Raw genomic sequence first — 56,595 nt, forward strand, 5'->3', positions numbered from 1 at the left:
CTCGGAGAAAATCAACGTACCGGTGCTGTTCATGAACGGCGAATGGGACGAATACACCGCCGCCGACGGCGCCCGGTTGTTCGCCAACCACGTGCAACACGCCACCTTCACCACCCTTGAGGCCACCGGCCACTTTCTCGACATGGAACACAAAGCCGCCTGCCGAGACAGCCGCAACGCCTTGCTTGGGTTCCTGAAGCCAGCACAGCACGAAAGCCGACCGCGTTACCACTACGTCCAGGACCACCATGCATTGGCAATCTGAAATAGAGTCATCGCGAGCAAGCTTCGCCCCGCAGCGTTAATCGCATACCTGCTGGAACGAAGCTTGCGCGCGATAGACCGCCATGCGCTCAATCCGCGTTAAACCCGCCCCACGTAAAGAAAAACTTCAAATCACCAGCCGTATCTGGTACAAAGTCACCGCTCTGAGCGGGTGTCGTATAATGGCATTACTCCAGCTTCCCAAGCTGATAACGAGGGTTCGATTCCCTTCACCCGCTCCAATCGAATTTTGGTCTCACGTTAAGAGGTTTTTTGACGGGGGATGTAGAGACAGAAAAAACCGGCCTTGATGGCCGGTTTTTTTATGCCTGGAATCCGGTTGACGATTGCTCACTGAAAAACTTCGTATTACAGAAATCCTTGCAGACACACCATGCCTAGCAAGATGTGCCCTGATCGTCTGCGGCGTAGTGGACCATAACAAGCACCACTGGCAAGTGGGTCAGGCATGCACTTCACGATCGAGAACATCAGCCACCCCCCACTGGTTGATGCTCTTGTGAGCAAGCTCTGCTTTTACGGCGACTGTTGCATGGAGCGCTGGGGCGAGGCGCAAGCTCAGATTGCCAGAGTAGGGCTTCTGAGGTGCCCGGCCCAGTTTGGCGCATACTTCCAGATAATCCGTAACCGCCTCTTCAAACGCGGTTCGAAGCTCACTGACTGATTCGCCGTGAAACCCGACAACATCCTTGATCCCCGCGATGTGTCCGACAAACAGTCCGTCTTCATCGCTGTAGTCAATACGGGCAGCGTAGCCTTTGTAATTCATGACGTTCACGGGGTAACTCCTGCTTGTTCAAGGAAAGCCCGGGTGACGACTGCTCACGGAAAAACCTCGCAATACACAAATTGCATTTATCCGAATTGACCCAAAGGCGAAGCCGCAGCGCCCTCCTAGACTCGATTTCTATCGCAATCCCGCCAAGCCAGGAAAATTTGGTGGTTATAGTGTTGATTACATAAATTCAGTAGGTATAGTAACCACAAGCACACCACAGGGAGGTGTTGTGAATAGCCGATTTTTGATAGGCCAACTCGTTGCGGACGGCTGGTATCTGGTACGAATCAGAGGCAGCCATCATCACTTCAAGCACCGACCAAACCGGGGCTGGTAACGGTTCCTCACCCGAAGAAAGACCTGCTCAAGAAAACGGCCATCAGTATTTTGCAACAGGCGTTGCTCTAACGGAGCCCGACGCGCTGAGTCCTCGGAGGACAACGAACATGCTTTACCCAATTGCCATTTCAATGGGCGACGACGAGCACGCCTGGGGCGTTGAAGTCCCCGACATTCCCGGATGCTTTTCCGCCGGGGACGATCTGGACGACGCGATGGCGATGGCCCGCGAAGCCATCGAAGGTCATTTCGAGATATTGGCCGAAGACGGCTCGCCCATTCCGCACGCCAACAAAGTGACCTTGCACGCAGCCGATCCAAAATACGCGGGTTGCGCATGGGCGCTGGTGGACATCGACGTGACCAAATACCTTGGCAAGGCGCAGAAACTGAACATTACGCTGCCTGGCTATCTGCTCAACCGAATCGATGAATATGTGATGCACCACCCTGAAGAAAAAAGCCGATCGGGTTTTCTGGCGTCGGCAGCGCTCAAGGTGTTGCAGCAGGGTTGATAGATTTTCTTCAGTAATAGGTTAACCGGTCCTTAGTGGCCGGTTTTTTTATGGCCGGATTTTAGTGAAACGCTGATTTCTATTCCGATCTTCGAGCGCTCGAACGAGGCCGCTTTTCGGAAAAAGCAACTACCTCTGCGTGATGGTTGCGATGTGTTGGATGTCATTGCAACACGCGTGGACGCAGAACCATCCTGACACTTACACAAGTTTTTCGGCGTCCGAAGAACGGGAAAGAGTGATGATGCGGGGCCTGGCCGTATTGTTTACGTATAGATCCGCCGACGCCCGTAAAGAAGCAATAGCGCTGCGTTGAGCCGGACCAGGGATGTCTTATTCTCCCGGCTCACTCTTCACAGCGAGATCGGCATGGACAGTTCAGAGTTGGGAATCATGATCGTTTCAATGATCGGGTTGTTCGGCTTTGCTTCGTTTGTTTTTGAATACCTGAGCGCCAGGCGAGCGAAAAAAAGGGGCAGATGAGATCTGCCCCTTTTACGCATCAGCGAGTCGCCACAAGAAACAACCGCGGAAACGGCAGCAACACCGACCCGTCCGCCAACGCCGGATAAGCCTGTTCGATAGCCGCATGATATTGCGTCAAAAACTCCGCCCGCTCCGCCTCATCCAGCGGATCGAGAAACGGCCGTAACCCGCTGCCCTTGAACCACTCGACCACACCCGACGCACCGCCCGCGAGCGGGTGATGGTAAGTGGTGCGCCACACATCAACGCGGCTGCAATGGGGTTTCAACATCGAGTAATAGACGCCGGCTTCGGCCATTTCCGTGCGTTGTCCGGCAACACCGGCGAGTTTGTCGGCCCAAGGGCCAGCAGCGGCCACTTCGCGCATCAGACGGTGAGAAGGCTGATTGAGGTTGTCCGGCATCTGGATCGCCAGGCTGCCACCCGGTGCAAGCTTGTTTACCAGCGAAGGCAACAACGTTGCGTGATCAGGTAGCCACTGCAAAACCGCGTTGGCAAAAATCACGTCGAACGGGCCGCCCTCCTCCCAACGATCAATTCCCGCGATATCGAAGCGAACCAGCGGCAAACGCTTGCGGGCGGCTTCGACCATGTCGGTCGAACTGTCCAGCCCCCGCACCGTGGCGTTGGTAAAACGCTCCACCAGCAACTCGGTCGAATTGCCGGGCCCACAACCGATGTCGATGGCCGAGCGCACGTCCCCAACGGGAATGGCCGCCAGCAGGTCGCGGGCGGGACGGGTGCGCTCATCTTCAAAAGCGACGTATTGCTTGGCGGACCAACTCATTGCGTTCTCCTGTCGGTGCGTTTTTCAGAACGTACAAAAACTTCAGTCGTCACGATACAGCGCCGGCACTGCTTTGCGTGTCTTTCAAATGGACGCAGTCACTCAAGAAAAAAGCCGAATTTTCATACCACTGGCGCTGTCACAAATTCACGCACATCCCCATAAGGAACACGGCCATGAAATTCGCAAAAGTCGCGCAAAAACTTGCCCTGTGGGCCGGCAGCCCAACAACCTTTCTCGGGGCAATCGTTCTGATTTTCTTGTGGGGGTTAAGTGGGCCGATTTTCGGTTTTAACGATACGTGGCAACTGATCATCAATACCTCAACCACGATTATCACGTTCCTGATGGTGTTCCTGATCCAGAATACGCAAAACCGCGACACGGACATTTTGCATTTGAAGGTTGATGAGTTGCTGCGGGTAACCAAAGAGGCGCAGAACGCGATGCTGGGACTGGAGGCGCTAGACCTCAAACAGCTGGAAGCGCTGAGAAAGCAGTATCGGAAACTGGGCGAAGGCGAGACGATTTCCCTGGATGGCACCGTGGTTGAAGAGAAAGGCAGCAAGCCGAATTTGAATCAATGCTAAACGGGCGTTCGCGGGTGGCCTGAGGTCACCCGCGTACTCCGTTGATTAGCGACTGGCTTGCAGGGCCTTGGCCATTTGCAGGTGATTTTGCAGTTTTGGCAATGTTTCTTCGGCGAAGGCTTTGATTTCCGGCACGTCGGTGGTTTGCGCCGTTTGTTGAAGCTGATCGATGGCTTCCTGGGTAGTTTTAACCTGGCTGGCCGCATAGGCTTCGTCGAAGCTCGCACCGTCCATGACTTCCGGCATCAGGGCTTTGGCCTTGTCGACCACTTCTTCGCGCGGGGCCACTGGCAAGTCCAGTTGCTTGGCGATTTTTGCCAAGTGCTGATTGGCGGTGGTGCGGTCGTTGATCACGACGATGGTGTAGTCCTTGACCTCTTTGGATTCGGACTTCTGGTGTGCCAGTCGACTGGCTTCGATGTCAGCCATGCCTTTGGCTGAAGCATCGTTGATGAATTCGGCGGGCGACTGGGCAAAGGCACTGCTGGCGCACAGGCCCAGTAATGTAGCAAATCCGGCGTTGCGTAATCGGGTGGCCATCCAGTTCATGGTCGCGCCCTCCTCTTTAAATTCAAACGGGAGCTTTCGCTCCCGCTTCTCAATCAAAACCACCTTCATCCATTACTTGGATTTCTGAGCGGGCTTGCGGCCCATGTCGGGTTTCGCAGGCTCTTTATCGACAGTCGTGGTGGTGGTTTTCCCACCTTTGCGACCGGCTTCAGACGCCTTGGTTCGATCGTTGGCAAAGTTTCCCGAGTTCGAGTTTCTTGAATTAGGCATGATTCTCTTCCTCTTGTATTAATCGCGGCGAGCTACAGCCCGCATAGATTCTGAATTTGCGCGATGCAAAAGGTTTAAAAGAATCTGCCGATGCCACGACGAACGGCATTCACCCAAGACGCAGGTGATGCTCGCGCTTGGCGCTATACATCGCTTCATCGGCGTGCCTGAACAACTGCTTTTCTTCAGTGCCGTGTTCTGGGTACTGCGCGACGCCGATACTCGGCTGGATGTGCAGGCTGTGTCCGTCCAGGCGCAGGGGTTGGGCCAGGACCTGACGGATTTTCCCGGCCACGCAATCGGCATCGCCCGAGGCGTGAATGCTGTGCAGCAGCACGACAAACTCATCGCCACCAATGCGTGCCACCGTGTCGGACTCACGCACACAGCCCTTGAGCCGATTGGCAACGGTTTGCAGCAGCATGTCGCCGACCGCATGGCCGTGGGTGTCGTTGACCTGTTTGAAGCGGTCGAGGTCGACATACAGCAGAGCCATTCGTCCGTGCCCCTCGCGGGCTGCGTCGAGGGCAGACTTGAGCCGGTCACGCAGTAGTTCACGGTTAGGCAATTGCGTCAGCTGATCGTACTCGGCCATGCGCTGCAGGCGAGCGTGCAGCTGCTTGCGCTCGATCGCGGTCGCAACCTGAGCGCAGACGTATTGCAGCAGTTCTTTGTCCTGCTCGGTGTAGCGCTCGCCGCCCGGTACGCTTTTGACGATCAGCGCGCCGATCGTGGTGCCATTTTGCGAGTTCAGCGGTACGCCGAGCCAACAGGCCGAATGTTGCTCGGTCACCAACGCCTCGAAGCCCACGTGCGGTGTGGGCTGGTCAGGGGTCAGCAGGATCGGCAGACCGGTGCGGATGACCTCGGCACACAGGCGTCCGGTCATCGCACCGGGCAGCTCGGGTTCCGGCTCGTGGTCATCGACGTGATAAGGGAATTTCAACTCGGCGCAGTGCTCGTCATACAACGCGACGGAAAAATTCATCGCCGGCAGCCATTCGCCAATGATCAGATGGATGCGTTTGAACAGTGCCAACAAGTCTTCCGCAGCGTGCGCCGCTTCGGAAATCGCATACAGCGCCGCTTGCCGGGACTCGGCCTGTTTGCGCTCGGTGATGTCGCGGGCCACGGCAATGCGCAGTTGATCGACCTCCGACCAACGGGCCGACCAGAGGATATGCACTACCCGGCCATCCTTGTGCAGGTATCGGTTCTCGAAGTTGAGCTTGGGCTCGCCGCCCATGATCTCCCGCGCGGCGTCGAGGGTGCGCTGACGGTCGGCCGGATGCACCAGCTCGATCATGGGCTGACCGATCAACTCTTCAGGGCTGTAGCCGAAAATGCGCTCGCAGGCCGCGCTGACAAAAACGAAGCGACCTTGTTTGTCGACCGCGCAAACGGCGTCCAGCAAGAGGTCGATGTAGCTCGCCAACGGAGCGGAATTTCTGATGGTCATGGTGCCGAGAGCGCGTCCGAACAATGCCGCAGTAAAAACCATCCATGACCGGTTATCCATTTGCAGCTGATGCATCCTGCGATCAGCTTCAAGCCTTGGTCGTCACCAGTCCCGGCAATGCATGCGCCAGGGCATTGATGGCGAAACCGATAAACATCACTCCACACAACCGGGTAATCGCCAGCTCATGACGCTGATACAAGGTGCGCACCCGCTGCGCCCCGACAATGCCGATGAGAATAGCGTAAGCGACAAGGCCACCGACGAAACTCAGGAAAATCAGCCAAGGCAACATCGACCAGGTCAGCAACTCCGCGCGGCTCGACAACAGTGCAGTAAAAGTCGCCACCGCCACCGGATAAGCCTTTGGGTTGGTCAGGCCAAACAGGATGCCATGCCAGAACGGCTGCCGGGCCGGCCCCTGCGGCGCTTCGGTGCCGCTGCGACGAGCACGCACCGCACGCCAGCCGAGCCAGAACAGATAGAGCCCGCTGAGCACGCCCAGCACATCGAATGCGGTGCTGCCGATTTCCCGCGCGCCAACAATCGCCACCAGCGCCGTGCTGCACCACACCACGTCACCCAGCAAATGCCCGCAGAGAAACCCTGCCCCGGCCCGCCGCCCGTGGGCCGCGCCGATGCCGAATACCGCCAGCACACCCGGCCCGGGGGTGATGCCGTAGATGAAACCCGAGGCCAGAACGGCCATGAGCAGTGATGGGGTCATTGGAAGTCCTTTTGAACGACAGCATGAATGCGCGCCAGTCTATATCAGCTTCTGAAGCATTGACTGACAGATCGTCGAAGGATCTGAATATGAATTATCTATGAAGATCAAAAGATCGCAGCCTGCGGCAGTTCCTACAGGGATGCGTGGTCCCTTTAGGAGCTGCCGCAGGCTGCGATCTTTTAAGCCCTTGTTTCTAGAACTTGTCGAGCGTACGCAGCTTCTGTGGCAATCCCCACAACAGCAGCGCCACCGCAATCAACGCGCAGACACCAATGACATACAGCGCCGGAGTGGTGCTGCCGGTCAGGTCCTTGATGCGTCCGACCATGACCGGGCTGACGATGCCGCCAAACTGGCCCAGGGTGTTGATCACCGCGATCCCGCCCGCCGCTCCGGCACCGGCACCGGCCAGCAGTTTCGGCGGCAGGGTCCAGAAACTCGGGATCGAGGCGATGATCCCGGCGCCGAGCAGGCCCAGGGCGACAATCAGGAAGGTCGTGTGGTGGGCGAAGATTCCGGCACAGAAGAAGCCAATCGCGCCGACAGCAACCAGACCAGCGACAAACTTGCGCCGCTCGCCAGTCGAGTCGGACAACCGCCCGATCACCACCATGCTGATGGCGCCGCAGATGTAGGGGATGGCGGTCAGCAGACCGATCATCACCGGGCTCTCGGTGCCGGCACTGCGGATCAATTGCGGCGCCCAGAAATTCAAGCCGTAGGACGCCACCTGAATCAGGAAGTAGATCAAGCCCAGGGTCAGGAAACCCGGAATCCGCAGCGCCGCGAGCAATGAACCACCGCTTTTGTGCGGTTCATGATGCGCGATGCGGCTGGCCAATAGCGTTTTCTCAGAGGGTGTCAGCCAATGGGCATCTTCAATGCGATCCTTGAGCAAGGTCAGCACCAGCAAGCCGAGACCGATACAAGGCACGCCGCCGAGCAGGAACAACCAGTGCCAGCCGCGCATTTCCAGAAAACCGTCGAGGTGTTGCAGCACCAGTCCGGAGAACGGCGCACCGACCAGCCCGGCGAAGGCCGACGACAGGAACAGCATCGAGGTGATGCGCCCGCGATAGTGCTGCGGGAACCACAGCGTCAGGTAATACAGCACGCCCGGCGCAAAACCCGCCTCCATCGCGCCGATCACAAAACGCAGGGTGTAGAACTGCCATTCGCTGTTGACGAACACCATCAGTGCTGTCGCCAGGCCCCAGGACATCATGATCCGGGCGATCCAGCGCCGGGCGCCGACCTTGTACAGCATCATGTTGCTCGGCACTTCGAAAATCACATACCCCACCACGAACAACCCGGCACCGAGGCCGTAAGCGGTGTCGCTCAGGCTCAGGTCGGTCTGCAGCTGGAATTTGGCGAAGCTGATGTTGATGCGGTCGAAGAAGGCGAACAGGTAGCAGACCATGATCAGCGGCATCAGGCGCCAGGCGACTTTTTTGACCAGGGCTTTTTCTTCGTCGTGGCTAATGGCCGGGCTCGCGCCGGCCTCCAGTACATTCAGGCTCATTGCGGTTCTCCAGGCGGACTTCCCGTGGGGTGTCCGATTGTTTTTGTTGTCTGGTTGAAGTGTGTTTTCTGTAGGAGCCGGCTTGCTGGCGAAGCGGTGTACCCGTCGACATTAATGTTGAATGGGATGACCTCATCGCTGGCAAGTCAGCTCCTACAAGGGGTTGATGTCAGGTGGGGATCGGATGCAGGTCGCAGTTGCGTCCGGCCTTGGCCAGTTGGCCGGGCACTTCGTGGCCCAGCAGCGCTGGCAATCCTCGGGATAGCTTGAGCAGCAGCGGCAGATCGATACCGGTTGGAATGCCGACTTCATCGCACAGGTTCACCAGGTCTTCGGTGCAGATGTTGCCCGAAGCCCCGGGCGCGAAAGGACAGCCGCCGAGGCCGCCGAGCGCCGCGTCGAAACGCCGGGCACCGGCCTCGTAGGCAGCCAGTACGTTGCACAATCCGAGGCCACGGGTGTTGTGGAAATGCAGGGTCAAATCTGCTGGCGATACCCGCTGCAAGACCCGCCGCACCAAGCGGTCTACCTGACGCGGATTGGCCATGCCGGTGGTGTCCGCCAAAGTGATGCCCTGAATGCCGAGTTCCTGATAGGCCTCGACGATCTGCAACACCCGGTCTTCATCGATCTTGCCTTCGAACGGGCAACCAAAGGTCGTCGCGATGCTGCCGTTGAGTCGCACCTGAGTACCGCTGACAAACTGCACGATCTCGCCGAACGCGGCCAACGAGTCTTCGCAACGCATGCGCATGTTGGCCAGATTGTGGGTCTGGCTGGCGGACATCACCAGGTTCAGCTCATCGGCGCTGCAAGCCAATGCCCGTTGTGCGCCTTTCAGGTTGGGGATCAACGCGACGTAGATCACCCCCGGTTGGCGGGTGATGCCCTTGAACACCAACTCGCCATCGCGCAGTGCCGGAATGGCCTTGGGCGACACGAACGAACCGCCTTCAATACGGCTGAAACCGGCCAGCGACAGTTGATCGATCAGGGCGATCTTGTCGACGGTTTCGACCCACGTCGGCTCGATCTGCAAGCCGTCTCGCGGGGAGACTTCCTGAACGATCAGGCTGTCGGAATAATCCGTGATCATTGCACCACTCCTTCAGTTTTCAGGCGTTGGATGTCCGCGACGGTCAGACCCAGTTGCGCGAGGACGCCGTCGGTATGTTGGCCCAATCCGGGGCCGGACCAGTTCACGCCGCCGGGGGTTTCCGAGAGTTTCGGCACGATGCCCGGCATCTTCACCGTGGCGCCTCCCGGCAGTTCTGCATTGAGCAACATGTCCCGCGCCTGATAGTGCGGATCGGCGACGATGTCGGCCACCGAATAAATACGTCCGGCCGGGACTTCGGCGGCTTCCAGCGCGGCCAGCACTTCGTCGATCGGCAGGCTGCTGGTCCAGTGGGTAATGGCCGCGTCGAGCAAACCGCTCTTGGCCGCCCGCCCGTCGTTGTGGGCGAATTCCGGCGTTTCGGCCAGATCGCGGCGGCCGATGGTTTCCATCAGACGCTTGTAGATCGGGTCGCTGTTGCCGGCGATTACCACGTAGGCACCATCGGCCGTCAGGTAAGTGTTGGAAGGCGCGATGCCCGGCAACGCGCCGCCGCTGCGTTCACGCACATGGCCGAGCATGTCGTATTCCGGCACCAGGCTTTCCATGACGTTGAACACGCTTTCGGCCAAGGACACATCGACGATTTGCCCGCCGCCCTGCCCGGTTTTTACACGAAGCAGCGACATCAGCGCGCCGATCACCGCGTGCAATGACGCCAGGGAATCGCCGAGGCTGACGCCGACCCGAGCCGGCGGTGAACCGGGGGTGCCGGTGGTGTAGCGAATGCCGCCCATGGCCTCGCCAATCGCACCGAACCCCGGACGGTCGCGATAAGGACCAGTCTGGCCGTAACCGGAGATTCGGACCAGGGTGAGGTTGGGGTTGAGGGCGTGCAGCACGTCCCAGCCCAGGCCGAGTTTTTCCAGGGCGCCCGGGCGCAGGTTTTCGATCAACACGTCGGCGCTGGTCGCCAGTTGCTTGACCAGTTCAATGCCTTCGGGGGATTTCAAATTCAGCGCCAGGGATTTTTTATTGCGCGATTGCAGGTACCACCACAGCGAAGTGCCTTCGTGCAGCTTGCGCCATTTGCGCAGGGGGTCGCCCTGCCCCATGGCTTCGATCTTGATCACTTCGGCGCCGAACTCGGCGAGCATGCGCGCGGCGAATGGCGCGGCGATCAGCGTGCCGATCTCGATCACTTTGATTGCACTCAGGGGGGCAGTCATCGCGGGGTACCTCTAGTTGTTCTTGGAATTGATGCCAAGGCTAGAGGAGCGGGGCCGTTGGAATCCAACCTTCAGTTGGCAACGAGCGTTCGCGAAATGCGAACGCTTCTGGAAATTATCGCGACCTGTAGTCCGCCATCGCTGGCAAGCCAGCTCCTACAGGGATCCGTGTGCGCCGCCGATCCTTGTAGGAGCTGGCTTGCCAGCGAAGAGGCCAGTCCAGACAGCCAAAAAACCTTCAGGTTGCCCCACGCAAATGCTCAAACAGCATCCGGCTCACCGGCGACAGCAACGCCTCATCACGCACGACCACAATTAAGGCGCGATCCGACCAGTCGTCGGTCAGCGGCACCGCCGTCAGTCCCAGCGCCCGACCAAACAATTCATAGGCCCGCTGCGGCAGGACACCAATCCCCATATTGGCCTGAACCATCCGGCACATGGCATCGAACCCCGGCACATGAATCCGCACGCGCAACACCTTGCCGGCCTCACGCGCGGCGGCGTGGGTGCGCATATTGATCGAACTGGCGGCGTGCAGCCCTACGTAATCGCTGTCCAGGGTATCGGCGAAAGCGACGTTCGAACGGTTGGCCAACGGATGATGCGGCGGCATCAGCACCACCAGTTTGTCCTGGCGATACAACACGCTGCGCAGCCCTTTGACGTCGCTGTCGACGGAGCAGATCCCGAGGTCGGCGACCCCGTCCAGCACCCCCTGAATCACGCCGGCGCTAGGTCGTTCTTCGAGGTCGGTCTTGACCTGGGGATGTTGTTCGGAGAAGTCCCGCAGGTCTTCCGGCAGGAACTGGATGATCGCCGACAGGTTGGCGAGCATCCGCACATAGCCGCGCACACCGTGGCTGTGCTCGCCCAGTTCCAGGCCCATTTTCTCCACGTTGAACAGCATCTGCCGGGCGTGGTGCAGCAAGGTTTCACCGGCGGGGGTCAGGGTCATGCCCTTGGCCTGACGCACGAACAGACCGATGCCCAGCGCTTCCTCCAGCTCCATCAGACGCTTGCTCGCTGCCGACACGGCAATCGCTTCTCGCGCAGCGGCCCGGGTCAGCGTGCCCTCTTCGTGGACGGCGACAAACAGTTGCAGGGTGATGAGGTCGAGGCGGCGGATCAGGCTTTTTTGCAGCATGGGGGGCTCGAGGGCTTGGCGTTCATCTGAATCGGCAGGATAGCCCTATTCAAGCCTGGGCTGCCAAAGCAAATGGACCACAACATCACCAGGCAACGCCCTACACATAAATCTCTCGTAACACTCAAGCGTACCGGAATCAGCCGATTCAAAGTCCTGCACGCGCCTCGTAAAGTCTGGAAATACACACGGATACTTACATCACTCAAGGACGGATTCATCCCAATGGACCAGACAGCATTTGCGGCAAATACCTTCACCAACTATCGAAAACTGATCTCGCTGGCAGATCATGACTGGGAAACCGCCGAAGCCGGAAAGATCGCCGGGCTCAATGTCGAGATCAAGAGCGCGAACCGAATGGTTGACCAATACGGACGTGCGTTTCATCACTTCTGTACTACGTCCTATCTGGGTCTGGATCATCACCCTGCCCTGCTTCAGGGATGGTCTTTGACCGGATGGCGCACTACTCGATGAACCATCTCAAGGCCGCTTGTGCCGATGAAACCAAGGTTGTGACCTGCCCGCACAACGACATGGATTTTCTGGAGAAGCAATGCCGACAACACCCGACAGTTGCGTACGTCGCCGATGGTGCCTACAGCATGGGGAGCATCGCGGACCTGGACAGTCTCTTGTATTTGAAGAACCGCTACGGGCTGTTTCTCTACATGGACGATTCCCATGCGCTGTCCGCCATAGGTAAATTCGGCGTTGGTCTGGTACGTCCCAGGCTCGAGTCGTTGGACGATAACTGCCTGATCGTTGCATCGTTGGCGAAATCTTTTGGTGCCAGCGGTGGTGTGGTAATGCTGGGCAGTGAACGACAAAAGAAGCTGATTCAGCGCTACGGCGGCCCAAGTAATTGGTCACAAAGTCTGAACAGTGCGGCCATTGGCGCGGGCAGAGCCTCTATCGTCTTGCATCGCACGCAAGAATTTATCGCGATGCAGGAAAAGCTTCAGGCCAACATCCAGCTCTTTGACAGCCTCATACAAACCGACCAGCACCAAAGCAACATGGCAATTCGGTTGGTTCCCTGCGGGCAAGCGACGTTGGCGAACCGTATTGCCATTAAACTGGCCGATCTCGGTTTCTTCACTTCAGCTGTTTTCTTTCCGGTGGTTGCGCAAGGTAACGCCGCCATCAGAATCACCCTGCGGGCCGATATGGAACCCATGCTGATTCGCCATTTTTGTGGACTCATCGCCGAGCTGCTGCAGGCTCACGGTCGGGAAGTCTGCCGCTGATCCCAAGGACGATTCAATGAAGAGCACCACCACCCTCCTCGTCACCTGCAGCACAGTGTTTCTCGCTCAATTGGGCATGAGCATCTACCTGCCGGCCTTGCCCAACATTGCGCGTGAACTGACGGTCGACGCTTCGCTGGTTTCATGGGGGTTGGCGGTGTACCTGATCGGCATGGCCCTGCCAATGTTGTTCTGGGGCAGCCTGGCCCAGCGTATAGGCCGCAAACCGGTGTTGCTGGCGGCATTGGGTATTTACGGTCTGGGAAATCTCGCGTTGCCCCTGGGCTCGACACTGGAGTCTTTTCTGGTCCTGCGCCTGTTTCAGGGAATCGGGGCCAGCGGCATTTCGGTGATGGCCCGGGTGTTGATCCGCGACAGCTTCAGCGGTGACCTGCTGGCCAGGGCGTTGTCCTGGCTATCGATTTCCTTTGTGGTGGCACTGGGTATCGGCCAGTACCTGGGGTCGATCATTCAAGTGGCATTGGGCTGGCCGGCAATTTTCTACTTGTTGGGAGGCGTCAGTCTCGCGATGGCGGTGGTCGTGGCGCGGATCACTTTTGCGACCCGCGTGGAGGAAAATGCCCGGTCAGCAACATGGCCCAGCTACTGGCAGATTCTTCGCCATCGGGACTTTCTGTTGCCGGCGCTGGCCGGGGGCTTGGGCTACGGGGTAATCATTGCCTTCAACACTGCTGCACCGGTGATTCTGCAAGGACCGTTCAACTGGTCACCCGTAGAGTACGGATTGTTGGGATGGCCCATCAGCGCGGCGTACTTTCTGGGGGCGCTGGGGGTCAACGGCCTGGTACTTCGCACTGGTCGACTTTGGCTTATGACAGTGGGTGTCGGACTGGTGCTGGCCGGAACCGCCGTGATGTTGCTGGGGAGCATAGCGACCACCTCCATAGCGCTTCTGTTCTGGTTGCCTTATTGCTTTGCCGTGCTCGGCCAGTCACTCAACTATCCCATCAGCCTGTCTTTGGCCAACGATGGCGCGCCTATCGGCGGTGCCTATCCGATGGCGCTAAGCGGCTTCATCCATCAACTGATGGCTGCCGCCATCGGCGCGATTGCCAGTTTCATTGCCAGTGCGCAGGCATGGCCCTTGTCGCTGCTCTGCACCTTGCTGGCCTTGGGGGCGATGATCTGCGTGATGCTGACCAGGCTTCCCACCCGAGCGTGATAAAGTCGCCGCTCATCAGCCCCTTTTTGCCGTGAGTCGAACAACGCAATGACCGATTTCCAGGATGTCGATGCCCAACTTGAAGACTGGGCCGCCTTGCGCACAAGCGCTGTGTTCGGCGGCTTGCTGGTGGGCAACGGCGCCAGCCGCGCGGTGTGGGACGATTTCGGCTACGACTCACTGTTCGAAAATGCTCGCACCGTCGAAGAAAAACCACTGAGCCAATCAGAGCTGAGCGTGTTCGAGGCGCTGCAAACCCGCAGCTTCGAACAAGTGCTGAGCTCGCTGAAAACCACCAGCCGGGTCAACAAAGCCTTGGCTGTCAGCTCCGCCGCACCGCGCAACCGTTACTACGCGATCAAGGAAGCGTTGATCAACACCGTGCACGCGGTGCACATCCCGTGGCGACTGGTCCAGGCCTCGACCCTGGCAACGATCAATCAGGAGCTGAACCGTTACCGCACGGTGTTCACCACCAATTACGACCTGCTCAGCTACTGGGCGGTCCAGCACCAACCGGACACCATCAGCGATTTGTTCCAAGGTGCCGAACCCGGCTTCGACCTGAGCGCCACCGCCACGGACAAGACCCGCTTGCTGTACCTGCACGGTGGCCTGCACCTGGTGCGCAATCAGGACGGCACGGCACGCAAACTCATGGCGACCGAGGGAACGTTGCTGGGCACTTTCGCCATCAACAACACGATCAAGACCCTCGACGACGTGCCGCTGTTCGTCAACGAAGGGCCAAGTGCGGACAAGCTCAGGACCATTCGCAGCTCGGATTACCTGTCGTTTTGCTACGACCAGCTACTGGGTCATGGCGACGGCTTGTGCATTTTTGGGCATGCGCTGGGCGAGCAAGACAGTCACATCGTGCACGCCTTGCGACAGGCGAAACCGAAGGTGCTGGCGATCTCGATTTATCCGCGCAGCAAGGCGTTCATCCAGCATCAGAAGCGGCATTACGCGAAGGTGTTTGAGGGGACGGGCGTGGAGTTGCGGTTTTTTGATTCGAAAACCCATGCGTTGGGTAGCCCGAAGCTGACTGTTCCGGTCGAGGTCTGAGGCGAACACCTGACTGTGGCGAGGGAGCTTGCTCCCGCTGGGCTGCGAAGCAGCCCCCTGCATTCTTCAGGGGAAATCCGTTGGCAGGTTTTACCACTGCTGAGCAGTCGAGCGGGACGGTGCGGCGTTCCGACAAGCTCCCTTTCCACAAAAGCTCCCACACAGGGCGTCAGAGCACCGGCAAGGTCTTGTCCTTGATCACTTTGGTCGGCCCGTTCGCCTTGACGCTGGCGATGCCTTTCTCCAACGCAGACTCAGAGGAATAGGCTTCGCTGCTGCCGATAATTTCGTGGTTACCGGCCTTGAGATTGAAATAAGGATGGCCATCCTTGGTGGTTTTCTTCTCGTAGCGCTCGTCCAGCGGGCTGTTGGCCTGCACCGACGCGATGCCTTTGTCGGCCGCGGCGCGGGTGGCGTATAGCTCGCTGGTCAGAATGGTTTCAGCGTTCGCTGCTTTCAGCACAAACTTGAATTGACCGTTGATGCTTTTGCTCACTTCGAACCATCCGGACATGCTCTTTCTCCTTGGCGATTGAGAGGTTGCGCGCTTCAGAGTAAAGACCAGCCTGCTGTTTTTGTCGCCTGAACTGGCCCTATCGCCAGCAGGCTGGCGATAGGGCCAGTAAGCACGCCGCAAACCTACTTGACTGAACGCTTCACCACCGACAATTCCGGAGAGGCCACCCGCCGCTGACTCAGATACCGCGTGCAACTCACCCGCAAGAACGAAGCGAAATTCACCACCTCGCCACGGTAGTCCATCACCTCTTCATATAGCTTGGCGATCAACTGATTGGTGGTCATGCCGTCGACCTCGGCGATTTCGCTGAGGATGTCCCAGAACTGATTCTCCAGGCGCAACGTGGTGACGACCCCACAGATGCGCAGAGAGCGGGAGCGCGATTCGTAAAGAATCGGATCGGCTTTGACGTACAGCTCGCACATGGGCAGATCCCCTTGTTACAGCGTGATTTTGGTGCCCAGCAACCCGAGGAAACCGGCGAGCCAGTTCGGGTGGGCGGGCCAGGCTGGCGCGGTGGCCAGATTGCCTTGAACGTGACCTTCCGTCACCGGGATATCGATGAACGTGCCGCCAGCCAGGCGCACCTCTGGCGCACAGGCCGGGTACGCGCTGCACTCGCGCCCTTCGAGAATTCCCGCCGCCGCGAGCAATTGCGCTCCGTGGCAGACGGCGGCGATCGGCTTGCCGGCCTTGTCGAAGTCCCGCACCAGTTCCAGGACTTTTTCGTTCAGGCGCAAGTACTCCGGGGCACGACCGCCGGGGATCAGCACCGCGTCGTAATCTGCTGCTTTGACCTTGGAAAAATCGAAGTTCAGGGCAAACAGGTGACCAGGCTTCTCGCTGTAGGTCTGGTCGCCTTCGAAGTCATGAATCGCCGTGCGCACGGTTTGGCCAGCGGATTTGTCCGGGCAGACGGCGTGCACCGTATGACCGACCATCAGCAGCGCCTGAAACGGCACCATCACTTCGTAGTCTTCGACATAATCGCCGACCAACATCAGAATTTTTTTAGCCGCCATGGGGAGAACTCCTCTGGGAAACGTGGGCATGCAGGAGTATTCAAGGTAGTCCTAATCCGCTGGGGTGGGTAATAACCAGCTACTACCGTGTAATCGTTCATCGCGAGCAGGCTCGGTCCTACAGCGGAATGCATTTCCCTGTGGGAGCGAGCCTGCTCGCGATGGCGACCTCAAACTGTACGGATAACTCTGCGCCTAGCTGTAACAGCGCGAAACCCGCCATTTATGGCTAGATGAAAGCACCCCACCTCCCAAGATTCTGGTTGTCATCATGTCTTCTCGCGAAAACACCGGCATGGCCCTGGGCCTGCTCGGCGTCGTTATCTTCAGCCTCACCCTGCCCTTCACGCGGATCGTCGTGCAGGAACTTCATCCATTGCTCAACGGCCTGGGCCGTGCGCTGTTCGCAGCCGTTCCGGCAGCGTTGCTGTTGCTGTGGCGGCGTGAAAAGTGGCCGACGTGGCAACAAATCAAAGGCCTGAGCCTGGTAATCGCCGGGGTGATCCTCGGTTTCCCGGTGTTATCAGCCTGGGCCATGCAAACCTTGCCCGCTTCCCATGGCGCGCTGGTTAACGGCCTGCAACCGCTGTGCGTGGCGTTGTACGCCGCCTGGTTATCCCATGAACGCCCGTCGAAAGCCTTCTGGGCCTGCGCCGCGCTGGGCAGTGCGTTGGTGCTCGGGTATGCGCTGATCAGCGGTGCCGGCAGCATTCAGGCGGGTGATTTGTTGATGCTCGGGGCGATTGCCGTGGGCGGTTTGGGCTACGCCGAAGGTGGCCGGTTGGCCAAGGAGATGGGCGGCTGGCAAGTGATCTGCTGGGCACTGGTGTTGTCGACGCCGCTGCTGATCGGCCCGGTGGTGTACCTGGCGCTGCAACATCAGGGCGAAATTTCAGCCCGGACCTGGTGGGCGTTTGGTTACGTCTCGCTGTTTTCGCAGTTCATTGGCTTCTTCGCCTGGTATGCCGGGCTGGCGATGGGCGGGATTGCGCGGGTCAGTCAGATCCAGTTGCTGCAGATTTTCTTCACCATCGCGTTTTCGGCGTTGTTTTTCGGTGAGCATGTGGAGCCGATTACCTGGCTGTTTGCGGCCGGGGTGATCGTGACGGTGATGCTGGGGCGCAAGACCGCAGTCAAACCCGCGCGCATTGCGACCGCGTAACCCCTTCAGGAGCAGGCTTGCCGGCGATGGCGTCCTCAAGATCGCCATCGCCAGCAAGCGGGCTCCTACAAGGGCTCAAAGGTAACCGTCGGCCCGCAGCAGCGTTTCGAGGCAATGCTCGGTGATCTGGTAGAAATCCTTCAGCTCTTGAATCTTGCCCAACAGCTGTGCCGGATCAATCGGCTCGGCGCGCTTGACCGCCAGGATCATCTTGTTCTTGTTGGTGTGGTCCAGTGAGATGAACTCGAACACCTTGGTCTCGTACCCGCAGGCTTCAAGGAACAGCGCACGCAAACTGTCAGTAACCATTTCCGCCTGCTGGCCCAGGTGCAATCCGTATTGCAGCATCGGCTTGAGCAGCGCCGGGCTCTGGATTTGCAGGCGGATCTGTTTGTGACAGCACGGCGAGCACATGATGATCGACGCGCCGGAACGAATGCCGGTGTGAATCGCATAGTCGGTGGCGATGTCGCAGGCGTGCAGCGCGATCATCACGTCCAGCTCGCTCGGCGCCACACTGCGCACGTCACCACACTTGAACACCAGCCCCGGATGTTCAAGCTTGGCCGCCGCGGCATTGCACAGGGTGACCATGTCTTCACGCAGCTCGACGCCGGTGACTTCGCCTTCGGCGTTAAGTGTATTGCGCAGGTAGTCGTGGATGGCGAAGGTCAGGTAACCCTTGCCCGAACCGAAGTCCGCGACGCGCACCGGTTTGTCCAGCGCCAGCGGCGATGACGTCAGCGCATGGCTGAAGACTTCAATGAACTTGTTGATCTGCTTCCACTTGCGCGACATCGCCGGGATCAACTCGTGCTTGCTGTTAGTCACACCAAGGTCGGCAAGGAACGGCCGGCTCAGGTCGAGAAAGCGGTTTTTTTCACGGTTGTGCTCGGCGGACGGCACTTCGCGCAATTGCTGGGGCTTGCTCTTGAACAGCGAACTCTTGCCCTTTTTGCTGTATTCGAGCTGCGCCTCGTCAGTCAGTGCCAGCAAATGCGCATTTTTGAACGAGGCAGGCAGCAGTTCGGCAATGTTCGCCACGCCTTCGGCCAGCGGCAGGTTTTTGGTGATGTCGCGGGTTTTGTAGCGATAGACGAACGAAAGGCAAGGCTGCGTCTTGACCGTCACCGGTTTGATGATGATCCGCTGCAGATCTGCTTCATCGCCGACGTACTTGGCCAGCACCAGTTTGATAAAGGCGTTTTGCTCAAGGCTGGTTTGCAGCAGGTCGATGAACTGCGCGTGATGGTCCGGCGCGAGGCTGGCGGGAGTGGCGGTGACAGACATGGAAAAAACGGCCTCAAGGCGGGGCGAATCGGGGAATGGCGGGTATTTTAGGGGGGATGCCGTGCGACGGCACGGCTAATTTCCCGAACGGCAAAGATTCTGTGGCGAGGGAGTTGAAGTGGGTGAACGTCAGCCGAGTACCACCAAGCGATTCGGCAACTCATTGCGCACATGGGTCACCGGCACATGCACCTTGAGCAACTCGCCGCACGCCTCGACGCAGCTAACAAAGCCCTGCAACGTCTGCCCCTGCCGCACCTGTTGGGTGAATGCGGCGACAATCGCGTCCCAATTCTTGTTGTCGAGACGGCTGGAGATGCCCTCATCCACCAGAATTTCCACATATCGCTCGGCTTCCGAGACGAAGATCAGCATGCCGGTGCTGCCCACCGTGTGATGCAGGTTTTGCTCCAGGAACTGCCGACGTGCCAGGTTGGAAGCGCGCCAATGCCGCACCGAACGCGGGATCAGGTGGGTGGTGATTTTGGGCACCCGGAACAGCAGGCACAGGACGATGAAGGTGATCCATTGCACCAGCAGCAGGCTGTGCATGGTCAGCCAGCCTGTCAGGTAATGCACGATGCCCGGCACCACCAGCGCCAGCAGGCTGGCCCACAGCAGCGGGATGTACGCGTAGTCGTCGGCGCGGGCGGCGAGCACGGTCACCAGCTCGGCGTCGGTGTCGCGCTCGACCCGGGCAATTGCCTCGGCGACTTTGCGTTGTTCGTGTTCAGTCAGTAATGCCATGTCTTAAAAACGCCCATTCATTATTGTTTTCTCACCAGCCGCCCGACGAACCACCGCCCCCGAAACTGCCACCGCCACCGCTGAACCCCCCGCCACCGCCGCCACCAAAACCTCCACCGCCGAATCCGCCGCCCGAGCTGCCGCGACCACCGCCCCCGCCGCTAGGCAGGATGCCGAGCATCTGGCAAATGAAAATCGTCAGGATGAACAACATCACCAAAAACACGAACAACCCCGGATGTCGCGAGACGAAATCGTTTTCCTGATTGCCGCCGGAGTCAAACACCGTGGACGGTTCATCCAAGGGATTTCCGCCCAGCACCACCAACATCGCCGCGACACCGTCGCTGATGCCTTTGCTGAAGTTGCCAGCCTTGAACGCCGGAGTGATCACCTGATTGATGATCACCGAACTCTGCGCATCGGTCAGGCGATCTTCCAGGCCATAGCCGACTTCGATGCGCAATTTGCGCTCATCGCGCGCGACGATCAACAGGGCACCGTTGTTCTTGTCCTTCTGTCCGATGCCCCAGTAGCGCCCCAGTTGATAGCCGAAGTCGGCAATGTCGGTGCCCTGCAAGTCCGCGAGAGTGACCACCACCAGTTGCTCGCCGGTGGTTTTTTCATGGGCCTGGAGCTGTTGCGTCAGTTGCTCGCGCACTGCGGGCTCGATCATCTGGGCGTTATCCACCACCCGCCCGGTCAGCTGGGGAAAACTCAATTCGGCCTGGGCCGCCAGGGCAAACACCCAGAGCCACAGCATCAGGCCCGTTTTCAACGCTCGCATTGGCTACCTCGTTCGCACATTTACAGACTCACGGGTGCTCATTCAGAACTTGACCTCAGGCGGCTTTTCCGAGCCCGGCGTGGCTTCGAAGGTTTCGCGAACCGGCAGGTTGCTGTACATCACGCTGTGCCACAGGCGACCGGGGAACGTACGGATCTCGGTGTTGTACTTCTGCACCGCGAGGATGAAATCGCGCCGGGCAACGCTGATGCGATTTTCGGTGCCTTCCAGTTGCGACTGCAGGGCGAGGAAATTCTGATTGGCCTTCAGGTCCGGATAACGTTCGGACACCACCATCAAACGACTCAAGGCGCCACTGAGCTGATCCTGGGCCTGTTGGTACTGCTTGAGCTTTTCCGGGTTATCCAGGGTGGAGGCGTCGACCTGGATCGAGGTGGCTTTGGCCCGGGCCTCGATCACCGCAGTCAGGGTTTCTTTTTCATGGGCGGCATAGCCCTTGACGGTTTCCACCAGGTTGGGAATCAGGTCGGCACGCCGCTGATACTGGTTCTGCACCTGCCCCCAGGCCGCCTTGGCCTGTTCATCGAGCGTCGGGATGTTATTGATGCCGCAAGCGGTCAGCAACATGGCCAGTACGAGCAATGTGGCGACTTGCAGGCTCGACCGATAGGACTGTCTTACATTCATCAGAGTGATGCTCCCTTCACATTTCATGGAAAAAACAACCGGCGACCCTCTCGGCCGGCTCTTCGGGCATAATCGGCGCGGCACTGGATTGCGTCAGGGCAAATGGGCTAAAAGATGCCCTGCGCAAAAAACCGCATCCGGCATTTTTTGAACCGCTACCCGAACAACAATAGTCGCTCCCTAAATTTTGGCTGGCCGGCGTGTGCATCGCCGTTTGGGCCCTTGAGAAAACTATTCATGAAGAAGCTGTGTTTGCTGGGCTTGCTCGTCAGCCTGGCCAGTCATAACGTATTGGCCGCCACGACGCCCGCACCTCTGGAGAACAAGGACGCCTTCGTCAGCAACCTGATGAAGCAAATGACCCTCGATGAAAAAATCGGCCAGTTGCGCCTGATCAGCATTGGCCCGGAAATGCCCCGGGAGCTGATCCGCAAGGAAATCGCGGCCGGCAACATCGGCGGTACGTTCAACTCGATCACGCGCCCGGAAAACCGTCCGATGCAGGATGCGGCCATGCGCAGCCGCCTGAAGATCCCGATGTTCTTCGCCTACGACGTGATCCACGGCCACCGCACCATTTTCCCGATCCCGCTGGCCCTGGCGTCGAGCTGGGACATGGACGCCATCGGCCTGTCCGGGCGCATCGCGGCCAAGGAAGCCGCGTCCGACAGCCTCGACATCACCTTTGCGCCGATGGTCGACATCTCCCGCGACCCGCGTTGGGGCCGCACCTCAGAAGGCTTCGGCGAAGATACCTACCTGGTGTCGCGGATTGCCGGCGTGATGGTCAAGGCATTCCAGGGTGCTGGCGCCAATGCGGCCGACAGCATCATGGCCAGCGTCAAGCACTTCGCCCTGTACGGCGCTGTCGAGGGCGGTCGCGACTACAACGTGGTCGACATGAGCCCGGTCAAGATGTACCAGGACTACCTGCCGCCGTACCGCGCCGCGATTGACGCCGGCGCTGGTGGGGTAATGGTGGCGCTGAACTCGATCAACGGCGTGCCGGCCACCGCCAACACCTGGCTGATGAACGACCTGTTGCGCAAGGAATGGGGCTTCAAGGGCCTGGCGGTCAGTGACCACGGAGCGATTTTCGAGCTGATCAAACACGGCGTCGCACGCGATGGCCGTGAAGCCGCGAAGCTGGCGATCAAGGCCGGCATCCACATGAGCATGAACGACACCCTGTACGGCAAAGAACTGCCGGGTTTGCTGAAGTCCGGCGACATCCAGCAAAGCGACATCGACAACGCCGTGCGTGCGGTGCTCGACGCCAAGTACGACATGGGTCTGTTCAAGGACCCGTACCTGCGTATCGGCAAGGCTGAGGATGATCCGGCCGACACCTATGCCGACAGCCGCCTGCACCGCACCGAAGCGCGCGATGTCGCCCGTCGCAGCCTGGTGTTGCTGAAAAACCAGAACGAAACCCTGCCGCTGAAGAAAACCGCGAAAATCGCCTTGGTCGGTCCATTGGCCAAGGCGCCGATCGACATGATGGGCAGCTGGGCCGCCGCCGGTAAACCGGCGCAATCGGTGACCCTGTTCGACGGCATGACCACCGCCCTCGGCGCGCAATCGACGCTGATCTACGCCCGTGGCGCCAACATCACCAGCGACAAGAAAGTCCTCGACTACCTGAACTTCCTCAACTTCGATGCCCCGGAAGTGGTGGATGATCCGCGTCCGGCGAACGTCTTGATCGACGAAGCGGTGAAAGCTGCCAAGGATGCTGACGTTGTGGTTGCCGCTGTCGGCGAATCCCGAGGCATGTCCCACGAATCGTCGAGCCGTACCGATCTGAACATCCCGCAAAACCAGCGTGAGCTGATCCGCGCCTTGAAAGCCACCGGCAAACCGCTGGTGCTGGTGTTGATGAACGGCCGTCCGCTGTCGATCCTCGAAGAGAAGGAACAGGCCGACGCGATCCTGGAAACCTGGTTCAGCGGCACGGAAGGTGGCAACGCCATTGCTGACGTGCTGTTCGGCGACTACAACCCGTCGGGCAAACTGCCGATCACTTTCCCGCGCTCGGTAGGCCAGATTCCGACCTACTACAACCACCTGAGCATTGGCCGGCCGTTCACGCCGGGCAAACCGGGCAATTACACCTCGCAATATTTCGATGACACCACCGGCCCGCTGTTCCCGTTTGGTTTCGGTTTGAGCTACACCGATTTCAGCCTGAGCGACATGGCCCTGTCGTCGACCACGCTGAACAAGACCGGCAAGCTCGACGCCAGCGTCACGGTGAAAAATACCGGCAAGCGGGATGGCGAAACCGTGGTGCAGCTGTACATCCAAGACGTGACCGGCTCGATGATCCGTCCGCTGAAGGAACTGAAGAACTTCCAGAAAGTGATGCTCAAGGCCGGCGAACAGAAAGTCGTGCACTTCACCATCACCGAGGACGACCTGAAGTTCTACAACACCCAGCTCAAATACGCGGCGGAACCGGGCAAGTTCAACGTGCAGATCGGCCTGGATTCCCAGGACGTGACGCAGCAGAGTTTTGAGTTGTTGTAACCCGACACACCGCGTACCTCTGTAGGAGCTGGCTTGCCAGCGATGACGGTTTAACATTCAACGAAGATGCTGGATGTTATGGCCTCATCGCTGGCAAGCCAGCTCCTACAAAGGCATCGCGTAACATCCGGCGAAGATGTTGAATGTTGTGGCCTCATCGCTGGCAAGCCAGCTCCTACAGTGGTTTGTGGTGTTCAGGATTTTTGGATCAACCCCGTCGATCCAGCAGATTCACCACCAACCGGTCCACCCATCCCCACACCCGCTGCTTGACCCGCCGCCACAGCGGTCGGCGTTGCCATGCCTCCAGGCTGACCTCCTGGCTCTGGGCGAAGTCATTCTCGAAACTCGCCACCACGTCCCGGGTCAGTCCGGGGTCCAGCGCTTCGAGGTTGGCTTCCAGGTTGAAGCGCAAATTCCAGTGATCGAAATTACACGAGCCGATGCTTACCCAGTCATCGATCAGCACCATTTTCAGGTGCAGGAAACACGGCTGGTATTCGAATATCTTCACCCCGGACTTGAGCAGGCGCGGGTAGTAGCGATGTCCGGCGTAACGCACGGACGGGTGATCGGTGCGCGGCCCGGTCAGCAGCAGGCGCACGTCGACACCGCGGGCAGCGGCCCGGCGCAGTGAGCGGCGGACTTTCCAGGTCGGCAGGAAATACGGGGTCGCCAGCCAGATACGCTTGTGACCGCTGTTCAAGGCGCGGATCAGCGATTGTAGAATGTCTCGGTGCTGGCGGGCGTCGGCATAGGCGACGCGGCCCATGCCCTCGCCCGTGGACGGCACGCGGGGTAGACGCGGCAGGCCGAAATGCGAGGCGGGTTTCCAGGCCCGGCGATGGCGGTTGGCAATCCATTGGCGGTCGAACAATAGCTGCCAGTCGAGCACCAGTGGACCGGTGATTTCCACCATCACTTCGTGCCACTCGCTGACGTCTTCGCCCGGTGTCCAGAATTCGTCGGTGACACCGGTGCCGCCCACGACCGCCATGCTCTGGTCCACCAGCAACAACTTGCGGTGATCACGATAGAAGTTGCCGACCCAGCGCCGCCAGCTCAGGCGATTGTAGAAACGCAGCTCGACCCCTGCCGCCATCAAACGCTGTCGCAGCGCCAGAGTGAAGGCGAGGCTGCCGTAATCATCGAACAGGCAGCGCACCCGCACGCCGCGCTCGGCAGCCTGGACCAACGCCTGAACCATGGCTTCGGCGCAGGCGCCCGCCTCTACCAGGTACAACTCCAGTTCGACCTGTTCTTCAGCGCGGGCAATCGCCACCAGCATGCGCGGGAAAAACTGCGGACCGTCGATCAGCAGTTCGAAGCTGTTGCCTTCACGCCAGGGAAAAATTGCACCGGCCATGTCAGCGCGCCGTGAAAATCAGCACCGCACCCACCGGCACCGACAGACTGATGGCCGACAGACCAGCGACCTTGCGCAGCGTTTCGAGGCCGGGCGCCAGGTCGAAGTCTTCGGCATTGATCACCACGGGCTCCAGGGTCACCACCTGGAAACGCCGGTCATCCAGACGGGTGGCCAGCAGTTCGGCGTCGTAGGTGCGTTGCTTGCCGTGCAGGTTGACGGTCAGCGGCAGGCGCAGTTCCAGTTGCGCACCGGGGGCGAGGTCGTTGATAGGGCGCAGATCGATCTGCGTGGTCACCAGCGCTTCGGGAAAGGTCTGGATCTCGAACAGCTCCTTGCGCATGCGTTCGTCGCGCAACGGAATGCCGCTGTTGATCGAGTCCAGCTCGACCTCCACTTCGGCTTTGCCGTTGGGATCGACTTTGCCGTGCAACACCAGAAAGCGCTGCACTTCGGAAACATTGGCGTTTTTGGTGCTGACGAACGACAGCCGCGAGGACTCGCCGTCCAGATACCAATCCGCCTGGGCCGACAGCGAAGCGCCAGCCAAGAGCAGGACGGTGAGGGTTTGGATGATGGACCGCTGGAACATAGAGACTCGTTGGGGCAGATAAACCTGTGCTGAACCTTAACTGCCCTTCAGAACAATGCAAGCGGCCTGATCGTGTGCACCGAGCTTTGTGGCGAGAGAGCTTGCTCCCGCTGGAGTGCGAAGCGCTCCCGAAAACGGAGGTCCGAGTGTTTCAGGTTGACCGCATGCAACGGTTTTGCGGCTGCTGCGCAGAGCGGGAGCAAGCTCCCTCGCCACTAAGAATCAGCCACTCACTGAATTACGCCATTGCCTGCTGCACATCCCCAATGGTCGTGGCCAGGCTGTTGAGGTGCAGGCTCAGCACCCGCTCCACCGGCGCCTGATCCATCGGCCAGTGCAGCGCCATGCTGCCGACCAGTCGGCCGTCGGTGCGGATCGGCAAGGCCACCGCGCGAATCAGGAATGGCAAACGCACCGGGTATTCCCAGTAGCCTTCAGTGCGCTGGCCGAAACCTTGGTGCAACGCCTGTTCCGTGGTGTTGAACAGGGTTTCGTCATTGAGCCGTTCACGACTGGCCAGACGCTCTACTTCTTGACTTTCCAGCTCACCGAGGCAGGCCCGGCCCATCGCCGAATGAAACAGGCTGGCGTGCTGACCGACGATCTGACAGTTGTTCGGATAACGCTTGCGCAGCACTGAAGGAATGGCACTTTCCATGACCTCGATCCGTTCACCGTCGAAGCACGACAGGTCGACCACCAACCCGGTGCGCTCGCTCAGCTCCAGCAACAGCGGCGCGGCGTTTTCCACCAGGCGCCGTTTGAAGCGCTGCTGGCTGTCGCCAAACAAGCGCTTGGCGCACAATCGGTAACGCCGGTCGCTCAAGCCGCGATAGATCCAGCCCTGCTCCTGCAAGGTCAGCAACATGCGCGACACCGTGGCTTTGGGCAGGCTGGTCAGGTAATGCAATTCCTCCAGACCCAGCGCCTGATGTTCGCCCAGCAATTCGACGATCGCCAGGGCACGCTCGACCGAACGTACGCTGCCGGTTTCTGCCTTGCTGTCCATGTATTCGATCTCCCTGTGCCCGAAATGGATGACCGTCAAAGTACAGCAAAATGCGCGCCCGTCCGGCGCGCTCAAACATTTTGCAGACAGCCGGGCGGCCGGCGTTTGACCCATTGGGTCAATTGTTCATGGGCATAAGCCAGTTGCAACACCGCGCGATCCGCCTGGGCCGGACCAATGATTTGCAGGCCCATGGGCAGTCCCGCCGGGTTGAACCCCACCGGCACGTTCATGCTCGGCAGACCGGCCAGGGTCGGCCCGATGACCACTTCCATCCAGCGGTGATAGGTGTCCATGCTTTGCCCGCCGACGACGCGCGGCCAAGGGGTGTGTGCATCAAAAGGGAACACTTGGGCGGTCGGCAGCAGCAGGAAATCGTAACGCTCGAACAACTCGCCCAAAGCGCGGTACCACTCGCTGCGGCTGAGCGAAGCCTGGTAGACATCCGCCGCCGTCAATCGCACCCCGCCCTCGATTTCCCATTGGGCTTCGGGTTTGAGTTGCTCGCGTTTTTTCGGATCGGCATACAACGCTCCGAGGCTGCCTTGCACAAGCCAGTGGCGATGCGTCAACCAGGTTTGCCAGAGGCGTTCCATGGAGAAATCCGGCTGACAGGCTTCGACCTTGCAGCCCAGTGCCGCGAAGTCCTGCAGCGCCGACTCGCACAGGCTCATCACGCCTGGGTCCATTGGCAGGTAACCGTTGTAGTCGCCCAGCCAGCCCACGCGGACCTCGCTGAAATCCTGCGTCAGCGACTGATGGAAAATCTCCGGGTCTTGAGTCAGCGACAGCGGCACGCGCGGGTCGTAACCGGCCTGGGTGCCGAGCAAGCGGGCGACATCGGTGACAGTGCGGCCCATCGGCCCTTCGGTGGCCAGTTGCTGGACGAACACCTCCGGCTGCGGTCCGTGAGGCACGCGGCCCTGGGACGGACGAAACCCGAACACGTTGTTGAATGCCGCCGGGTTGCGCAGCGAGCCCATCATGTCGCTGCCATCGGCCACCGGCAACATGCGCAACGCCAGCGCCACCGCCGCCCCGCCACTGCTGCCACCGGCGACCAAGGACGGATCGTAGGCATTGGTGGTGGTGCCGAACACGCTGTTGTAAGTCTGCGAACCGAGGCCGAATTCCGGCACGTTGCTCTTGCCGATGATGATCGCGCCGCACTCACGCACCCGCGCCACGCTGATCGCGTCGTGCTGCGGCACTTGCTCGGCGAACAGCGGCGAGCCCATCGTCGTGCGTAAACCCGCGGTCGCGGCCAGGTCTTTCACCGCTTGCGGCATGCCGTGCATCCAGCCACGGGACTGGCCCTGGCCCAGTTGTCGGTCGCAGGCGTCGGCTTCGATCAGCAATTCTTCGGCCGGGCGCAGGGATACCAGCGCATTGACCTGCGGGTTGAAGCGTTCGATCTGCGCCAGATACGCCTGCATCACTTCGCGGCAGGACACCTTGCGCGCATGGATGGCCCGCGACAACGCATCGGCGTCCATTTCAACAATCGGATTCATGCTCAAGGTTTCACCCCAAGGTTAAGTTCGACAGATCGCTTTGCCCGTGGTGCTTCCTGCATGCAGTAAGTGCCCAATAACGTCAGCAGGCAAGCGAACAATACGTAGAACGATGGCGCCACCGGCGTGGCCAGAACCTTGCTCAGCCAGGTCACGATCAACGGGGCGAAACCGCCGAATACCATGACCGCCACGTTATAGGCCACCGACACGCCGGTAGAGCGCACTTCAATCGGAAACTGCTCGGCCAGCGCCGTCGGTGCGGGGCCAAAAAAGCCGCCAATCGAACTGCACAGCAGCAGTTGCATCACCAGCAAACGCTCGATAGACGGCGCTGCCGCGACCCACACATACAGCGGATAGACCATCAGGAAAAACGCCAGGGTGAAGGCCATCAATACCGGCCGTCGGCCCAGGCGATCCGACAGCGCGCCCGACAACGGAATCACCACCGTCATCACCGCCACCGCGAGCATTTGCACCAGCAGCACCTGGTCCAGCGGCAGCCCCAGATTCTTGTGGGCGAAAGTCGGCATGTTGACCAGCACCACGTAGAACGACACGGTCGCGCCGCATGCCAGGCCCATCGACACCAGAATGGCGCGGCGATGTTCGCGGATCACTTGCAGCAGACCCGGGCTCTCGCCTTTGGCCTGTTTGCGCGCTTCAAGAAACTCTTCCGGCTCTTCCATGTGTTTGCGAATCCACAAGCCCACCGGGCCGATCAGCAAGCCGATCATGAACGGAATCCGCCAGCCCCAGCTGTCCAGCGCCTCGGGTGTCAGCAGGTGCGTAAACAGCGCCACCATCCCCGCCCCGGCAAACACCGCCAGGCACTGCCCGACCAGTTGCCACGAACCGTACAAACCCTTGCGATGCGCCGGTGCACTTTCCACAAGAAATGCCGTGGCGCTGGCGTACTCGCCGCCCGTAGCGAAGCCCTGGAGCATGCGTGCAACCACGATCAACAACGGCGCGCCCATGCCGATGGCGGCGTAGTTCGGCGCAAAGGCAATCAGCGCGATGGACACGGTCATCAAGCGGATGATCATCTGCATCGCCGCTTTCCGGCCTTTTCGGTCCGAATACATGCCCAGCAAAATGCCGCCCACCGGGCGCATGAAGAAGCCGACGCCGAAGGTCGCCAAGGCCATCAGCAGTGACGCGTATTCGTCCTCGGACGGGAAAAATTGCCGGGCGATGATGCTCGCCAGAAAGCCGTAAACGATGAAGTCATACCATTCCAGCGCATTGCCGATAACGGCGGCGACCACTTGCCGGGTACGCGAAACGCCTGTGCTCGAAGTCTGCATGGGCAACTCTCCAGAAACCTGTTGGGTAATGACGGGCACGACAGCGCGCGCCCGGTCCAGCGGCAGTAGAAAGTGAGGAGATCAGGCCGGCTTGAGCCAGCTCTCGGTCAGCGCGCCCCAGTACGCCGCGCCGGTCAGGAGGATGTCGTCGTTGAAGTCATACGCGGGGTTGTGCACCATCGGCCGCGACACGCCGTTGCCGATGAACAGGTAAGCGCCGGGGCAGCGTTGCAGCATCCAGGCGAAGTCTTCGCTGCCCATCAGTTTTGGGGTGTTGCCGTCCACTGCGTCGGCGCCCACCAACTCGACGCCAACCTGTCGGGCGAACTCGGTTTCGGCGGCATGGTTGACCAGCACCGGGTAGGCCGGACGGTGCTCGATGCGCGACGTGCAACCGAAACTCTGGGCCTGGGATTCGATGATTGCGCGCACGCGGTCGAGGGTTTGCTCACGCACCTGAGCGTTCAATGCGCGCAGGCTAAGGCGCAGGATTGCCTGCTGCGGGATGACATTGGCCGCCTCCCCGGCCTGCAATGCACCGACCGTTACCACCGCGGCCTGCTGCGCATCGATGTTGCGCGCGACCACGGTTTGCAACGCCATGACCACGCTGGCCGCCGCCACCAGCGGATCGACCGCTAGATGCGGCATTGAACCGTGACCGCCGACGCCTTCGATGGTGACGGTGAGCAAATCCTGCGAAGCCATCATCGGCCCTTCGCGAAAGCCCAGGTGCCCGGCCGGCAGGCCCGGCATGTTATGCATGCCGAACAACGCGTCGCAGGGAAAACGTTCGAGCAAGCCATCGGCGAGCATCGCTTCGGCGCCGCCCTGGCCCTCTTCGGCAGGCTGGAAAATCAAGGTCAGGGTGCCGTCGAACTGACGGGTCGCCGCCAGGTAACGCGCGGCCCCCAGCAACATGGTGGTGTGACCGTCGTGCCCACAGGCGTGCATGCAGCCCTGATGCTGGCTGCTGTAAGCGGCGCCGGTATTTTCGATGATCGGCAGCGCGTCCATGTCCGCGCGTATCCCCAGTTTGCGCAGGCTGCTGCCGTTGCGCAGAACGCCGACCACACCGGTCTTGCCGATGCCGGTGTGCACGTCGTAACCCCACGCTTTGAGGGATTTGGCCACCAGCGCCGAGGTGCGGTTTTCCTCGAAGCCGAGTTCCGGGTGGGCGTGGATGTCCTGGCGAGTGGCGTGCAGATCGCTGGCGACGTCGCTGAGCCAGGCGAGAATGTGCTGATGTCGGGTCATGACGATTGTCCTCGGGCCGGGTGAATTCCCGTTCTTTTTGTTTGTTGGTCTTTTGTGGAGAGCGCGACACATCAAGGCCAATCGCGCTCACCGCCAGATAACCGCGAGTCGCGCGCGAGGACAATCGAATATGGTTCCACGGTGTGGAACCATAGGGGCCGGCTTAAAGGAATGTCGACTGACACCCCGCAATCTCCTTTAGGAGCCGGCTTGCTGGCGATGGCGGTGTACCTATCAATATGGATGTCGACTGACACACGGCTATCGCCAGCAAGCTGGCTCCTACAGGTCCGGGTTCAGGCGGCAGCCCTGGCGCTCGCCGATCCAAACGGCGCTATTACTGCGGCCCATGCCGCTGACGGTGATCCGCTTGCTGGCGCTGTCGTCGGTAAACCCACTGGCGGGCAACCATTGCTTCACGTAGCCACGGCAATACTCGGCGTCGTTGTTCATCACATACCGGCACGAGCAATATTCCTTGGCGGTGTAGGCGCTGATGATGTCGGGGAACGCCCAAAGCGCCGAACGCTCGTGCCAGATCCAGCCGAGCAAGGCGATCAGCAGGATCAGCAACAGTGAGCGAATCGGTCGTCGCCTGATGAAACCGCTCATGGCTGCACCTTCCCGGCAAAGGCCCTGAGCGCGAGCTTGAGCAATTGGTTGTGCCGGTAGCTGCCGTCGCGATCATCGCCGTAGCGCACGATCACCAGTTTTTCACTGGGGATCACATACATCGCCTGACCCCAATGACCCAGTGCCGCAAAGGTATCGACGGGCGCATCGGGCCAGGGTTGCGCGGCGCTATCTACAGCACGATTGAGCCACCAGTGACCGCCGGGCACCGCATCATCCTGATGGGCACGATAGTGGGCGAAGGGTTCGCGATTGAAGGCAACCCAGTCTTTGGGCAGCAGTTGTTTATCGCCCCAGCGACCATCCCGCGCCATCAACAGACCGATGCGTGCCAGATCCCGAGCACTGAGGTAGGCATAGGACGAGGCGACGAAAGTCCCCGTGGCGTCGGTTTCCCAGGTCGCCCGGCGAATGCCCAGGGGTTCGAACAGCGCAGTCCACGGATAGTCCGCGTAGCGATCCTGCCCGACGAGGGTTTTCAGTGCGGCGGACAACAGATTGCTGTCACCGCTGGAATAGCGAAACGCCTGGCCTGGTGCAGCGTAGGTGTCGTGATCGGCAGTGAACGCGGCCATGTCCGAGTGACCACGGGTGTAAAGCATGGCCACCACCGAGGATTTAAGCGGCGCGTATTCGTAGTCTTCCTGCCAGTGGAGACCGGAGGCCCAGTGCAGCAGGTCGGCCATGGTCATGTCGGCGTGTTTTTTCAGGGGCGGGTAGAATTTGGCCACTGGATCCTGAAGCTTGAACAAACCTTCGCCATACGCCACGCCGAGGACCGTAGCCATCAGGCTTTTGCTTATGGACCAGGTGAGGTGCGGGGTTTCAGCGGTGGTCGGCCCGGCATAGCGCTCGTAGATCAACCGACCATCGCGGATGACCAGCAAGGCGTCGGTGCGGATGCCTTGGCGGGTGGCGTCGTTGCGGGGTGGGAAGACGTAGCTTTCCAGAGCTTGAAGCGCTGGACCGGTGTCGACCGGGTCGGTTTGCCATTGTTCGGCAGGCCAGTTTTCGGCGTGGGCCGTGAGGCTGAGCAGTATCAGGAAAAACAGCGACAAGCCTCTGGCCATGGTAGGAGCTCTTGGAAATAAACCTGCTGAGCCTAGCCGAGGTTGATGACAGTCCCGGGATCTGTGCTGTCAATGAGGCCGTCATCGCTGGCAAGCCAGCTCCTACAGGATCTGCGTCGTACACAATATTTCATTCATCTAAAATCCCTGTAGGAGCTGGCTTGCCTGCTCCTACAGGATCTGCGTCGTACACAATATTTCATTCACCTAAAATCCCCGTAGGAGCTGGCTTGCCAGCGATGAGGCCCGTCAGATCGCCGCCGATGCTTTGGCAAGACGCTTAGCTCGCGCCCCCGCCGCCAAATCCATTACCGCCTGATCCCGTTGCCACATCGCGGCCCATTGCGGCGGGCCATCCGTCAATGCTTGATTGACGTCAGCCTTGAGCCCTTCGAACTGCGCGAACAGCCCTCCAAGCAACACATGCCCGGCCGCATTATTCGGCGCCTGTCGGCTGGCCTCCGCACAACCCGCCAGTAACGCCAGCAAGCGCAATTGCAGGTTTTGCGGCCAGTCACTGTCCTGACCGACGCCATACAGCCACGCCGTCATGGCGCTCAACACATAGACATCTTCCAGGGTGCGGAACGGTTTGACGTACGCGTCCCAGCCATCCCCCGCGAGCAATTCGCACAGCGCGTTGTCCAGAAACAAGCGGCCATGGCTGATTTCCGGCATCAATGGCATCGCCGGAAGTTTTTCCACGCGCACGCCCGCTTCACCGGGATAAACCACTGCCAGGCTCAGACGCGGATCGTCGCCGGGAGCCTCGCTGCGCGCCGCGATCAACAGCCAGTCGGCAGCATCGCCAGCGGTGACGAAATCCTTGCGCCCGCTCAAGCGCAAATCGTGCAGACGGGTCTGCATGTCCGCCACGCGCAGGCTGCGTTGTTCCGTTGCGCACAACGCGCCGAGGCTCAGCGGCGCGCTTGGCCACAGCATGCGCAAGGCGGCCTGATAGCCCACCAGAAACGCCAGTCCCGGCGTCGCCATCATCCGCGCGCCGGTCACCGCCAACTCAAACGGCGTGACCGAGCCCAAGTCGTGCAACAACGCCGCGAAGCCTTCGCCCAGGTCCGGGTTGGCGGGCAGGCGCTCGCGGCGATTCAACAGGTTTTGCCAGGGCATAAGAGGCTCCTTGTGGGCTGTCATATAAGCATCACCAAAGGTTCATGGCGATGACACCGGCGCTACATAGCCTGACTTTGCACAACAAGGCTGGATAAAGAAAGTCGATCCGCTGTAACCCAAAGACGGGTGAGCAGCCCGCACGGAGATTCGCCATGACTCAGATCGCCCGCATCAGCGACACCGCCAGTGAACGCCGTCTGCAAGCCGAACGCCTGGTGGGCGCCGAAGCCTTGCAGGAAGCCCAGGCCTTGCGCTTCAACGTGTTCAGCGGCGAATTCAATGCCAAGCTGAAAGGCGCGGAACTGGGTCTGGACATGGACGACTATGACGTTCACTGCGCGCACATCGGCGTGCGTGACCTCAACACCGGGCGTCTGGTGGCGACCACCCGTTTGCTCGACCACACCGCCGCCAGCAGCCTCGGCAAGTTCTACAGCGAAGAAGAATTCAGCCTGCATGGCCTGGTGCATCTGCAAGGCCCGATCCTGGAAATCGGTCGCACCTGCGTCGACCCGGCCTATCGCAACGGCGGCACCATCGCCGTACTTTGGGGTGAATTGGCCGAAGTGCTGAACCAGGGCGGCTACAGCTATTTGATGGGTTGCGCGAGCATTCCGATGCAGGACGGCGGCATCCAGGCCCACGCGATCATGCAGCGCCTGCGCGAACGTTACCTGTGTACCGAACACCTGCGGGCCGAGCCGAAAAAACCGCTGCCGACCCTGGATATTCCGTCGAACGTGATCGCCGAAATGCCGCCGCTGCTCAAGGCCTACATGCGCCTGGGCGCGAAGATCTGCGGCGAGCCGTGCTGGGACGAAGACTTCCAGGTCGCCGACGTGTTCATCCTGCTCAAGCGCGACGAGCTCTGCCCGCGCTACGCCAAACACTTCAAGGCGGCCGTGTAATGCGTCGCTTGCGCGTGTACGCGCGAATCGCACGGGTGCTGTTGGTGGTCGGGTTGGGCCTGAGCATGGCCACCGTGTTCGGTGTGTTCGAGCGCCTGGGGCTGGCCCATTCGATGGAGCGTCGTCAGCGCTGGTCACGGTTTTTCATGGCGCGCCTGAGCAACGCCCTGCCCTTCGACGTGACTGTGCACGGCCAGCTGCCGAAAACACCGATGCTGTGGGTCAGCAACCACGTGTCCTGGACGGATATTCCACTGCTGGGGATGCTCACGCCGCTGTCATTCCTGTCCAAGGCCGAAGTGCGCACTTGGCCAATAGCGGGCTGGTTGGCGGCCAAGGCCGGTAGCCTGTTCATCCGTCGTGGTTCGGGCGACAGCCAGTTGATCCGCAAACAAATGATCCGCCATCTGCAACAGGAACATCCCCTGCTGATGTTCCCGGAAGGCACCACTACCGATGGCCGTTCGTTGCGCACTTTCCACGGGCGCCTGCTGTCGGCAGCCATCGATTCCGAAGTGGCACTGCAACCGGTGGCGATTCGTTACGTGCGCGATGGCGAGCCCGATACGCTGGCGCCGTTCATTGGCGACGATGATTTGCTCTCGCACTTGATGCGCTTGTTTGCCAATGATCGTGGCGGTGTGGAGATTCATCTTCTCAAGCCCATCGCTTGCGAAGGTCGTGAACGTGCGGCGCTGGCGTTCGAGGCGCAGGAGGCGGTGCAGAAGGCGCTGTTTGGGTCCATACCGGAGAAACAGCAAGTCCCACTGCGCCCCGCTATCGCTGCCTAGACACTTAATGCTTGCCAGCGATAGCAGCGGGTCAGCCAACGTAGATGTTGGATGATCCGGGCTTATCGCTGGCAAGCCAGCTCCCACAGTGATCTATGTTGCTGGATGGCTCTGCGCAAAATCCTGAAGCTGCGGATAGAACAACCGAAAGTCCTCGCTCAACGGCTCATACAACACGCGCAATTCCTGCATCGCCGCGGCCAGTTCCTCAGGCTTGGTCAACCGCCGCGAAATCCCCCGCAGCACCTGCTCCAGCACTTCAAATTCCCGATACGAACCCAACCAGTCATTGGCCACCATGTGCGGCGCGATCTTGGCCAGTCGCTCGGGTAACTGCCGTTCGCTGGACAACACCCGGTACACATCCGAAGTGAACAGCTCCAGCGGCCGGTCCGCATACAGCGCCCAGTCCCGCGCCAGGCAATGGTCGAAAAACACGTCGAGGACGATCCCGGCGTAGCGCCGGCGCGTCAGGGAGAACCGCGACAGCGAGGCATCCACCACCGGATGGCGGTCGGTGAAGACGTCGATGCGGCGATGCAACTGGATGGCCGCTTCGATTTCGGGATCGAACTGCCCTTGCAGCCGTCCCTTGACGAAATCGCCATACAGACTGCCGAGCAATTGACCGGGACGCTGGCCACCGAGATGAAGATGTGCGAGATAGTTCATCCGCGCAGCTTAGCATTGCCGCCAACGTATCGTTATAACCCGATATACCGATTTGCTTGATCATCAGAGCAAAATCATATTTGTATATCGCGAAATAACGATTTAAATTTCGCTTCATCGCGATATAGCGTTTTACTGATCACGAGCCCTAATCATGAACCTTGAACTCGACGAAATAATAAAAGCCCTGGCACACCCGGTACGGCGAGAAATCCTGCACTGGCTCAAAAACCCGGACGTCGAATTTCCAGACCAGTCCCACAGCAACGAGCACGGCGTTTGCGCCGGGCAGATCGATCAACGTTGCGGTCTGTCGCAGTCCACGGTGTCCGCACACCTGGCGACCCTGCAACGCGCCGGCCTGATCAGCAGCCGCAAAGTCGGTCAGTGGCATTTTTTCAAACGCAATGAGGAAACCATCCAGGAGTTCCTCCGCATCTTCAGCAAAGAGCTCTGACCCTTCACGTCAGCCAGCCGAAAAGGAATTAGACATGCCCCTCTCACTATTAATATTGGCCTTGAGCGCCTTCGCCATCGGCACCACCGAGTTCGTCATCATGGGCTTGCTGCCCGACGTGGCGGCCGACCTCGGTGTGTCGATTCCCGGTGCCGGCTGGCTGGTGACCGGTTACGCCCTGGGCGTGGCCATCGGCGCACCGTTCATGGCACTGGCCACCGCCAGACTGCCGCGCAAGGCCGCGCTGATCGCGTTGATGGGCATTTTCATTATCGGCAACCTGCTCTGCGCCGTGGCCAGTGACTACAACGTGCTGATGTTTGCCCGCGTGGTCACAGCCCTGTGTCACGGTGCCTTCTTTGGTATCGGTTCAGTCGTAGCCGCCGGCCTTGTACCTGCGAACAAACGCGCTTCGGCCGTGGCCTTGATGTTCACCGGCCTGACCCTGGCCAACGTGCTCGGCGTTCCGCTGGGCACCGCGCTCGGTCAGCAAGCCGGCTGGCGCTCGACCTTCTGGGCGGTGACCGTAATCGGTGTGATCGCACTGATCGGTCTGATCCGCTTCCTGCCAGCCAAGCGCGATGAAGAAAAACTCGACATGCGTGCCGAACTGCGTGCCCTCAAGGGTGCCGGTATCTGGTTGTCTCTGAGCATGACGGCACTGTTCGCCGCGTCGGTGTTCACCCTTTTTACTTACGTAGCGCCGTTGCTGGGCGAAGTGACTGGTGTCTCGCCCCGCGGTGTGACCTGGACCCTGATGCTCATTGGCCTGGGCTTGACCGTCGGCAACATCATCGGCGGCAAGCTGGCTGACAAAGGCCTGGCCGCGACGCTGATCGGCGTCTTTATCGCGATGGCCGTCGTCTCCACAGTCCTCACCTGGACCAGCGTCGCGCTGATCCCGACCGAAATCACCCTGTTCCTCTGGGCCACCGCGTGTTTCGCCGCCGTGCCGGCCCTGCAAGTCAACGTGGTGACCTACGGCAAGGCTGCACCGAACCTGGTTTCGACCCTGAACATCGGCGCCTTCAACGTCGGCAACGCCTTGGGCGCCTGGGTTGGCGGCAGCGTCATCGCCCACGGCTTCGGCCTGACCAGTGTGCCCCTTGCGGCAGCAGCGCTGGCGGTACTCGCCTTGCTGGTGACCCTGATCACTTTCCGTCAGAGCGGCAATCCCGAACTGGCTCCTGCTACTAACTGATCTTCAAAAGAGAGCAATTAAATGACGACGATTTTCGATCCGATCAAACTGGGCGACCTGGAACTGTCCAACCGCATCATCATGGCCCCGCTGACTCGCTGCCGCGCCGACGAAGGCCGTGTGCCGAACGCACTGATGGCCGAATACTACGTGCAACGCGCCTCCGCGGGCCTGATCCTCAGCGAGGCCACCTCGGTCACGCCAATGGGCGTCGGCTACCCGGACACCCCGGGTATCTGGTCCAACGATCAGGTGCGTGGCTGGGCCAACGTGACCAAAGCGATCCACGGTGCGGGCGGCAAGATTTTCCTGCAACTGTGGCACGTCGGCCGGGTTTCGCACTCTTTGTACTTGAATGGTGAAGCACCGGTCGCACCGAGCGCCATCCAGCCAAAAGGCCACGTCAGCCTGGTTCGCCCGTTGTCCGACTACCCGACCCCGCGCGCCCTGGAAACCGCTGAAATCGCCGACATCGTCGACGCCTACCGCGTCGGTGCCGAAAACGCCAAGGCCGCCGGTTTCGACGGCGTGGAAATCCACGGCGCCAACGGTTACCTGCTCGACCAGTTCCTGCAAAGCAGCACCAACCAGCGCACCGACCACTACGGTGGCTCCCTGGAAAACCGTGCACGCCTGCTGCTGGAAGTGACCGATGCCGCCATCGAAGTCTGGGGCGCCGGCCGCGTCGGCGTGCACCTGGCGCCGCGTGCCGACTCCCACGACATGGGCGACGACAACCTGGCGGAAACCTTCACCTACGTCGCTCGTGAACTGGGCAAGCGCGGCATCGCGTTCATTTGCTCCCGCGAAAAAGAAGGCGCCGACAGCCTCGGTCCACAAATCAAGGAAGCCTTCGGCGGCCCGTACATCATCAACGAACGCTTCACCAAGGACAGCGCCAACGCCTGGCTGGCGGCTGGTAAAGCTGACGCGGTTGCCTTCGGCGTACCATTCATTGCCAACCCGGACCTGCCGGCACGCTTGAAGGCTGATGCGCCGCTGAACGAGGCTCATCCGGAAACCTTCTACGGCAAAGGCCCGGTGGGCTACATCGACTATCCGACGCTGTAATCGCTTCCCGTAGAAATGCAAAAGCCCCGACTCGAAAGAGCCGGGGCTTTTAATTTCGTTTAATTGCGAAATCGCAATATCAGATGACGCCGTAGGACCTTGTAGGCAAACTCTGAATCTCGCTTTTGGGCACTTTGATGCCTTGTTGCGCTTTTCTTCGAAGGGATACTCTCCGGACGTCGCTGACCTTTCAGCGATCGGGTGTGGTAACCCGGTGAAACCAGCGCAACAGCATCAACATCATGAACACTGGCGTTCTGCCTGTGATCTTGAGTTATGGCGGCTGTGCGTGGGACGTCTTCGGGCGTGCCGGTTTCCTTGGTTCCCGGTTTACCACCCTGCGTACAGCTGCCACCCCTTTCGTGTGGTAACGAAACTGGCAGCTCCTAAAACCCAGGAGTTACACCATGAGCAAAACCAATCCGCCCTCACCCTCAGAACTCAAAACCATCGGCTTCACCCCTTTCATTTACTGCTCAGACCAGCCGCTGTTTCACGTAAGCCGCGGCGTGCCCCTCGCCGAAGCATTATCTCAAGCCTCCAACCTGCTCTTCCTCGCAAAGGAACTCACCCTCGACGCCGCCTACGCCAAAGACACCGACCGCCACGCCTGGGCCGCGCATTACCTGACGGCGATGAGCAAAGCGGTGATTGATGATGTGGCGAAAGTGCTGGATCGAGGGCCTGATCGCAAAGGCAAGCAAGCCAAATAGTGGCGATAAATTTTGCACGTAAAAAAGCCGCGAACATACGCGGCTTTTTTGGACCTCAAACATGTGCTGTAGGGTTGACGCAATCCCGGTGGGAGCGAGCCTGCTCGCGATGCGGTGTGTCAGGCGACATCTTGGGTGACTGTTACACCGCCATCGCGAGCAAGCTTGCTCCTGCAGAAGTCACTCGCTCACAGCCTCGACACAAAATTCCTACAAAATACTGAGCCAACTCTCTGTCAACGCAGCGAGCGGGCGTATATAAAAGCACCCCTCTGCTGTGGAGCGCGTGAAGAACTGTTCATCCACGGCGTCAATGGTTGACACACGCGGAACCGATTAAGCATCTTGTTTCACTTTGCGCAGGCTGGGACTCAAACGCAGCATGTCCAGCGCGATATCGACCCAACGCTCGGCTTCGGTGTGCAGCTGGAAGCTGTCGGGTGCGAGCAACCACTGGTACAGCAGGCCGTCGATCCAGGCATGAATGCTAATGGCGGCGCGGGCGGTGTCGAGGTCTTCCGGCAACTGCCCACGATTGACGGCATTACGCAGGGTCAGGCCGATGCGCGAGTTGCATTCGAGGCTGGCCGCACGACGCTGCTGACGCAGGTCGCACATTTCATCGGTGAATTCGCACTTATGGAACAGAATCTCGTTGATGCGCCGGGTCTTGGGGTCCAGCGCAACTTCATGAAACAAATGAATCAGCAACCGGCGCATGCAGCCCAATGGATCGAGTTCATCTTCGCTCTCCGCGGCTTTGGCCAGTTCATCAAGGGGCTCTTGCAGACTGTCGAGCATGGCCTGCACCAGATCGGCCTTGTTGCTGAAATGCCAGTAGATGGCCCCGCGCGTAACGCCGGCCAGGGTTGCGATGTCCGCCAGGGTCGTGCGTGCCACGCCCCTTTCAAAAAAGGCTTTTTCGGCCGCTTCGAGTATCTGGTTGCGGGTTTCTTGAGCTTCCTCTTTGGTGCGACGGACCATGGCAGTACAACCTCAATCAGGATGCCTCAGCGATGTCTGAACATCAGCTGAATAAAAGTGGGGCGAGCGCTCTTGGGTCTCGTCCCCGGGCCTACAATTCCAACCTTTCAACGGCGTCTGTAACGGCGCGGATACAGGGTCAAGGCCTTTACAAACAGCCGTGAATGTAAGTATATTCCTTAGCAAGCTACTTATCCACCCGGCATACATTTTTTAACCTTCCATGTTTTCTTGCGCGTGTTTTGCGCGCCTGACCCGAGGATTTTCATGCAACTCAAGCCAGCTGTTACCGCTCTGGTCGCCGCCGTCGCCCTGGCATCACTGCTCAGCGGATGTAAAAAGGAAGAGGCCGCCCCGGCCGCACCACCGCCTCAGGTCGGCGTCGTAACCCTGCAACCACAATCCTTCACCCTGACGTCCGAGCTGCCGGGTCGCACCAGTGCGTTCCGCATCGCCGAAGTTCGCCCGCAAGTGAACGGCATCATCCTCAAGCGTCTGTTCAAGGAAGGCGGCGATGTCAAAGCCGGCCAGCAGCTGTATCAGATCGACCCTTCGGTCTATGACGCTACGCTGAAAAGCGCCGAAGCCAACCTGCGTTCGACCAAGTCGATCTCCGACCGCTACCAGCAACTGGTCAACGAACAGGCCGTAAGCCGCCAGGAATACGACACCGCCGTGGCCAACCGCTTGCAATCGGAAGCCGCGTTGCAATCAGCCCAGATCAATGTGCGCTACACCAAGGTCTACGCGCCATTGACCGGCCGCATCGGTCGTTCTTCGGTGACCGAAGGTGCACTGGTCAGCAACGGGCAGGTCGAAGCGATGGCGGTGATCCAGCAACTGGACCCGATCTACGTCGACGTCACCCAATCCTCGGTCGAACTGCTTCAGCTGCGCCGCGAACTGGAAAGCGGTCGCCTGCAAAAGGCTGGCGACAACGCCGCGAAAGTCAAACTGACCCTCGAAGATGGCAGCCAGTACAAGCTGGAAGGCAAGCTGGAGTTCTCCGAGGTCTCGGTTGACCAGACCACCGGTTCCGTGACCTTGCGCGCCGTGTTCCCGAACCCTGATCACACGCTGTTGCCAGGCATGTTCGTTCACGCCCAATTGCAGGCCGGCGTTAACAGCGCGGCTATCCTCGCGCCGCAGCAAGGCGTGACCCGCGACCTCAAAGGCACGCCGACCGCACTGGTCGTCGGCCCGGACAACAAGGTCGAACTGCGTCAGCTCAAGGCCAACCGCACCGTCGGCAACCAATGGCTGATCGAAGACGGCCTGAAGGCCGGCGATCGCCTGATCACCGAAGGCTTGCAATTCGTTAAACCTGGCATCGAAGTCAAGCCAAGTGAAGCGACCAACGTAGCCGCAAAGAACCCGGCCCCCGCTCAGGCAGCTGACAAAGCGTCTGGCGGCAAAGGGGAGTAACTCATGTCAAAATTCTTCATCGACCGTCCGATTTTCGCCTGGGTAATTGCCCTGGTGATCATGCTGGTCGGGGCACTATCGATCCTCAAACTGCCGATCAACCAATACCCGAGCATCGCGCCTCCGGCGATCGCCATTTCCGTGACCTACCCGGGTGCGTCTGCGCAAACCGTCCAGGACACCGTGGTTCAGGTGATCGAGCAACAGCTCAACGGTATCGACAACCTGCGTTATGTCTCGTCGGAAAGTAACGCCGACGGCACCATGACCATCACCGCGACCTTCGAGCAAGGCACCAATTCCGATACCGCGCAGGTTCAGGTCCAGAACAAACTGAACCTGGCCACCCCGCTGCTGCCGCAAGAAGTGCAGCAGCAAGGTATCCGCGTGACCAAGGCCGTGAAGAACTTCCTGCTGGTGATCGGCGTGGTGTCGCGTGACGGCAGCATGACCAAGGACGACCTGTCCAACTACATCGTGTCGAACATGCAGGACCCGATCTCCCGGACCGCTGGTGTCGGTGACTTCCAGGTGTTCGGTTCGCAGTACGCCATGCGTATCTGGCTCGACCCCGCCAAGTTGAACAACTTCAACCTGACCCCGATCGACGTCAAGACCGCCATTGCTGCACAGAACGTCCAGGTGTCGTCCGGCCAGCTCGGCGGCTTGCCTGCCCTGCCCGGTACGCAGCTGAACGCGACGATCATCGGCAAGACCCGTCTGCAGACCGCTGAGCAGTTCGAAAAAATCCTGCTCAAGGTCAACAAGGACGGCTCGCAAGTTCGCTTGAAAGATGTCGCCAGCGTCGGTCTGGGTGGCGAGAACTACAGCATCAACGCCCAGTTCAACGGTGCCCCGGCATCCGGTCTGGCCGTGAAGCTGGCCACCGGCGCCAACGCCCTGGATACCGCCAAGGCACTGCGCAAAACCATCGACAGCCTCAAGCCGTTCTTCCCGCAAGGGATGGAAGTGGTGTTCCCGTACGACACCACGCCGGTGGTGACCGAGTCGATCAAAGGTGTGGTTCACACCCTGGTTGAAGCGGTCGGGCTGGTGTTCCTGGTGATGTTCCTGTTCCTGCAAAACTTCCGCGCCACCATCATCACCACGATGACCGTGCCGGTGGTATTGCTCGGTACGTTCGGGATCCTCGCGGCAGCCGGTTTCAGCATCAACACCCTGACCATGTTCGGTATGGTGCTGGCCATCGGCTTGCTGGTGGATGACGCCATCGTCGTGGTGGAAAACGTCGAACGGGTGATGAGCGAAGAAGGCCTGTCGCCCAAGGAAGCCACCAAGAAATCCATGGGGCAGATCCAGGGTGCATTGGTCGGTATTGCCCTGGTGCTGTCGGCGGTTCTGCTGCCGATGGCGTTCTTCAGCGGTTCCACCGGTGTGATCTACAAGCAGTTCTCGATCACCATTGTCTCTGCCATGGCCCTGTCGGTACTGGTTGCGCTGATCTTCACCCCCGCGCTTTGCGCCACCATGCTCAAGGCGATTCCGAAAGGCGAGCACCACACGCCGAAACGCGGCTTTTTCGGCTGGTTCAACCGCACCTTCGACCGAGGCGTCAAAAACTACGAGCGTGGCGTGGGCAGCATGCTCACGCACAAGGCGCCGTATTTGCTGGCCTACCTCATCATTGTGGTCGGCATGATCTGGCTGTTCACCCGCATTCCAACAGCGTTCCTGCCGGAAGAAGACCAGGGCGTACTGTTCGCCCAGGTGCAGACGCCGGCTGGCTCGACGTCCCAGCGCACCCAAGTGGTGGTGGACGAAATGCGTGAGTACCTGCTGCGTTCGGGCAAGGACGGCGGTGAAGGCGATGCGGTGAACTCGGTGTTTACCGTGACCGGCTTCAACTTCGCTGGCCGTGGCCAGAGCTCGGGTATGGCGTTCATCATGCTCAAACCGTGGGACGAACGTAACGCCGACAACAGCGTGTTCAAGGTCGCGGCCCGTGCCCAACAGCACTTCTTCACCTTCCGTGACGCCATGGTGTTTGCCTTCGCGCCACCGGCAGTACTGGAGTTGGGTAACGCTACCGGTTTCGACGTGTTCCTTCAGGACCGCGCCGGTATCGGTCACGAGAAGCTGATGGAAGCGCGTAACCAGTTCCTGGGCATGGCCGCGCAAAGCAAGATCCTGACACAGGTGCGTCCGAACGGCCTGAACGACGAACCGCAATACCAACTGGAAATCGACGACGAGAAGGCCAGTGCCCTGGGCATTACCATCGCCGACATCAACAACACTCTGTCGATTGCGTTGGGCAGTAGCTACGTCAACGACTTCATCGACCGCGGTCGTGTGAAGAAGGTGTACGTGCAAGGCCAGCCTGGCGCACGCATGAGCCCTGAAGACCTGAAGAAGTGGTACGTGCGCAACAGCGTCGGCACCATGGTTCCGTTCTCGGCGTTCGCCAAGGGTGAGTGGATTTACGGCTCACCGAAACTGGCCCGTTACAACGGCGTGGAAGCGATGGAAATCCTCGGCGCCCCGGCTCCGGGTTACTCCACTGGTGAAGCGATGGCCGAAGTCGAAGCCATTGCCAAGAAACTGCCGGCCGGTGTTGGCATTTCCTGGACTGGCCTGTCGTACGAGGAACGTTTGTCCGGTTCGCAAGCGCCAGCGCTCTACGCTCTGTCGCTGCTGATGGTGTTCCTGTGTCTGGCGGCGCTGTATGAGAGCTGGTCGATTCCGATCGCGGTGATGTTGGTGGTGCCGCTGGGGATCATCGGTGCGCTGATGGCCACCAGCCTGCGCGGCCTGTCCAACGACGTGTACTTCCAAGTGGGCTTGTTGACGACCATCGGTCTGGCGGCGAAAAACGCCATCCTGATCGTCGAGTTCGCCAAGGAACTGCACGAGCAAGGGCGCAGCCTGCGCGATGCGGCGATTGAAGCCTGCCGCATGCGTCTGCGACCGATCATCATGACCTCGCTCGCGTTCGTCCTCGGCGTGGTACCACTGGCTATTTCCACGGGCGCAGGTTCGGGTAGCCAGCATGCCATCGGTACTGGTGTGATTGGCGGTATGATCACGGCAACCGTTCTGGCGATCTTCTGGGTCCCGCTGTTTTTCGTCACTGTGTCGGCCATGGGTCAGCGTAAAAACGTCGACCAGGAAGACGCTATTGAAACTCCTAAAGAGGCTGGCTAATGAGCAAGTCGCTACTCTCCCTGGCAGTCGCCGCTTTTGTGCTCGGTGGCTGCTCGCTGATCCCTGATTATCAGCAGCCGCAAGCACCGGTGGCGGATCAATACCCGCAGGGCCCGGCGTATTCGCCGGCCCAGGCACCGGCGCAGGCCGCTGCCGAGCAGGGCTGGAAGCAGTTTTTCCATGACCCGGCATTGCAGCAACTGATACAGATATCCCTGGAAAACAACCGCGACTTACGCGTCGCGGCCCTGAACATCGACGCCTTTGCGGCTCAGTACCGCATCCAGCGCGCCGACCTGTACCCGGCCATTTCCGCCAATGGCACTGGCAGTCGTCAGCGCCTGCCGGCCGACGCTTCGCAAACCGGCGAGGCAGGGATCAGCAGTTCCTACTCGGCCACCGTCGGCATCAGCGCCTATGAACTCGACCTGTTCGGTCGGGTTCGCAGCCTGAGCGAAGAAGCCCTGCAAAAGTACTTCGCCACTGAAGAAGGTCGCCGCAGCACCCAGATCAGCCTGGTGGCCAGCGTGGCCAATGCCTACCTGACCTGGCAGGCCGACAAGGAACTGCTGAAGCTGACCCAGGACACCCTCGGTGCGTTCGAGGAGAGCTACAAGCTCACCGCCCGTAGCAACGAAGTGGGTGTGGCCTCGGCGCTGGACCTGGCGCAGTCGCGCACCTCGGTGGAAAACGCCCGTGCGCAACTGGCCAAGTACACCCGCCAGGTCGCCCAGGACGAGAACAGCCTGGTGCTGCTGCTCGGCACCGGCATTCCGGCCAATCTTCAAGCGGCCAAACCGCTGGCAGACGATCTACTGGCCGAAGTGCCACCTGGCCTGCCGTCCGACTTGCTGCAACGTCGTCCGGATATCCTGCAAGCCGAATACAACCTCAAGGCTGCCAACGCCAACATCGGCGCCGCACGGGCCGCGTTCTTCCCGAGCATCAGCCTGACCGCCAACGCCGGTACGTTGAGCCCGGACCTGTCCGGTCTGTTCAAGGGCGGCTCGGGCACCTGGTTGTTCCAGCCGCAGATCAACCTGCCGATTTTCAACGCCGGCAGCCTGCGCGCCAGCCTGGATTACTCGAAAATCCAGAAAGACATCGGCGTGGCGAACTACGAGAAGTCCATTCAAACGGCCTTCCAGGAAGTCGCCGACGGCTTGGCCGCACGGCAGACTTATGTCCAACAATTGCAGGCGCAAGCCGACTTCGTCAGCGCCAACCAGGACTACTACCGTTTGGCTGAGCGTCGCTACCGTATCGGTGTCGACAGCAACCTGACCTTCCTCGATGCCCAGCGTCAGCTGTTCAGTGCCCAACAGGTGCTGATTACTGACCGTCTGGCGCAACTGGTCAGCCAGGTCAATCTGTACAAGGCTCTGGGTGGTGGCTGGAATGAGCAGACGGCGAAGAACGAGCCGTTGAAAGAAGAAGCGCCGAAGATGAAGTACTTCTGATAGCGCTGTGAACACAAGAAGCCCACCGATTGGTGGGCTTCTTGTTGGCAGCGGGAAAAGTTGTGCTGACTTCATCGCTGGCAAGCCAGCTCCCACAGTATGAGTGTCGTGCACAAATTTTGTGGACCACTGTGACCCTGTGGGAGCTGGCTTGCCAGCGATGAGGCATACAGGACAGCACAAAAATTACTGCAAATCTTATGTTCGATAATCGCCCAGAACCTTCTTTTAACAATTGAACCATCCAGTACATTCCCCGCACCATCCGACCCACAAAACCAAAAACAACAGGTTCGATGCCATGCTCCCGCGCCCTGCCCCGTCCGGCTGATCACGTTCGTTTCTCCGAAATAATCCAATGATTTGTCTGCAATCCCACGTTTGCGGCACGCCCCGTTTCATCCCCAAGAATTAGAGAGACCCGAGCACATGACGCCTTCTCCCGCGCAGTATTTCGTTCCCAGCCTGATCGCCATTGCCCTGGCCAGCGCCGCCCTGCCCGCACACGCCGAGGAATCCGGTTTCGTCGAAGGCGCCAAGGTCAACCTGAACCTGCGCAACTTCTACATCAATCGTAACTTCACCAATCCGACCAAGACCCAGGGCAAGGCTGAAGAGTGGACGCAGAGCTTCATCCTTGACGCCAAGTCCGGATTCACTCAAGGCGTCGTCGGGTTCGGAATGGACGTACTGGGGCTGTACTCGGTGAAGCTCGATGGCGGCAAAGGCACTGGCGGTACGGCACTGCTGCCGCTGGACAGTGATGGTCGTCCGGCCGACAACTTCGGTCGCACCAACGTGGCGTTCAAGGCCAAGCTGTCGCAGACCGAAGCGAAGGTGGGCGAATGGATGCCCGTGCTGCCGATCCTGCGTTCGGACGACGGTCGTTCACTGCCACAAACCTTCCGTGGCGGTCAGATTACCTCGAAGGAAATCGACGGCCTGACGCTCTACGGCGGCCAGTTCCGCCAGAACAGCCCCCGCGACGACAGCAGCATGGACGACATGTCGATGACCGGCAAAGCGGCGTTCACCTCGGACCGCTTCAACTTTCAGGGCGGCGAATATCTGTTTAACGAAAAGCGCACCCAGATCGGTGTGTGGAACGCCGAACTCAAAGACATCTACAGCCAGCAATTCATCAACCTGACCCACAGCCAACCGATCGGCGCCTGGACTCTGGGCGCCAATCTCGGTTTCTTCTATGGCAAGGATGATGGCAGCGCCCGGGCCGGCGAGCTGGACAACAAAACCATGTACGGCCTGCTCTCGGCCAAATACGGCGGCAACACCTTCTACGTCGGCCTGCAAAAACTCACCGGCGACAGTCCTTGGATGCGAGTCAACGGCACCAGCGGCGGCACTTTGGCCAACGACAGTTACAACTCCAGCTACGACAACGCCCGGGAAAAATCCTGGCAAGTGCGTCACGACTACAACTTCGTCGCCGTGGGTGTCCCGGGCCTGACCCTGATGAACCGCTATATCAGCGGCGATAACGTGCACACCGGCACGATTACCGATGGCAAGGAATGGGGACGTGAAAGTGAACTGACCTACACCGTACAGAGCGGTGCGCTGAAAGACCTGAACGTAAAATGGCGCAACTCGACCATGCGCCGCGACTACAGCAACAACGAGTTCGATGAGAACCGCCTGATCATCAGCTATCCGATTAGCCTGCTTTAAACCTCAACTTGAAAAAACCGCATCGTGTGTTATTCCACGATGCGGTTTTCTGTAACAAGCTTTTCTCACACGTCTTACACCCGCTACGAAAACAACACGCCTGCTTCATGCCCATCTCAAACAAAAAAACGACGTAACTTTAACCGCTTTAATCCGCAATATTTAACGAGAACGCGTTACATCTAAAATTAGTTTCCTTACCTCCATCCTGCACACTACCTTTGAAGCTAAACGACATTTGACCATCAATTGAGTTTTCTGTAGCTTCCCTAATGGTTAACGTACCCACCGGATTAAAACTCTCCGGAGTTTGAATACCCTCCAACTTAAACCTGATATTCACTTCAGTAAGCGCATCTGAAATAGCATAAGCTTTACCCGTCTCCAGTTCATCACCAGAGATACGCAAGTATCCCTTTTCATACGTGACATCCAAAAAGAACCCAACCACATCTGGATTCTTTCTACTCCAGATAAAATCCAGGGATTTCGACTCAATCGTTTCGACAAACTCACCGCCCACTGTGATATCTACGTGCATTCTCCCTTTAACAGGCACCAACGGAACCTCTCTTCCGGACAAAATAACTTTCACAGGCTTGCCATCCTCATAAACAACCCGCTCATCTTCACCAACGCTCAACTTACCGGCCTTAGCACTCATCACAGCCTCCGACATTTAAAAAATCAAACTTCCTTAAACACCAGAAAACTTTAATACCAACGACCCCCTCAAACAACTGGCATATATGACAGGTTGACATTCAATATATCCATGCGCACTTTGAACGGTTGCACATTGCAAAACCTTCAAATAACTTTTCAAAGTAAACGTTATTGCCAACCGAGGTAATGTGGACGGAGGACATGCTCCACGCTCAGCGGTGGAAAGGATTGGGGGGGGGGGGTGAAATTGGGGGCTACACCGAACAGAGCGGCGCGCTGGAGGACTTGAACCAAATTCGATGAGAACGCCGAAGGCAGCCTCAGCATTGACGCAGTATCAACGGCCGCTTCGCCGGCAAGCCGGCGTCTACCGGCATCGTGGATGGCTGCGAATTGTGAGTTCGCAGCCATCCATTGTGTAGGCGCTGGCTTGCCAGCGAAGGCGTCCGTTAAATCAACGAAAAATCACGGATCACTCCCGCGATTCAACCCCCAACTCATCCCACACCGACTCAGCCAGGTGGAACGTTGCGTTGGCCGCGGGAATGCCGCAGTAGATCGCACTCTGCATGATCACTTCCTTGATCTCCCCACGGCTCACGCCGTTGTTGGCGGCGGCGCGCAGGTGCAGTTTGAGTTCACCCTCGCGGTTCATGCCGATCAACATGGCGATGGTGATCAGGCTGCGGGTATGGCGCGGCAGGCCCGGACGGGTCCAGATGTCACCCCAGGCGTGGCGGGTGATCATTTCCTGGAACTCCGAGTTGAACTCGGTCAGGGTGGTCAGGCTACGGTCGACATGGGCGTCGCCCAGCACCGCGCGACGGACGTTCATGCCCTCGTCGTAACGTTGTTTCTCGTCCACAACAATCCCCTTAGTGAGCCAACAAAAACGCCAGTACGCGCTCGCTGAACGCAGCGCCGGCCTGGACGTTGGACAAATGCGCGGCATAGAACTCGGCGTACTCGGCGCCCTGCACATGCTCCTGAATGAAATGCCCACCGGATGGCGGCGTGACGGCGTCTTCTGTCCCGGCAATCACCAGCAACGGCACCTTGATCGAGGACAACTGATCGCGGAAATCGGCATCACGCACCGCTGCGCAATTGGCCGCGTAACCTTCTGGCGAAGTCGCCGCGAGCATGTCGGTAATCTGCTTGGCCGCCGCCGGGTTGGCTTCTGAGAAATCCGGGGTGAACCAGCGCGCAATCGACGCATCGCGCAGGGCGACCATCGCTGCGGCGCCATCGCGCAACACGGTTTCGATGCGTGGGTTCCACACCGACGGATCGCCGATTTTCGCCGCGGTGTTACACACGATCAGTTTGTTCAAACGCTCGCCGGCATTGATGCCCAGCCACTGCCCGATCAGCCCGCCCATGGACAGACCGCAGAAATGCGCCCGCTCGATGTGCAGCGCATCCAGCAGCGCCAGCACGTCGCGGCCCAGTTGCTCGATGCTGTAGGGCCCCGGCGTCACCAGCGATTGGCCATGACCGCGCGTGTCAAAACGCAGCACGCGGAAATGCTCGGTGAACGCTGCAATTTGCGCGTCCCACATGTGCAGGTCAGTGCCCAGCGAGTTGGACAGCACCAGCACCGGCGCATCGACCGGGCCATCGAATTTGTAATTCAGTTCGCCATCGGCGAGTTGTACGAAAGCCACAGCAATCTCCTTCAGGCAGTCAACGCAGAATGTTCAGCCACCGCTCGCTCGACCCAGGTACGGGCCTGGCCGAGGTAATGAGCGGGGTCCAGCAGATGATCGAGTTCCGTCGCCGACAGCTCGGCAGTCACTTGCGGTTCGTCGCCGAGTACCGCGCGCAAATGACGCTGTTCGGCCACGGCGCGTTTGCAGCATTGCTCCAACAGGTGATGCGCGGTATCGCGCCCAACCCGTTGCGCAAGGACGATGCTCACCGCTTCGGCGAGCACCAGGCCCTGGGTCAGATCGAGGTTGCGCGCCATGCGGTCGGCGTCCACTTCCAGCCCGCCCGCGACCAGCAGCGCTTGCTTGAGGCTGCCGGACACCAGGCAGCAAATTTCCGGCAGGGTTTCCCACTCGGCATGCCACAGCCCAAGGCTGCGCTCGTGTTCCTGGGGCATGGCGCTGAACAGCGTCGACAGCAGGCCCGGCACCCGCGTCGCCGCACCGATCAGCACCGCTGCGCCGACTGGATTGCGTTTGTGCGGCATGGTCGAAGAACCGCCCTTGCCCGGTGCCGAAGGTTCGAACACTTCGCCGGCTTCGGTCTGCATCAACAAACTGATGTCGCGCCCGAGTTTTCCGAGGCTGCCGGCGATCAGTCCGAGTACCGATCCAAACTCCACAAGCCGATCGCGCTGGGTGTGCCAAGGCTGGTCGGGCAGCGTCAGTTGCAGCTCCTCGGCCAGCGCCTGGGCAATCGGCATTGCCTGCTCGCCGAGGGCCGCGAGGGTTCCGGAAGCGCCGCCGAATTGCAGCACCAGCAGACGCGGTTTGAGTTCGAGCAGGCGCTGGCGACTGCGGGTCACCGCGCCCAGCCAACCGGCGATTTTCATGCCGAGGGTGACCGGTGTCGCGTGTTGCAACCAGGTGCGCCCGGCCAGTGGTGTAGCCACGTAACGCTGGGCCTGGGCGGCGAGAGTCTGACCCAGTTGCGCCAGATCGCTGTCGATCAATTCCAGCGCACGGCGCAGTTGCAGCACCAGCCCGCTGTCCATCACGTCCTGACTGGTAGCGCCCAGGTGCACATAGCGCTCGGCTGCGGCGTCGCTCGCGGCGATCTGTTTGCCCAAGGCCTTGACCAATGGAATCGCCGAATTACCCGCCGTGGCAATCGCTTCGCCGAGGGCGGCAAAGTCGTAATGCCCGGCCTGGCACGCCGCTTCAATCGGCGCCACCGCCGTCTGCGGAATCAACCCGACCCGTGCTTCGGCCCGGGCCAGTGCCGCTTCGAAATCAAGAATGGCCTGAACCCGGCCCTGATCGCAGAACACTTCACGCATGTCGCGGGCAGTGAAATAGGCATCGAACAATTGATTGCCCGGTCGCTCGTTCATAAACAGTCCCTGGAGGCGCGGGCCACTCGGGCCCGCGGGTATAGATCAAAGGTCGTGATGCAAATACTTGGCTTGCTTGGGCAGGCGCAGGCTGAACAGGAACGCGATCGCCATCATCACCGTCACGTACCAGTAGAAGGAATTTTCCATGCCGACAGCCTTGAGGCTCAGGGCCACATATTCCGCCGAACCGCCGAAGATCGCATTCGCCACCGCGTAAGCCAGTCCGACGCCCAGTGCGCGCACTTCAGGCGGGAACATCTCGGCTTTTACCAGGCCGCTGATCGAGGTGTAGAAACTGACGATCGCCAGCGCCACGGTAATCAACACAAAGGCCAGGAACGGACTGCTGACGCTTTTCAGGCTCAGCAGAATCGGCACGGTGCACAACGTGCCAAGAGCGCCGAACCAGAGCATCGAGTTACGTCGGCCGATCTTGTCCGCGAGCATGCCGAAGATCGGCTGCATGCACATATAAAGGAACAGCGCGCCGGTCATGATGTAACTGGCGGTCTTGGCGTGCATGCCGGCGGTGTTCACCAGGTATTTCTGCATGTACGTGGTGAAGGTGTAGAAAATCAGCGAGCCACCGGCGGTGTAGCCGAGCACGGTGATGAACGCGGCCTTATGGTCGCGGAACAGCGCGCGGATACTGCCGGCGTCTTTGTTTTCGCGCATTTCCTTGCTGGTGGTTTCTTTCAGCGAACGGCGCAGGAACAGCGAAATCAACGCTGCTACCGCACCGACGACGAACGGAATCCGCCAGCCGTAGGCGCGCAGCTCATCCTCGCTGAGGAACTGTTGCAGGACCACCACCAGCGACACCGCCAGCAATTGTCCGCCAATCAGCGTCACGTACTGGAACGAGGCGAAGAAACCGCGCTGGCCCTTGAGGGCGACTTCGCTCATGTAGGTCGCAGTGGTGCCGTACTCGCCGCCCACCGACAGGCCCTGGAGCAGACGGGCGAACAGCAGCATGATCGGAGCCCAGACACCGATGTCCTTGTAGGTCGGCAGGCAGGCGATGAGCAGTGAGCCGAAGCACATCATCAGAATCGAGATCAACATCGAATTCTTGCGCCCGTGCTTGTCCGCCACACGGCCGAAGATCCAGCCGCCAATCGGTCGCATCAGGAACCCGGCGGCAAACACGCCCGCGGTGTTGACCAACTGCACCGTGGGGTTGTCGGACGGGAAAAAGGCTGGCGCGAAATAGATCGCACAGAAGGCGTAGACGTAAAAGTCGAACCATTCGACCAGGTTGCCGGACGAGGCGCCGACAATCGCGAAGATCCGCTTGTTGCGCTCTTCGCCGGTGTAAAGAGGTTCTGTAGTGGTGGTCGTTGTCATTGTTTTTCACTCAATGGGGACAGTGAGAGTCTAGACATACTTTGCAACAGTCCCGTTCCGCAGATGCATTAGCTTTAGGAGCCGGCTTGCTGGCGATTGCGGATTGTCAGTGTCATCCATATTGAATGGCACGACGCAATCGCCAGCAAGCCGGCTCCTACAGGTTGCGGTGTTCGATCAATAATCGAAGAACACCGTCTCGGCATCTGTGCCCTGCAGAATCACATTCCACTGATAAACACCGGTCGCATCCTGCTTCGCCAGCAAGGTATCGCGACGCTCGGCCGGCACGCATTCCAGCAGCGGATCCGACACATTGGCCGGCTCACCGTCGAAGTAAATCCGCGTCAGCAAGTGCTTCACCAGGCCACGGGCGAACACCAACACCACAAGGTGCGGCGCCTGGGTCGTGCCCTTCAAGCCTTCCACCGTACCCGGTTTGATCGTGGTGAATCGGAAGCGCCCTTCGGCGTCCACCGGCACCCGGCCGAAACCTTCGAAGTTCGGGTCGAGGGGCTTGTCCTGATCGTCTTCAGGGTGGTCGTACTTGCCCGCCGCGTTGGCCTGCCAGACTTCCAGCATCGCATCGTTAACAACGTCGCCATTGCCATCCACCACTTGCCCGGTGATCGCCACGCGCTCGCCCAGGGTTTGCTCGACGGTCAGGTCTTCGCGGTTCAGCCAGGTCAGGCCGATGTGATAGTACGGCCCGACGGTGTGGGACGTGGTCGCAGTCAGCGTCATCTTATTTCTCCATCGGCGTGGCGTCGCGGCCGCGCAAAACGATGTCCCAACGATAACCGAGGGCATAGGAAGGGATGGTTTTTTCCAGGTCGAAACTGGCGATCAAGCGCTCTTTGGCGCGGGTATCGGGCACGCAGTTGTAGATCGGGTCATACGCCAGCAGCGGGTCGCCGGGGAAATACATCTGCGTGACCAGGCGCGTCAGGATGCTCGGCCCGAACAGCGAGAAGTGGATGTGCGCCGGGCGCCAGGCGTTGTGGTGGTTGCCCCACGGATAGGCGCCAGGCTTGATGGTCTGGAACTGGTACCAGCCATCGGCGTCGGTCACGGTGCGGCCGGTGCCGGTGAAGTTCGGGTCCAACGGCGCGTCGTGCAGGTCGCGGGCATGGTTGTAGCGTCCGGCGGCGTTGGCCTGCCAGATCTCCACCAGAATCCCCGGCACGGGCAGACCGTTCTCATCCAGCACGCGGCCGTGAATGATGATGCGTTCACCCTGCGGTTCACCTTCGTGCTGGGCAGTCAGGTCGTTGTCTTTCTCGTTGACGTGCTCGGCACCGATGGTCGGTCCGGTGATTTCCGACAACGAATGCGGCAAGAACACCAACGGCTTGGACGGCGAGCGCAGGTTGGTGGATTGGTAGGTCGGGTGCAGGTACGGCGGTTGGGTGCCTTCCTGCGGGCGACGGTAACCAGGCTTGTCAGTCATGAAGCGTTCCTCAGTTTCTTATAGTCGTCAGGGCGCGTCAGACGCGCTCGATCGCCAAGGCCAGGCCTTGGCCGACACCGACGCACATGGTCGCCAGACCTTTTTTGCCACCGGTTTTTTCCAGCTGATGCAACGCCGTCAATACCAGACGCGCACCGCTCATGCCCAGTGGGTGACCCAAGGCAATCGCGCCACCGTTCGGGTTGACCTGAGGCGCGTCGTCGGCAATCCCCAGCTCGCGCAGCACCGCCAAGCCTTGGCTGGCGAAGGCTTCGTTGAGTTCGATCACGTCGAAATCGCTGACGGCCAGACCGAGGCGTTCGGTCAGTTTACGCACCGCTGGCACCGGGCCAATGCCCATCACTCGCGGCGCGACACCGGCACTCGACATGCCCAGCACTTTGGCGCGAGCGGTCAGACCGTGTTTTTTCACGGCTTCAGCCGAAGCCAGGATCAACGCCGCCGCACCGTCGTTCACGCCGGAAGCATTGCCCGCGGTGACGGTTTTGTCCGGGCCGTTGACCGGTTTCAGTTTGGTCAGGGCTTCCAGGGTGGTGTCAGCGCGAGGATGTTCGTCCTGGCTGACCACGGTTTCACCCTTCTTGTGGGCTACTCGCACCTCGACGATTTCTTCAGCGAAAAATCCGGCGGCTTGCGCGACGGCCGTGCGCTGCTGACTGCGCAGTGCGAAAGCGTCCTGATCCTCGCGGGAAACTTCGTAATCGTCAGCCACGTTGTCGGCGGTCTGCGGCATCGCGTCGACGCCGTACTGGGCTTTCATCAACGGGTTGATGAAGCGCCAGCCGATGGTGGTGTCTTCGAGCTTCATGTTGCGCGAGAACGCGGCGTCAGCCTTGCCCATCACGAACGGAGCGCGGGACATCGACTCGACGCCACCAGCAATCGTCAGCTCCATTTCGCCGCTGGCGATGGCGCGGAACGCAGTGCCGATGGCGTCCATGCCCGAGGCGCAGAGACGATTGAGGGTCACGCCCGGAATGGTTTCCGGCAAACCGGCCAGCAGCAGCGCCATGCGCGCCACGTTGCGGTTGTCTTCGCCGGCCTGGTTGGCGCAGCCGAGGAACACCTCGTCCACGGCACTCCAGTCCACCGACGGGTTACGCTCCATCAATGCCTTGATCGGCACAGCGGCCAGGTCGTCGGCGCGAACCGTCGACAAGCCACCACCAAAACGGCCGATGGGGGTACGAATTGCATCGCAGATATAAACGTCACGCATCATGCTTCTCCAGGTGCTTGGCCGTGGGCGGCCGCGGTGCGTGTTACCAGATCACGCGGTGCCTCAGCTCGACTTCGGTCGGCTCGGCGGTTTGTTCAAGGTTGTCGGCAAAACGAATGACCCCAACCAGTGACGGCGCCGATGCGCAGCGCCGGGATGCCTGAAAGATTAAGCCCCTGAAATGCGCCAAACAATCCGATAATCGACTGAGCGTTCGCCTACCGAACACATTGTTGGTTAGCCATGCTTTTGTGTCGCCTGCAAAAGATCGCAGCCTCCGGCAGCTCCTACGGAGAATACTTACACCCCTGTAGGAGCTGCCGAAGGCTGCGATCTTTCCCTGCTACACCGCTATTTCAAGTCGGGGTCAGGTCGCATCCGCATGACTGACCACCCCTTTGATCACCACAGCCGCAGTCGCCAATGCCGCCGGAATCACCAGTGCCGTCAGCACTTGCTCGAAATTCCAGCCCAGGCCTAACAACGTTGCGCCCATCCAGGCACCGAGG

54 protein-coding genes, 1 tRNA gene and 3 pseudogenes (2 of these 58 only partly in view) are annotated in these 56,595 nt (G+C 59.8%); 20 read left to right on the forward strand and 38 right to left on the reverse strand.

Going from position 1 to position 56,595, the window contains the following annotated elements; all coding sequences use genetic code 11:
- A protein-coding gene (locus ABVN21_RS17010; protein WP_034150104.1) for an alpha/beta hydrolase crosses the window boundary here: on the forward strand, positions 1-265 show its end. 620 nt of this gene lie to the left of the window's left edge; the window shows 265 of its 885 coding nt (coding positions 621-885); the start codon falls outside the window, past its left edge; its stop codon occupies positions 263-265.
- 167 nt (positions 266-432) lie between these two features.
- A tRNA-Gly gene (locus ABVN21_RS17015) sits at positions 433-506 on the forward strand.
- 221 nt (positions 507-727) lie between these two features.
- Here ABVN21_RS17015 and ABVN21_RS17020 read toward each other — a convergent pair.
- Complete coding sequence (locus ABVN21_RS17020) at positions 728-1,063, reverse strand: type II toxin-antitoxin system HicB family antitoxin (protein WP_339554124.1); 336 nt, start codon at positions 1,061-1,063, stop codon at positions 728-730.
- 229 nt (positions 1,064-1,292) lie between these two features.
- Between ABVN21_RS17020 and ABVN21_RS17025 the strand changes: the two are divergent.
- Both ABVN21_RS17025 and ABVN21_RS17030 read left to right on the forward strand, forming a co-directional pair.
- Positions 1,293-1,471 (forward strand): annotated as a pseudogene (locus tag ABVN21_RS17025) (type II toxin-antitoxin system HicA family toxin).
- Positions 1,472-1,509: 38 nt separating this feature from the next.
- Positions 1,510-1,917: a type II toxin-antitoxin system HicB family antitoxin gene (locus ABVN21_RS17030; RefSeq protein WP_339554123.1), complete on the forward strand. Its 408-nt coding sequence runs from the start codon at positions 1,510-1,512 to the stop codon at positions 1,915-1,917.
- 502 nt (positions 1,918-2,419) lie between these two features.
- Here the strand turns inward: ABVN21_RS17030 and tam are convergent.
- Positions 2,420-3,190, reverse strand: a complete 771-nt coding sequence (gene tam, locus ABVN21_RS17035; RefSeq protein WP_339554122.1) for a trans-aconitate 2-methyltransferase — start codon at positions 3,188-3,190, stop codon at positions 2,420-2,422.
- 176 nt (positions 3,191-3,366) lie between these two features.
- Between tam and ABVN21_RS17040 the strand changes: the two genes are divergently transcribed.
- A complete protein-coding gene (locus ABVN21_RS17040; RefSeq protein ID WP_339554121.1) occupies positions 3,367-3,780 on the forward strand; it encodes a low affinity iron permease family protein in 414 nt (137 codons plus the stop codon).
- 45 nt (positions 3,781-3,825) lie between these two features.
- Here the strand turns inward: ABVN21_RS17040 and ABVN21_RS17045 are convergent, their stop codons facing one another.
- The 8 genes from ABVN21_RS17045 to ABVN21_RS17080 all read right to left on the reverse strand — a co-directional run bounded on the left by ABVN21_RS17045 (position 3,826) and on the right by ABVN21_RS17080 (position 11,707).
- A complete protein-coding gene (locus ABVN21_RS17045; protein WP_339554120.1) occupies positions 3,826-4,329 on the reverse strand; it encodes a DUF4142 domain-containing protein in 504 nt (167 codons plus the stop codon).
- 72 nt (positions 4,330-4,401) lie between these two features.
- A complete protein-coding gene (locus ABVN21_RS17050) occupies positions 4,402-4,560 on the reverse strand; it encodes a KGG domain-containing protein (protein ID WP_034150113.1) in 159 nt (52 codons plus the stop codon).
- Positions 4,561-4,669: 109 nt separating this feature from the next.
- Entirely contained in the window at positions 4,670-6,019 is a 1,350-nt protein-coding gene (locus ABVN21_RS17055; RefSeq protein ID WP_339554119.1) for a diguanylate cyclase, read from the reverse strand.
- Positions 6,020-6,107: 88 nt separating this feature from the next.
- Positions 6,108-6,746, reverse strand: a complete 639-nt coding sequence (locus ABVN21_RS17060; RefSeq protein WP_339554118.1) for a LysE family translocator — start codon at positions 6,744-6,746, stop codon at positions 6,108-6,110.
- 196 nt (positions 6,747-6,942) lie between these two features.
- A complete protein-coding gene (locus tag ABVN21_RS17065; protein WP_339554117.1) occupies positions 6,943-8,274 on the reverse strand; it encodes an MFS transporter in 1,332 nt (443 codons plus the stop codon).
- Positions 8,275-8,443: 169 nt separating this feature from the next.
- A complete protein-coding gene (locus tag ABVN21_RS17070) occupies positions 8,444-9,370 on the reverse strand; it encodes a hydroxymethylglutaryl-CoA lyase (protein ID WP_339554116.1) in 927 nt (308 codons plus the stop codon).
- Complete coding sequence (locus ABVN21_RS17075; protein WP_339554115.1) at positions 9,367-10,560, reverse strand: CaiB/BaiF CoA-transferase family protein; 1,194 nt, start codon at positions 10,558-10,560, stop codon at positions 9,367-9,369. Before ABVN21_RS17075 ends, ABVN21_RS17070 begins: the two co-directional genes overlap by 4 nt.
- A gap of 238 nt (positions 10,561-10,798) precedes the next feature.
- A complete protein-coding gene (locus ABVN21_RS17080) occupies positions 10,799-11,707 on the reverse strand; it encodes a LysR family transcriptional regulator (protein ID WP_339554114.1) in 909 nt (302 codons plus the stop codon).
- Between the two features lie 225 nt (positions 11,708-11,932).
- Between ABVN21_RS17080 and ABVN21_RS17085 the strand changes: the two are divergent.
- From ABVN21_RS17085 to ABVN21_RS17095, 3 genes and pseudogenes are all read left to right on the forward strand, one after another.
- Positions 11,933-12,960 (forward strand): annotated as a pseudogene (locus ABVN21_RS17085) (aminotransferase class I/II-fold pyridoxal phosphate-dependent enzyme).
- A 16-nt stretch (positions 12,961-12,976) separates the two neighbouring features.
- Positions 12,977-14,143, forward strand: a complete 1,167-nt coding sequence (locus ABVN21_RS17090; RefSeq protein ID WP_339554113.1) for an MFS transporter — start codon at positions 12,977-12,979, stop codon at positions 14,141-14,143.
- A 48-nt stretch (positions 14,144-14,191) separates the two neighbouring features.
- A complete protein-coding gene (locus ABVN21_RS17095; protein WP_339554112.1) occupies positions 14,192-15,211 on the forward strand; it encodes a DUF4917 family protein in 1,020 nt (339 codons plus the stop codon).
- 169 nt (positions 15,212-15,380) lie between these two features.
- On the opposite strand, the gene ABVN21_RS17100 is transcribed toward ABVN21_RS17095, so the two are convergent.
- From ABVN21_RS17100 to ABVN21_RS17110, 3 genes are all read right to left on the reverse strand, one after another.
- A complete protein-coding gene (locus ABVN21_RS17100; RefSeq protein ID WP_339554111.1) occupies positions 15,381-15,725 on the reverse strand; it encodes a YegP family protein in 345 nt (114 codons plus the stop codon).
- 125 nt (positions 15,726-15,850) lie between these two features.
- Positions 15,851-16,156 (reverse strand): ribbon-helix-helix domain-containing protein, encoded by a 306-nt coding sequence (locus ABVN21_RS17105; RefSeq protein ID WP_150705160.1) that lies wholly within the window; start codon positions 16,154-16,156, stop codon positions 15,851-15,853.
- Between the two features lie 15 nt (positions 16,157-16,171).
- Positions 16,172-16,753 (reverse strand): DJ-1/PfpI family protein, encoded by a 582-nt coding sequence (locus ABVN21_RS17110; RefSeq protein WP_339554110.1) that lies wholly within the window; start codon positions 16,751-16,753, stop codon positions 16,172-16,174.
- 271 nt (positions 16,754-17,024) lie between these two features.
- Here ABVN21_RS17110 and ABVN21_RS17115 point away from each other — a divergent pair, with 271 nt between their 5' ends.
- Positions 17,025-17,915, forward strand: coding sequence for a DMT family transporter (locus tag ABVN21_RS17115; RefSeq protein WP_339554109.1), 891 nt, complete (start codon positions 17,025-17,027; stop codon positions 17,913-17,915).
- Between the two features lie 75 nt (positions 17,916-17,990).
- Here the strand turns inward: ABVN21_RS17115 and ABVN21_RS17120 are convergent, their stop codons facing one another.
- The 4 genes from ABVN21_RS17120 to ABVN21_RS17135 all read right to left on the reverse strand — a co-directional run bounded on the left by ABVN21_RS17120 (position 17,991) and on the right by ABVN21_RS17135 (position 21,387).
- Positions 17,991-19,205, reverse strand: a complete 1,215-nt coding sequence (locus ABVN21_RS17120) for an SAM-dependent methyltransferase (RefSeq protein WP_339554108.1) — start codon at positions 19,203-19,205, stop codon at positions 17,991-17,993.
- Positions 19,206-19,334: 129 nt separating this feature from the next.
- The gene (locus ABVN21_RS17125; protein WP_339554107.1) at positions 19,335-19,952 is read right to left on the reverse strand and encodes a TPM domain-containing protein; all 618 of its coding nucleotides are present in this window, start codon (positions 19,950-19,952) and stop codon (positions 19,335-19,337) included.
- 31 nt (positions 19,953-19,983) lie between these two features.
- Complete coding sequence (locus ABVN21_RS17130) at positions 19,984-20,739, reverse strand: TPM domain-containing protein (protein WP_339554106.1); 756 nt, start codon at positions 20,737-20,739, stop codon at positions 19,984-19,986.
- A gap of 42 nt (positions 20,740-20,781) precedes the next feature.
- Positions 20,782-21,387: a LemA family protein gene (locus ABVN21_RS17135; RefSeq protein ID WP_339554105.1), complete on the reverse strand. Its 606-nt coding sequence runs from the start codon at positions 21,385-21,387 to the stop codon at positions 20,782-20,784.
- A 237-nt stretch (positions 21,388-21,624) separates the two neighbouring features.
- On the opposite strand from ABVN21_RS17135, the gene bglX reads away from it, so the two are divergent.
- The gene (gene bglX / locus ABVN21_RS17140; RefSeq protein WP_339554104.1) at positions 21,625-23,916 is read left to right on the forward strand and encodes a beta-glucosidase BglX; all 2,292 of its coding nucleotides are present in this window, start codon (positions 21,625-21,627) and stop codon (positions 23,914-23,916) included.
- Positions 23,917-24,124: 208 nt separating this feature from the next.
- On the opposite strand, the gene ABVN21_RS17145 is transcribed toward bglX, so the two are convergent.
- The 9 genes from ABVN21_RS17145 to ABVN21_RS17185 form a co-directional block, all read right to left on the reverse strand.
- Positions 24,125-25,282, reverse strand: a complete 1,158-nt coding sequence (locus ABVN21_RS17145; protein WP_339554103.1) for a phosphatidylserine/phosphatidylglycerophosphate/cardiolipin synthase family protein — start codon at positions 25,280-25,282, stop codon at positions 24,125-24,127.
- A 1-nt stretch (position 25,283) separates the two neighbouring features.
- On the reverse strand, positions 25,284-25,874 hold the full coding sequence (locus tag ABVN21_RS17150) for a YceI family protein (RefSeq protein ID WP_339554102.1): 591 nt from the start codon (positions 25,872-25,874) through the stop codon (positions 25,284-25,286).
- Positions 25,875-26,112: 238 nt separating this feature from the next.
- Entirely contained in the window at positions 26,113-26,883 is a 771-nt protein-coding gene (locus tag ABVN21_RS17155) for an IclR family transcriptional regulator (protein ID WP_339554101.1), read from the reverse strand.
- A gap of 71 nt (positions 26,884-26,954) precedes the next feature.
- Complete coding sequence (locus ABVN21_RS17160; RefSeq protein ID WP_339554100.1) at positions 26,955-28,397, reverse strand: amidase; 1,443 nt, start codon at positions 28,395-28,397, stop codon at positions 26,955-26,957.
- Positions 28,398-28,399: 2 nt separating this feature from the next.
- Positions 28,400-29,710, reverse strand: a complete 1,311-nt coding sequence (locus ABVN21_RS17165; protein WP_339554099.1) for a citrate-proton symporter — start codon at positions 29,708-29,710, stop codon at positions 28,400-28,402.
- 81 nt (positions 29,711-29,791) lie between these two features.
- Positions 29,792-30,967, reverse strand: coding sequence for a M20 aminoacylase family protein (locus ABVN21_RS17170; RefSeq protein WP_339554098.1), 1,176 nt, complete (start codon positions 30,965-30,967; stop codon positions 29,792-29,794).
- A gap of 282 nt (positions 30,968-31,249) precedes the next feature.
- Complete coding sequence (locus ABVN21_RS17175) at positions 31,250-31,579, reverse strand: amidase (RefSeq protein WP_339554097.1); 330 nt, start codon at positions 31,577-31,579, stop codon at positions 31,250-31,252.
- Positions 31,576-32,670 (reverse strand): serine hydrolase, encoded by a 1,095-nt coding sequence (locus ABVN21_RS17180; RefSeq protein WP_339554096.1) that lies wholly within the window; start codon positions 32,668-32,670, stop codon positions 31,576-31,578. Before ABVN21_RS17180 ends, ABVN21_RS17175 begins: the two co-directional genes overlap by 4 nt.
- Before the next feature lie 249 nt (positions 32,671-32,919).
- Positions 32,920-33,798, reverse strand: coding sequence for an acyl-CoA dehydrogenase family protein (locus tag ABVN21_RS17185; RefSeq protein ID WP_339554095.1), 879 nt, complete (start codon positions 33,796-33,798; stop codon positions 32,920-32,922).
- Between the two features lie 155 nt (positions 33,799-33,953).
- On the opposite strand from ABVN21_RS17185, the gene olsB reads away from it, so the two are divergent.
- Positions 33,954-34,709 (forward strand): L-ornithine N(alpha)-acyltransferase, encoded by a 756-nt coding sequence (gene olsB / locus ABVN21_RS17190; protein WP_339554094.1) that lies wholly within the window; start codon positions 33,954-33,956, stop codon positions 34,707-34,709.
- Positions 34,709-35,500, forward strand: coding sequence for a lysophospholipid acyltransferase family protein (locus ABVN21_RS17195; RefSeq protein WP_339554093.1), 792 nt, complete (start codon positions 34,709-34,711; stop codon positions 35,498-35,500). The genes olsB and ABVN21_RS17195 overlap by 1 nt, the downstream gene beginning before the upstream one ends.
- A gap of 93 nt (positions 35,501-35,593) precedes the next feature.
- On the opposite strand, the gene ABVN21_RS17200 is transcribed toward ABVN21_RS17195, so the two are convergent.
- Positions 35,594-36,172 (reverse strand): ACP phosphodiesterase, encoded by a 579-nt coding sequence (locus ABVN21_RS17200; protein ID WP_339554092.1) that lies wholly within the window; start codon positions 36,170-36,172, stop codon positions 35,594-35,596.
- Positions 36,173-36,326: 154 nt separating this feature from the next.
- Here ABVN21_RS17200 and ABVN21_RS17205 point away from each other — a divergent pair, with 154 nt between their 5' ends.
- The 4 genes from ABVN21_RS17205 to ABVN21_RS17220 all read left to right on the forward strand — a co-directional run bounded on the left by ABVN21_RS17205 (position 36,327) and on the right by ABVN21_RS17220 (position 39,614).
- Positions 36,327-36,629 carry a metalloregulator ArsR/SmtB family transcription factor gene (locus ABVN21_RS17205; RefSeq protein ID WP_339554091.1) on the forward strand — a complete coding sequence of 101 codons (303 nt, stop codon included), beginning with the start codon at positions 36,327-36,329 and terminating at the stop codon, positions 36,627-36,629.
- 34 nt (positions 36,630-36,663) lie between these two features.
- The gene (locus ABVN21_RS17210) at positions 36,664-37,830 is read left to right on the forward strand and encodes an MFS transporter (RefSeq protein WP_339554090.1); all 1,167 of its coding nucleotides are present in this window, start codon (positions 36,664-36,666) and stop codon (positions 37,828-37,830) included.
- 21 nt (positions 37,831-37,851) lie between these two features.
- Positions 37,852-38,901: an alkene reductase gene (locus tag ABVN21_RS17215; RefSeq protein ID WP_339554089.1), complete on the forward strand. Its 1,050-nt coding sequence runs from the start codon at positions 37,852-37,854 to the stop codon at positions 38,899-38,901.
- Positions 38,902-39,308: 407 nt separating this feature from the next.
- Positions 39,309-39,614, forward strand: coding sequence for a DUF3077 domain-containing protein (locus ABVN21_RS17220; RefSeq protein ID WP_339554088.1), 306 nt, complete (start codon positions 39,309-39,311; stop codon positions 39,612-39,614).
- Between the two features lie 336 nt (positions 39,615-39,950).
- On the opposite strand, the gene emhR is transcribed toward ABVN21_RS17220, so the two are convergent.
- Complete coding sequence (gene emhR / locus ABVN21_RS17225) at positions 39,951-40,598, reverse strand: efflux system transcriptional repressor EmhR (protein ID WP_034146722.1); 648 nt, start codon at positions 40,596-40,598, stop codon at positions 39,951-39,953.
- Between the two features lie 267 nt (positions 40,599-40,865).
- Between emhR and emhA the strand changes: the two genes are divergently transcribed.
- From emhA to ABVN21_RS17245, 4 genes are all read left to right on the forward strand, one after another.
- Positions 40,866-42,023, forward strand: coding sequence for an efflux RND transporter periplasmic adaptor subunit EmhA (gene emhA, locus ABVN21_RS17230; RefSeq protein WP_339554087.1), 1,158 nt, complete (start codon positions 40,866-40,868; stop codon positions 42,021-42,023).
- Between the two features lie 3 nt (positions 42,024-42,026).
- Positions 42,027-45,188, forward strand: a complete 3,162-nt coding sequence (emhB, locus tag ABVN21_RS17235; protein WP_339554086.1) for an efflux RND transporter permease subunit EmhB — start codon at positions 42,027-42,029, stop codon at positions 45,186-45,188.
- Complete coding sequence (gene emhC / locus ABVN21_RS17240; RefSeq protein ID WP_339554085.1) at positions 45,188-46,648, forward strand: efflux RND transporter outer membrane subunit EmhC; 1,461 nt, start codon at positions 45,188-45,190, stop codon at positions 46,646-46,648. Before emhB ends, emhC begins: the two co-directional genes overlap by 1 nt.
- A gap of 429 nt (positions 46,649-47,077) precedes the next feature.
- Complete coding sequence (locus ABVN21_RS17245) at positions 47,078-48,337, forward strand: OprD family porin (protein ID WP_339554084.1); 1,260 nt, start codon at positions 47,078-47,080, stop codon at positions 48,335-48,337.
- Between the two features lie 148 nt (positions 48,338-48,485).
- Here ABVN21_RS17245 and ABVN21_RS17250 read toward each other — a convergent pair whose 3' ends face one another.
- The 10 genes and pseudogenes from ABVN21_RS17250 to ABVN21_RS17295 all read right to left on the reverse strand — a co-directional run.
- Positions 48,486-49,001, reverse strand: a complete 516-nt coding sequence (locus tag ABVN21_RS17250; protein ID WP_339554083.1) for a hypothetical protein — start codon at positions 48,999-49,001, stop codon at positions 48,486-48,488.
- 474 nt (positions 49,002-49,475) lie between these two features.
- Positions 49,476-49,868, reverse strand: coding sequence for a 4-carboxymuconolactone decarboxylase (gene pcaC / locus ABVN21_RS17255; RefSeq protein WP_034146727.1), 393 nt, complete (start codon positions 49,866-49,868; stop codon positions 49,476-49,478).
- A 10-nt stretch (positions 49,869-49,878) separates the two neighbouring features.
- Positions 49,879-50,670 carry a 3-oxoadipate enol-lactonase gene (gene pcaD / locus ABVN21_RS17260; RefSeq protein WP_339554082.1) on the reverse strand — a complete coding sequence of 264 codons (792 nt, stop codon included), beginning with the start codon at positions 50,668-50,670 and terminating at the stop codon, positions 49,879-49,881.
- An 11-nt stretch (positions 50,671-50,681) separates the two neighbouring features.
- Positions 50,682-52,046: a 3-carboxy-cis,cis-muconate cycloisomerase gene (locus ABVN21_RS17265; protein ID WP_339554081.1), complete on the reverse strand. Its 1,365-nt coding sequence runs from the start codon at positions 52,044-52,046 to the stop codon at positions 50,682-50,684.
- Positions 52,047-52,091: 45 nt separating this feature from the next.
- The gene (locus ABVN21_RS17270; protein ID WP_339554080.1) at positions 52,092-53,396 is read right to left on the reverse strand and encodes an MFS family transporter; all 1,305 of its coding nucleotides are present in this window, start codon (positions 53,394-53,396) and stop codon (positions 52,092-52,094) included.
- A 177-nt stretch (positions 53,397-53,573) separates the two neighbouring features.
- Complete coding sequence (gene pcaG, locus ABVN21_RS17275) at positions 53,574-54,140, reverse strand: protocatechuate 3,4-dioxygenase subunit alpha (protein ID WP_339554079.1); 567 nt, start codon at positions 54,138-54,140, stop codon at positions 53,574-53,576.
- A gap of 1 nt (position 54,141) precedes the next feature.
- Positions 54,142-54,846 (reverse strand): protocatechuate 3,4-dioxygenase subunit beta, encoded by a 705-nt coding sequence (pcaH, locus tag ABVN21_RS17280; RefSeq protein WP_339554078.1) that lies wholly within the window; start codon positions 54,844-54,846, stop codon positions 54,142-54,144.
- Between the two features lie 37 nt (positions 54,847-54,883).
- Complete coding sequence (pcaF, locus tag ABVN21_RS17285) at positions 54,884-56,089, reverse strand: 3-oxoadipyl-CoA thiolase (protein WP_339554077.1); 1,206 nt, start codon at positions 56,087-56,089, stop codon at positions 54,884-54,886.
- A pseudogene (locus ABVN21_RS17290) lies at positions 56,086-56,232 on the reverse strand (CoA-transferase subunit beta); the annotation flags it as partial. The pseudogene ABVN21_RS17290 and the gene pcaF, both read right to left, overlap by 4 nt.
- A 221-nt stretch (positions 56,233-56,453) precedes the next feature.
- Positions 56,454-56,595: the 3' portion of an MFS transporter gene (locus ABVN21_RS17295; protein ID WP_339554076.1), read on the reverse strand. 1,205 nt of this gene lie beyond the right edge of the window; the window shows 142 of its 1,347 coding nt (coding positions 1,206-1,347); its start codon lies off the right edge, out of view; it ends in the stop codon at positions 56,454-56,456.

Origin of the sequence: Pseudomonas sp. MYb327, from assembly GCF_040438925.1 — a bacterium.
Taxonomy (GTDB): Bacteria; Pseudomonadota; Gammaproteobacteria; order Pseudomonadales; family Pseudomonadaceae; genus Aquipseudomonas.

Bases quoted from the DNA above. Each gene is read 5' to 3' on its own strand.
- ABVN21_RS17030 (WP_339554123.1), top strand. From the start codon at position 1,510: ATGCTTTACCCAATTGCCATTTCAATGGGCGACGACGAGCACGCCTGG.
- tam (WP_339554122.1), bottom strand. From the start codon at position 3,190: ATGAGTTGGTCCGCCAAGCAATACGTCGCTTTTGAAGATGAGCGCACC.
- ABVN21_RS17040 (WP_339554121.1), top strand. From the start codon at position 3,367: ATGAAATTCGCAAAAGTCGCGCAAAAACTTGCCCTGTGGGCCGGCAGC.
- ABVN21_RS17045 (WP_339554120.1), bottom strand. From the start codon at position 4,329: ATGAACTGGATGGCCACCCGATTACGCAACGCCGGATTTGCTACATTA.
- ABVN21_RS17050 (WP_034150113.1), bottom strand. From the start codon at position 4,560: ATGCCTAATTCAAGAAACTCGAACTCGGGAAACTTTGCCAACGATCGA.
- ABVN21_RS17055 (WP_339554119.1), bottom strand. From the start codon at position 6,019: ATGACCATCAGAAATTCCGCTCCGTTGGCGAGCTACATCGACCTCTTG.
- ABVN21_RS17060 (WP_339554118.1), bottom strand. From the start codon at position 6,746: ATGACCCCATCACTGCTCATGGCCGTTCTGGCCTCGGGTTTCATCTAC.
- ABVN21_RS17065 (WP_339554117.1), bottom strand. From the start codon at position 8,274: ATGAGCCTGAATGTACTGGAGGCCGGCGCGAGCCCGGCCATTAGCCAC.
- ABVN21_RS17070 (WP_339554116.1), bottom strand. From the start codon at position 9,370: ATGATCACGGATTATTCCGACAGCCTGATCGTTCAGGAAGTCTCCCCG.
- ABVN21_RS17075 (WP_339554115.1), bottom strand. From the start codon at position 10,560: ATGACTGCCCCCCTGAGTGCAATCAAAGTGATCGAGATCGGCACGCTG.
- ABVN21_RS17080 (WP_339554114.1), bottom strand. From the start codon at position 11,707: ATGCTGCAAAAAAGCCTGATCCGCCGCCTCGACCTCATCACCCTGCAA.
- ABVN21_RS17090 (WP_339554113.1), top strand. From the start codon at position 12,977: ATGAAGAGCACCACCACCCTCCTCGTCACCTGCAGCACAGTGTTTCTC.
- ABVN21_RS17095 (WP_339554112.1), top strand. From the start codon at position 14,192: ATGACCGATTTCCAGGATGTCGATGCCCAACTTGAAGACTGGGCCGCC.
- ABVN21_RS17100 (WP_339554111.1), bottom strand. From the start codon at position 15,725: ATGTCCGGATGGTTCGAAGTGAGCAAAAGCATCAACGGTCAATTCAAG.
- ABVN21_RS17105 (WP_150705160.1), bottom strand. From the start codon at position 16,156: ATGTGCGAGCTGTACGTCAAAGCCGATCCGATTCTTTACGAATCGCGC.
- ABVN21_RS17110 (WP_339554110.1), bottom strand. From the start codon at position 16,753: ATGGCGGCTAAAAAAATTCTGATGTTGGTCGGCGATTATGTCGAAGAC.
- ABVN21_RS17115 (WP_339554109.1), top strand. From the start codon at position 17,025: ATGTCTTCTCGCGAAAACACCGGCATGGCCCTGGGCCTGCTCGGCGTC.
- ABVN21_RS17120 (WP_339554108.1), bottom strand. From the start codon at position 19,205: ATGTCTGTCACCGCCACTCCCGCCAGCCTCGCGCCGGACCATCACGCG.
- ABVN21_RS17125 (WP_339554107.1), bottom strand. From the start codon at position 19,952: ATGGCATTACTGACTGAACACGAACAACGCAAAGTCGCCGAGGCAATT.
- ABVN21_RS17130 (WP_339554106.1), bottom strand. From the start codon at position 20,739: ATGCGAGCGTTGAAAACGGGCCTGATGCTGTGGCTCTGGGTGTTTGCC.
- ABVN21_RS17135 (WP_339554105.1), bottom strand. From the start codon at position 21,387: ATGAATGTAAGACAGTCCTATCGGTCGAGCCTGCAAGTCGCCACATTG.
- bglX (WP_339554104.1), top strand. From the start codon at position 21,625: ATGAAGAAGCTGTGTTTGCTGGGCTTGCTCGTCAGCCTGGCCAGTCAT.
- ABVN21_RS17145 (WP_339554103.1), bottom strand. From the start codon at position 25,282: ATGGCCGGTGCAATTTTTCCCTGGCGTGAAGGCAACAGCTTCGAACTG.
- ABVN21_RS17150 (WP_339554102.1), bottom strand. From the start codon at position 25,874: ATGTTCCAGCGGTCCATCATCCAAACCCTCACCGTCCTGCTCTTGGCT.
- ABVN21_RS17155 (WP_339554101.1), bottom strand. From the start codon at position 26,883: ATGGACAGCAAGGCAGAAACCGGCAGCGTACGTTCGGTCGAGCGTGCC.
- ABVN21_RS17160 (WP_339554100.1), bottom strand. From the start codon at position 28,397: ATGAATCCGATTGTTGAAATGGACGCCGATGCGTTGTCGCGGGCCATC.
- ABVN21_RS17165 (WP_339554099.1), bottom strand. From the start codon at position 29,710: ATGCAGACTTCGAGCACAGGCGTTTCGCGTACCCGGCAAGTGGTCGCC.
- ABVN21_RS17170 (WP_339554098.1), bottom strand. From the start codon at position 30,967: ATGACCCGACATCAGCACATTCTCGCCTGGCTCAGCGACGTCGCCAGC.
- ABVN21_RS17175 (WP_339554097.1), bottom strand. From the start codon at position 31,579: ATGAGCGGTTTCATCAGGCGACGACCGATTCGCTCACTGTTGCTGATC.
- ABVN21_RS17180 (WP_339554096.1), bottom strand. From the start codon at position 32,670: ATGGCCAGAGGCTTGTCGCTGTTTTTCCTGATACTGCTCAGCCTCACG.
- ABVN21_RS17185 (WP_339554095.1), bottom strand. From the start codon at position 33,798: ATGCCCTGGCAAAACCTGTTGAATCGCCGCGAGCGCCTGCCCGCCAAC.
- olsB (WP_339554094.1), top strand. From the start codon at position 33,954: ATGACTCAGATCGCCCGCATCAGCGACACCGCCAGTGAACGCCGTCTG.
- ABVN21_RS17195 (WP_339554093.1), top strand. From the start codon at position 34,709: ATGCGTCGCTTGCGCGTGTACGCGCGAATCGCACGGGTGCTGTTGGTG.
- ABVN21_RS17200 (WP_339554092.1), bottom strand. From the start codon at position 36,172: ATGAACTATCTCGCACATCTTCATCTCGGTGGCCAGCGTCCCGGTCAA.
- ABVN21_RS17205 (WP_339554091.1), top strand. From the start codon at position 36,327: ATGAACCTTGAACTCGACGAAATAATAAAAGCCCTGGCACACCCGGTA.
- ABVN21_RS17210 (WP_339554090.1), top strand. From the start codon at position 36,664: ATGCCCCTCTCACTATTAATATTGGCCTTGAGCGCCTTCGCCATCGGC.
- ABVN21_RS17215 (WP_339554089.1), top strand. From the start codon at position 37,852: ATGACGACGATTTTCGATCCGATCAAACTGGGCGACCTGGAACTGTCC.
- ABVN21_RS17220 (WP_339554088.1), top strand. From the start codon at position 39,309: ATGAGCAAAACCAATCCGCCCTCACCCTCAGAACTCAAAACCATCGGC.
- emhR (WP_034146722.1), bottom strand. From the start codon at position 40,598: ATGGTCCGTCGCACCAAAGAGGAAGCTCAAGAAACCCGCAACCAGATA.
- emhA (WP_339554087.1), top strand. From the start codon at position 40,866: ATGCAACTCAAGCCAGCTGTTACCGCTCTGGTCGCCGCCGTCGCCCTG.
- emhB (WP_339554086.1), top strand. From the start codon at position 42,027: ATGTCAAAATTCTTCATCGACCGTCCGATTTTCGCCTGGGTAATTGCC.
- emhC (WP_339554085.1), top strand. From the start codon at position 45,188: ATGAGCAAGTCGCTACTCTCCCTGGCAGTCGCCGCTTTTGTGCTCGGT.
- ABVN21_RS17245 (WP_339554084.1), top strand. From the start codon at position 47,078: ATGACGCCTTCTCCCGCGCAGTATTTCGTTCCCAGCCTGATCGCCATT.
- ABVN21_RS17250 (WP_339554083.1), bottom strand. From the start codon at position 49,001: ATGAGTGCTAAGGCCGGTAAGTTGAGCGTTGGTGAAGATGAGCGGGTT.
- ABVN21_RS17265 (WP_339554081.1), bottom strand. From the start codon at position 52,046: ATGAACGAGCGACCGGGCAATCAATTGTTCGATGCCTATTTCACTGCC.
- ABVN21_RS17270 (WP_339554080.1), bottom strand. From the start codon at position 53,396: ATGACAACGACCACCACTACAGAACCTCTTTACACCGGCGAAGAGCGC.
- pcaG (WP_339554079.1), bottom strand. From the start codon at position 54,140: ATGACGCTGACTGCGACCACGTCCCACACCGTCGGGCCGTACTATCAC.
- pcaH (WP_339554078.1), bottom strand. From the start codon at position 54,846: ATGACTGACAAGCCTGGTTACCGTCGCCCGCAGGAAGGCACCCAACCG.
- pcaF (WP_339554077.1), bottom strand. From the start codon at position 56,089: ATGATGCGTGACGTTTATATCTGCGATGCAATTCGTACCCCCATCGGC.